The sequence below is a fragment of the Mesorhizobium sp. ES1-4 genome (assembly GCF_020164745.1).
GTDB lineage: Bacteria > Pseudomonadota > Alphaproteobacteria > Rhizobiales > Rhizobiaceae > Mesorhizobium.
In genome coordinates this window covers 1-55,222 of record NZ_JAIUGV010000014.1, presented here as the reverse complement: position 1 = coordinate 55,222, position 55,222 = coordinate 1, and the positions used below count along the sequence as shown (strand labels likewise).

Annotated in this window: 57 protein-coding genes (1 of these 57 cut by a window edge); 20 read left to right on the top strand and 37 right to left on the bottom strand. The window is 60.5% G+C overall.

The features are described from left to right. The 4 genes in view from narJ to LB556_RS23985 are tightly spaced (at most 15 nt apart) and all read right to left on the bottom strand, a layout consistent with a single transcriptional unit that may run on beyond the window. Positions 1-429, bottom strand: the 5' portion of a protein-coding gene (gene narJ / locus LB556_RS24000; protein WP_224570078.1) for a nitrate reductase molybdenum cofactor assembly chaperone. Its footprint begins 297 nt before the window's first position; the window shows 429 of its 726 coding nt (coding positions 1-429); it begins with the start codon at positions 427-429; the stop codon falls past the left edge of the window. Next, on the bottom strand, positions 429-1,955 hold the full coding sequence (gene narH, locus LB556_RS23995; RefSeq protein WP_224570166.1) for a nitrate reductase subunit beta: 1,527 nt from the start codon (positions 1,953-1,955) through the stop codon (positions 429-431). The genes narJ and narH overlap by 1 nt, the downstream gene beginning before the upstream one ends. Then, positions 1,952-5,695 (bottom strand): nitrate reductase subunit alpha, encoded by a 3,744-nt coding sequence (locus LB556_RS23990; protein ID WP_224570077.1) that lies wholly within the window; start codon positions 5,693-5,695, stop codon positions 1,952-1,954. The genes narH and LB556_RS23990 overlap by 4 nt, the downstream gene beginning before the upstream one ends. Positions 5,696-5,710: 15 nt before the next feature. After that, positions 5,711-8,449, bottom strand: coding sequence for a nitrate/nitrite transporter (locus LB556_RS23985; RefSeq protein WP_224570076.1), 2,739 nt, complete (start codon positions 8,447-8,449; stop codon positions 5,711-5,713). 171 nt (positions 8,450-8,620) lie between these two features. On the opposite strand from LB556_RS23985, the gene LB556_RS23980 reads away from it, so the two are divergent. Next, positions 8,621-9,343, top strand: coding sequence for a helix-turn-helix domain-containing protein (locus tag LB556_RS23980; protein WP_224570075.1), 723 nt, complete (start codon positions 8,621-8,623; stop codon positions 9,341-9,343). Positions 9,344-10,061: 718 nt separating this feature from the next. On the opposite strand, the gene LB556_RS23975 is transcribed toward LB556_RS23980, so the two are convergent. Next, on the bottom strand, positions 10,062-11,225 hold the full coding sequence (locus LB556_RS23975; protein WP_224570074.1) for an NnrS family protein: 1,164 nt from the start codon (positions 11,223-11,225) through the stop codon (positions 10,062-10,064). Between the two features lie 310 nt (positions 11,226-11,535). On the opposite strand from LB556_RS23975, the gene LB556_RS23970 reads away from it, so the two are divergent. Together LB556_RS23970 and LB556_RS23965 are read left to right on the top strand one after the other, a co-directional pair. After that, on the top strand, positions 11,536-11,925 hold the full coding sequence (locus LB556_RS23970; protein WP_140892544.1) for a hypothetical protein: 390 nt from the start codon (positions 11,536-11,538) through the stop codon (positions 11,923-11,925). A gap of 155 nt (positions 11,926-12,080) precedes the next feature. Further along, on the top strand, positions 12,081-12,539 hold the full coding sequence (locus LB556_RS23965; protein WP_224570165.1) for a plastocyanin/azurin family copper-binding protein: 459 nt from the start codon (positions 12,081-12,083) through the stop codon (positions 12,537-12,539). 61 nt (positions 12,540-12,600) lie between these two features. Here LB556_RS23965 and LB556_RS23960 read toward each other — a convergent pair whose 3' ends face one another. The 3 genes from LB556_RS23960 to LB556_RS23950 are packed head-to-tail and all read right to left on the bottom strand — an operon-like array spanning position 12,601 to position 14,982. Next, complete coding sequence (locus tag LB556_RS23960; RefSeq protein ID WP_140892543.1) at positions 12,601-12,855, bottom strand: DUF2249 domain-containing protein; 255 nt, start codon at positions 12,853-12,855, stop codon at positions 12,601-12,603. A gap of 37 nt (positions 12,856-12,892) precedes the next feature. Next, positions 12,893-13,477, bottom strand: a complete 585-nt coding sequence (locus LB556_RS23955; RefSeq protein WP_224570073.1) for a UbiX family flavin prenyltransferase — start codon at positions 13,475-13,477, stop codon at positions 12,893-12,895. After that, positions 13,474-14,982, bottom strand: a complete 1,509-nt coding sequence (locus LB556_RS23950; RefSeq protein WP_224570072.1) for a UbiD family decarboxylase — start codon at positions 14,980-14,982, stop codon at positions 13,474-13,476. The genes LB556_RS23955 and LB556_RS23950 overlap by 4 nt, the downstream gene beginning before the upstream one ends. 196 nt (positions 14,983-15,178) lie before the next feature. On the opposite strand from LB556_RS23950, the gene LB556_RS23945 reads away from it, so the two are divergent. The 5 genes from LB556_RS23945 to mog are packed head-to-tail and all read left to right on the top strand — an operon-like array spanning position 15,179 to position 18,614. Further along, on the top strand, positions 15,179-15,622 hold the full coding sequence (locus LB556_RS23945) for a hypothetical protein (RefSeq protein ID WP_224570071.1): 444 nt from the start codon (positions 15,179-15,181) through the stop codon (positions 15,620-15,622). Further along, positions 15,619-16,188, top strand: a complete 570-nt coding sequence (locus tag LB556_RS23940; protein ID WP_224570070.1) for an SCP2 domain-containing protein — start codon at positions 15,619-15,621, stop codon at positions 16,186-16,188. Before LB556_RS23945 ends, LB556_RS23940 begins: the two co-directional genes overlap by 4 nt. Then, complete coding sequence (locus tag LB556_RS23935) at positions 16,185-17,183, top strand: peptidase U32 family protein (RefSeq protein WP_224570069.1); 999 nt, start codon at positions 16,185-16,187, stop codon at positions 17,181-17,183. Before LB556_RS23940 ends, LB556_RS23935 begins: the two co-directional genes overlap by 4 nt. A gap of 4 nt (positions 17,184-17,187) precedes the next feature. Continuing rightward, positions 17,188-18,087: a U32 family peptidase gene (locus LB556_RS23930; protein WP_224570164.1), complete on the top strand. Its 900-nt coding sequence runs from the start codon at positions 17,188-17,190 to the stop codon at positions 18,085-18,087. A 20-nt stretch (positions 18,088-18,107) separates the two neighbouring features. After that, positions 18,108-18,614 carry a molybdopterin adenylyltransferase gene (mog, locus tag LB556_RS23925; RefSeq protein ID WP_224570068.1) on the top strand — a complete coding sequence of 169 codons (507 nt, stop codon included), beginning with the start codon at positions 18,108-18,110 and terminating at the stop codon, positions 18,612-18,614. A 75-nt stretch (positions 18,615-18,689) separates the two neighbouring features. Here mog and LB556_RS23920 read toward each other — a convergent pair whose 3' ends face one another. The 8 genes from LB556_RS23920 to LB556_RS23885 form a co-directional block, all read right to left on the bottom strand. Beyond that, the gene (locus tag LB556_RS23920) at positions 18,690-20,939 is read right to left on the bottom strand and encodes a xanthine dehydrogenase family protein molybdopterin-binding subunit (RefSeq protein WP_224570067.1); all 2,250 of its coding nucleotides are present in this window, start codon (positions 20,937-20,939) and stop codon (positions 18,690-18,692) included. Further along, on the bottom strand, positions 20,936-21,802 hold the full coding sequence (locus LB556_RS23915; RefSeq protein WP_224570066.1) for an FAD binding domain-containing protein: 867 nt from the start codon (positions 21,800-21,802) through the stop codon (positions 20,936-20,938). Before LB556_RS23915 ends, LB556_RS23920 begins: the two co-directional genes overlap by 4 nt. Beyond that, positions 21,799-22,269, bottom strand: coding sequence for a (2Fe-2S)-binding protein (locus LB556_RS23910; RefSeq protein WP_224570065.1), 471 nt, complete (start codon positions 22,267-22,269; stop codon positions 21,799-21,801). Before LB556_RS23910 ends, LB556_RS23915 begins: the two co-directional genes overlap by 4 nt. A gap of 352 nt (positions 22,270-22,621) precedes the next feature. After that, positions 22,622-23,806: an NnrS family protein gene (locus LB556_RS23905; protein ID WP_224570163.1), complete on the bottom strand. Its 1,185-nt coding sequence runs from the start codon at positions 23,804-23,806 to the stop codon at positions 22,622-22,624. A gap of 366 nt (positions 23,807-24,172) precedes the next feature. Then, positions 24,173-24,634: an SRPBCC family protein gene (locus LB556_RS23900; RefSeq protein WP_224570064.1), complete on the bottom strand. Its 462-nt coding sequence runs from the start codon at positions 24,632-24,634 to the stop codon at positions 24,173-24,175. 89 nt (positions 24,635-24,723) lie between these two features. Beyond that, positions 24,724-24,978, bottom strand: coding sequence for a hypothetical protein (locus LB556_RS23895; protein WP_224570063.1), 255 nt, complete (start codon positions 24,976-24,978; stop codon positions 24,724-24,726). Position 24,979: 1 nt separating this feature from the next. Then, entirely contained in the window at positions 24,980-25,315 is a 336-nt protein-coding gene (locus LB556_RS23890; RefSeq protein WP_411908611.1) for a metal-sulfur cluster assembly factor, read from the bottom strand. Positions 25,316-25,379: 64 nt separating this feature from the next. Then, on the bottom strand, positions 25,380-25,637 hold the full coding sequence (locus tag LB556_RS23885) for a DUF2249 domain-containing protein (protein WP_140892518.1): 258 nt from the start codon (positions 25,635-25,637) through the stop codon (positions 25,380-25,382). Positions 25,638-25,892: 255 nt separating this feature from the next. Here LB556_RS23885 and LB556_RS23880 point away from each other — a divergent pair, with 255 nt between their 5' ends. The 3 genes from LB556_RS23880 to fdxA all read left to right on the top strand — a co-directional run bounded on the left by LB556_RS23880 (position 25,893) and on the right by fdxA (position 27,321). Continuing rightward, entirely contained in the window at positions 25,893-26,321 is a 429-nt protein-coding gene (locus LB556_RS23880; RefSeq protein ID WP_224570061.1) for an RrF2 family transcriptional regulator, read from the top strand. 328 nt (positions 26,322-26,649) lie between these two features. After that, positions 26,650-26,886 (top strand): hypothetical protein, encoded by a 237-nt coding sequence (locus tag LB556_RS23875; RefSeq protein WP_224570060.1) that lies wholly within the window; start codon positions 26,650-26,652, stop codon positions 26,884-26,886. A gap of 93 nt (positions 26,887-26,979) precedes the next feature. After that, positions 26,980-27,321, top strand: coding sequence for a ferredoxin FdxA (gene fdxA / locus LB556_RS23870; protein WP_140892514.1), 342 nt, complete (start codon positions 26,980-26,982; stop codon positions 27,319-27,321). Here fdxA and LB556_RS31715 read toward each other — a convergent pair. The 5 genes from LB556_RS31715 to LB556_RS23855 form a co-directional block, all read right to left on the bottom strand. Next, on the bottom strand, positions 27,293-27,763 hold the full coding sequence (locus LB556_RS31715) for a UbiD family decarboxylase domain-containing protein (RefSeq protein ID WP_140892512.1): 471 nt from the start codon (positions 27,761-27,763) through the stop codon (positions 27,293-27,295). The two genes, fdxA and LB556_RS31715, sit on opposite strands and share 29 nt — an antisense overlap. A gap of 32 nt (positions 27,764-27,795) precedes the next feature. After that, entirely contained in the window at positions 27,796-27,945 is a 150-nt protein-coding gene (locus LB556_RS32075; protein WP_411908609.1) for a UbiD family decarboxylase domain-containing protein, read from the bottom strand. 33 nt (positions 27,946-27,978) lie between these two features. Next, on the bottom strand, positions 27,979-28,188 hold the full coding sequence (locus LB556_RS32070) for a hypothetical protein (RefSeq protein WP_411908610.1): 210 nt from the start codon (positions 28,186-28,188) through the stop codon (positions 27,979-27,981). A gap of 240 nt (positions 28,189-28,428) precedes the next feature. Continuing rightward, complete coding sequence (locus LB556_RS23860; protein ID WP_224570059.1) at positions 28,429-28,698, bottom strand: hypothetical protein; 270 nt, start codon at positions 28,696-28,698, stop codon at positions 28,429-28,431. A gap of 406 nt (positions 28,699-29,104) precedes the next feature. Continuing rightward, positions 29,105-29,461: an FAD:protein FMN transferase gene (locus LB556_RS23855; protein WP_224570058.1), complete on the bottom strand. Its 357-nt coding sequence runs from the start codon at positions 29,459-29,461 to the stop codon at positions 29,105-29,107. An 83-nt stretch (positions 29,462-29,544) separates the two neighbouring features. Here LB556_RS23855 and LB556_RS23850 point away from each other — a divergent pair, with 83 nt between their 5' ends. Beyond that, positions 29,545-30,240 carry a Crp/Fnr family transcriptional regulator gene (locus LB556_RS23850; RefSeq protein WP_224570162.1) on the top strand — a complete coding sequence of 232 codons (696 nt, stop codon included), beginning with the start codon at positions 29,545-29,547 and terminating at the stop codon, positions 30,238-30,240. A gap of 5 nt (positions 30,241-30,245) precedes the next feature. Here LB556_RS23850 and LB556_RS23845 read toward each other — a convergent pair whose 3' ends face one another. The 10 genes from LB556_RS23845 to LB556_RS23800 form a co-directional block, all read right to left on the bottom strand. Further along, entirely contained in the window at positions 30,246-30,479 is a 234-nt protein-coding gene (locus LB556_RS23845) for a DUF1858 domain-containing protein (RefSeq protein ID WP_411908608.1), read from the bottom strand. Between the two features lie 85 nt (positions 30,480-30,564). Beyond that, positions 30,565-31,089 carry a DUF2249 domain-containing protein gene (locus tag LB556_RS23840; protein ID WP_224570057.1) on the bottom strand — a complete coding sequence of 175 codons (525 nt, stop codon included), beginning with the start codon at positions 31,087-31,089 and terminating at the stop codon, positions 30,565-30,567. Further along, on the bottom strand, positions 31,086-32,474 hold the full coding sequence (locus LB556_RS23835; protein WP_224570056.1) for a hypothetical protein: 1,389 nt from the start codon (positions 32,472-32,474) through the stop codon (positions 31,086-31,088). Before LB556_RS23835 ends, LB556_RS23840 begins: the two co-directional genes overlap by 4 nt. 620 nt (positions 32,475-33,094) lie before the next feature. Beyond that, positions 33,095-34,156, bottom strand: coding sequence for an FAD:protein FMN transferase (locus LB556_RS23830; protein WP_224570055.1), 1,062 nt, complete (start codon positions 34,154-34,156; stop codon positions 33,095-33,097). Further along, on the bottom strand, positions 34,153-34,728 hold the full coding sequence (locus LB556_RS23825; RefSeq protein ID WP_224570054.1) for a nitrous oxide reductase accessory protein NosL: 576 nt from the start codon (positions 34,726-34,728) through the stop codon (positions 34,153-34,155). The genes LB556_RS23830 and LB556_RS23825 overlap by 4 nt, the downstream gene beginning before the upstream one ends. Beyond that, the gene (locus LB556_RS23820; protein WP_140892497.1) at positions 34,725-35,555 is read right to left on the bottom strand and encodes an ABC transporter permease; all 831 of its coding nucleotides are present in this window, start codon (positions 35,553-35,555) and stop codon (positions 34,725-34,727) included. Before LB556_RS23820 ends, LB556_RS23825 begins: the two co-directional genes overlap by 4 nt. Further along, positions 35,552-36,460, bottom strand: a complete 909-nt coding sequence (locus LB556_RS23815; RefSeq protein ID WP_224570053.1) for an ABC transporter ATP-binding protein — start codon at positions 36,458-36,460, stop codon at positions 35,552-35,554. The genes LB556_RS23820 and LB556_RS23815 overlap by 4 nt, the downstream gene beginning before the upstream one ends. Continuing rightward, positions 36,457-37,731, bottom strand: a complete 1,275-nt coding sequence (locus LB556_RS23810) for a nitrous oxide reductase family maturation protein NosD (protein ID WP_224570052.1) — start codon at positions 37,729-37,731, stop codon at positions 36,457-36,459. Before LB556_RS23810 ends, LB556_RS23815 begins: the two co-directional genes overlap by 4 nt. Then, a complete protein-coding gene (gene nosZ, locus LB556_RS23805) occupies positions 37,728-39,650 on the bottom strand; it encodes a TAT-dependent nitrous-oxide reductase (protein ID WP_140892492.1) in 1,923 nt (640 codons plus the stop codon). The genes LB556_RS23810 and nosZ overlap by 4 nt, the downstream gene beginning before the upstream one ends. After that, the gene (locus LB556_RS23800) at positions 39,647-41,941 is read right to left on the bottom strand and encodes a NosR/NirI family protein (protein ID WP_224570051.1); all 2,295 of its coding nucleotides are present in this window, start codon (positions 41,939-41,941) and stop codon (positions 39,647-39,649) included. The genes nosZ and LB556_RS23800 overlap by 4 nt, the downstream gene beginning before the upstream one ends. A gap of 229 nt (positions 41,942-42,170) precedes the next feature. On the opposite strand from LB556_RS23800, the gene LB556_RS23795 reads away from it, so the two are divergent. Beyond that, the gene (locus LB556_RS23795) at positions 42,171-43,022 is read left to right on the top strand and encodes a ferritin-like domain-containing protein (RefSeq protein ID WP_224570050.1); all 852 of its coding nucleotides are present in this window, start codon (positions 42,171-42,173) and stop codon (positions 43,020-43,022) included. Positions 43,023-43,159: 137 nt separating this feature from the next. Here the strand turns inward: LB556_RS23795 and LB556_RS23790 are convergent, their stop codons facing one another. After that, positions 43,160-43,585 (bottom strand): pseudoazurin, encoded by a 426-nt coding sequence (locus tag LB556_RS23790; protein WP_224570049.1) that lies wholly within the window; start codon positions 43,583-43,585, stop codon positions 43,160-43,162. Between the two features lie 404 nt (positions 43,586-43,989). On the opposite strand from LB556_RS23790, the gene hemN reads away from it, so the two are divergent. Beyond that, positions 43,990-45,342 carry an oxygen-independent coproporphyrinogen III oxidase gene (gene hemN / locus LB556_RS23785; RefSeq protein WP_224570048.1) on the top strand — a complete coding sequence of 451 codons (1,353 nt, stop codon included), beginning with the start codon at positions 43,990-43,992 and terminating at the stop codon, positions 45,340-45,342. A 171-nt stretch (positions 45,343-45,513) separates the two neighbouring features. On the opposite strand, the gene LB556_RS23780 is transcribed toward hemN, so the two are convergent. Then, on the bottom strand, positions 45,514-45,774 hold the full coding sequence (locus LB556_RS23780; RefSeq protein WP_140892486.1) for a hypothetical protein: 261 nt from the start codon (positions 45,772-45,774) through the stop codon (positions 45,514-45,516). A gap of 486 nt (positions 45,775-46,260) precedes the next feature. On the opposite strand from LB556_RS23780, the gene LB556_RS23775 reads away from it, so the two are divergent. The 3 genes from LB556_RS23775 to LB556_RS23765 all read left to right on the top strand — a co-directional run bounded on the left by LB556_RS23775 (position 46,261) and on the right by LB556_RS23765 (position 48,220). Beyond that, positions 46,261-46,536, top strand: coding sequence for a DUF6522 family protein (locus tag LB556_RS23775; protein ID WP_140892484.1), 276 nt, complete (start codon positions 46,261-46,263; stop codon positions 46,534-46,536). Between the two features lie 33 nt (positions 46,537-46,569). Beyond that, positions 46,570-46,902 (top strand): excalibur calcium-binding domain-containing protein, encoded by a 333-nt coding sequence (locus LB556_RS23770; protein ID WP_318011310.1) that lies wholly within the window; start codon positions 46,570-46,572, stop codon positions 46,900-46,902. A 289-nt stretch (positions 46,903-47,191) separates the two neighbouring features. Then, complete coding sequence (locus LB556_RS23765) at positions 47,192-48,220, top strand: IS110 family transposase (protein ID WP_224570046.1); 1,029 nt, start codon at positions 47,192-47,194, stop codon at positions 48,218-48,220. Between the two features lie 229 nt (positions 48,221-48,449). Here LB556_RS23765 and LB556_RS23760 read toward each other — a convergent pair whose 3' ends face one another. The 3 genes from LB556_RS23760 to LB556_RS32065 form a co-directional block, all read right to left on the bottom strand. After that, entirely contained in the window at positions 48,450-49,634 is a 1,185-nt protein-coding gene (locus LB556_RS23760; protein WP_224570045.1) for a TerB N-terminal domain-containing protein, read from the bottom strand. Positions 49,635-50,185: 551 nt separating this feature from the next. Next, entirely contained in the window at positions 50,186-51,625 is a 1,440-nt protein-coding gene (locus LB556_RS23755; protein ID WP_224570044.1) for a homospermidine synthase, read from the bottom strand. Positions 51,626-51,676: 51 nt separating this feature from the next. Beyond that, the gene (locus tag LB556_RS32065) at positions 51,677-52,237 is read right to left on the bottom strand and encodes an NUDIX hydrolase (RefSeq protein WP_224570043.1); all 561 of its coding nucleotides are present in this window, start codon (positions 52,235-52,237) and stop codon (positions 51,677-51,679) included. A 178-nt stretch (positions 52,238-52,415) separates the two neighbouring features. Here LB556_RS32065 and LB556_RS23745 point away from each other — a divergent pair, with 178 nt between their 5' ends. From LB556_RS23745 to LB556_RS23735, 3 genes are all read left to right on the top strand, one after another. Beyond that, complete coding sequence (locus LB556_RS23745; protein WP_224570042.1) at positions 52,416-52,700, top strand: hypothetical protein; 285 nt, start codon at positions 52,416-52,418, stop codon at positions 52,698-52,700. A gap of 1,082 nt (positions 52,701-53,782) precedes the next feature. Further along, on the top strand, positions 53,783-54,340 hold the full coding sequence (locus LB556_RS23740) for a nucleoside-diphosphate kinase (RefSeq protein WP_224570041.1): 558 nt from the start codon (positions 53,783-53,785) through the stop codon (positions 54,338-54,340). Between the two features lie 269 nt (positions 54,341-54,609). Further along, on the top strand, positions 54,610-54,855 hold the full coding sequence (locus LB556_RS23735) for a DUF982 domain-containing protein (protein WP_224570040.1): 246 nt from the start codon (positions 54,610-54,612) through the stop codon (positions 54,853-54,855). A 187-nt stretch (positions 54,856-55,042) separates the two neighbouring features. Here LB556_RS23735 and LB556_RS23730 read toward each other — a convergent pair. Further along, the coding region (locus tag LB556_RS23730; protein WP_224570039.1) for a hypothetical protein at positions 55,043-55,222 on the bottom strand (180 nt) is incomplete at its 5' end.

Genomic DNA, 55,222 nt, shown 5'->3' with positions numbered 1-55,222 from the left:
GGCGGTCTCTTTGAGGAGGCCCCGCGCCTCGTCGAGCGGACGATCCGAAAGAAACTCCAGGAAAAGAGGTATGAAGTCGGGCAGTTCGTTCGCCGTGACGAGTAGCCCTGCACGCTGATAATGTTCGACCAGATCGACCATCGCCTGACCACGATCCCGACTCTCACCATGGATGTGCTCGAAAAGGTGCAATGAGTGACGGCGCGTCTTGTCGAACAGCTCGACGTACCGCTCCTGGAGGTCGTACAGATTCAGAAGGCACAGATCGCCAAGTAAGGGATGAAGCTGCTCGATTGCGTTGTTCGATACCAACCTCTCAGCCGCGAGGGCGGCGGTGATTTCCGGGATCGCTGCTGAAAGCTCCTCAGTCGGATAGGCAAGGAGCGCCGAGAGCGCCTTGAACGTTTTGTGCGACAGCATCACCGTCATCACACGATCTCCATCGGGTTTGTTGACCGCTTGGTCTGCTTGGTGCCAAACAGGTTGGTCTCCGTGGAACCTCCCGAGCAGCCGTTTCCAAAGGAGAAGCCACAAGAGCCGCGCATGTCCTGAGCGTCCTCGCTCCATTCCCGGTGTGCCGTCGGGATGACGAAACGATCCTCGTAATTCGCGATCGCCATCACCTTGTACATTTCATCGATGGCCGTTCCCGTCAGGCCGACACGCGCCGCAATCGACTCGTCAAGGCGACCATCGATCGTCTTTGCCCGCATGTAGCTGCGCATCGCGAGCATGCGTTCAAGCGCGAGAGCCACAGGCTCTTCCTTGCCCGCGGTCAGCAAATTGGCGAGGTATTGGAGCGGGATGCGCAGGCTGCGCACGTCGGGCATGTCGCCGTCGACGCCCATCTTACCTGCGGCCGCCGCTGATTGGATGGGCGAAAGCGGTGGTACGTACCACACCATCGGCAGGGTGCGGTATTCGGGGTGGAGGGGGAAGGCGATCTTCCACTCCATCGCCATTTTCCACACTGGCGACAATCTGGCCGCCTCCAGCCAGTTGTCGGGTATCCCATCAGCGCGGGCCTGAGCGATGACGGCCGGGTCGTTCGGATTGAGGAAAACGTCCAGTTGCGCCTGATAGAGGTCCTTCTCATCGGGAGTGCTGGCAGCCGCCTCGATACGGTCGGCGTCGTAGAGGATCACGCCGAGATAACGAATGCGCCCGACGCAGGTTTCAGAACAAACCGTCGGCTGCCCCGCCTCGATACGGGGGTAGCAGAAGATGCACTTCTCCGATTTGCCCGACGACCAGTTGTAGTAGATCTTCTTGTAGGGGCAGCCGGAGACGCACATGCGCCATCCCCGGCATTTGTCCTGGTCGATCAGGACGATGCCATCCTCCTCGCGTTTGTAGATGGCGCCCGAGGGGCATACCGCCGCGCAGGTCGGATTGAGGCAGTGCTCGCACAACCGCGGCAGGTACATCATGAAGGTGTTTTCGAACTGGCCGTAGATGTCCTTCTGGACGCCCTCGAAGTTCACGTCCTTCGAACGCTTCTCGAACTCGCCGCCGAGGATCTCTTCCCAGTTCGGGCCCCATTCGATCTTTTCCATGCGCTCGCCGGTGATCGCCGACCGTGGGCGGGCCGTGGGGAAAGCCTTCGATTCTTTCGCCGTATGCAGATGCTGGTAGTCAAAGGTGAACGGCTCGTAGTAGTCGTCGATCTCCGGCAGATCGGGGTTTGCAAAGATGTTAGCAAGGATACGCCATTTGGCGCCCATCTTCGGCTCGATGCGGCCGTTTTTCTTGCGGCGCCATCCACCATTCCATTTCTTCTGATTTTCCCACTCCTTAGGGTAGCCCACCCCAGGCTTGGTCTCGACATTGTTGAACCAGGCGTACTCGACGCCTTCCCGGTTGGTCCAGACGTTCTTGCAGGTGACGGAGCAGGTGTGACAGCCGATGCACTTGTCGAGGTTCAGCACCATGGCGATCTGAGCGCGGATTTTCATTCTGCAGCCTCCTTCGGCGCTTCGGACTCGAGCGGCCTTTCCAGCCAATCGACATTGGCCATCTTGCGGACGACGATGAATTCATCGCGGTTGGAACCCACGGTGCCGTAATAGTTGAAGCCGTAGGACTGCTGCGCGTAGCCCCCGATCATGTGGGTAGGTTTCAGCACCGTTCTGGTGACCGAGTTGTGGATGCCGCCGCGATGGCCGGTCATCTCCGACCCGGGCGTATTCACGATCTTTTCCTGGGCGTGATACATCATCATCATGCCCGGCTTGATCCGCTGTGAAACGACGGCACGCGCGGTGAGCGCGCCATTGACATTGAAGACTTCGACCCAGTCATTGTCGGCCAGGCCCGCCGTCTTGGCATCAGTCTCGGAGATCCACACCACCGGGCCGCCACGGTTGAGCGTCAGCATCAAGAGATTGTCTGAGTAGGTGGAGTGGATGCCCCACTTCTGGTGCGGCGTGATGAAGTTGAGGACGATCTCCTTGTGCCCGTTGGGGCGGACGTCCTTGATGCCTGGGATCGTCTTAAGATCGACTGGCGGCTTCCAGGTGACGAGCCCTTCGCCGAAGGCCCGCATCCAGAGGTGATCCTGGTAGAGTTGCTGGCGACCGGTCAACGTCCGCCACGGGATCAGTTCATGGACGTTGGTATAGCCGGCATTGTAGCAGACCTTCTCGCTTTCGATACCGGACCATGTCGGCGAAGAAATGATCTTGCGCGGCTGCGCCTGGATATCGCGAAAGCGGATCTTCTCGTCTTCCTTCGGCAAGGCAAGGTGGGCGTGCTCCCGGCCGGTGATTTCTGACAAGGCTTCCCAAGCCTTGATCGCCACTTCACCGTTAGTCTCCGGTGCAAGCATGAGAATGACCTCCGCTGCATCGATGTCGGTCTCGATCTTCGGCAAGCCTTTGCCCGCACCTTTGATATGCACCCCATTCAGCGCTCCGAGCGCCTCGACTTCGTGGGTGGTGTTCCAGGCGATGCCTTTGCCCCCATTGCCCACCTTGGTCATGAGCGGCCCCAGCGCTGTGAACTGGGCGTACAGGTTGGGGTAGTCGCGGGTAACAACTGCCACTGACGGCATTGTCAGGCCCGGGATCGGTTCGACTTCGCCAAGCTTCCAGTCCTTCACGTCGAGGGCCTGGGCCATCTCGGCCGGGCTGTCATGCTGGATCGGGGTGAGAACCACGTCCTGCTCGACGCCCAGCACTTCCGGGGACACTTCCGAGAAGGCCTTGGCGAGGCTTTTGTAAATCTCCCAATCGGAGCGTGACTCCCAGGCCGGATCCACCGCCGCCGACAGTGGATGGATGAAGGGGTGCATGTCCGAGGTGTTGAGGTCGTTCTTCTCGTACCAGGTGGCAGTCGGCAAGACGATGTCGGAGTAGACACAGGTGGTCGACATGCGGAAGTCGAGCGTGATCAGGAGGTCGAGCTTTCCCTGCGGCGCCGTCTCGTGCCAGACGACTTCGGTGTTGCGGACTGCCCCTTCCGGCCCGAGGTCCTTACCCATCACACCGTGGGTGGTGCCGAGCAGATGCTTGAGGAAATATTCATGTCCCTTCCCAGATGAACCGAGAAGATTCGAGCGCCAGACGAACATGTTGCGCGGCCAGTTGTCGGGATCGTCGGGATCATGGCAGGAGAGTTCGAGTTCACCGGATTTCAGCGCCTTGACGACATAGTCTTTCGGCTCAAGGCCAGCGGCTTTGGCCTTCGCGGCGATTGAAAGTGGATTCTGCTTCAGCTGGGGCGCCGACGGCAGCCAGCCCATACGCTCGGCGCGAACATTGTAGTCGATGAAACTCTTGTTCCAGTCCCCCTCGGGCGCGGTCGGCGACAATATTTCCGCGGCCGTCAGGGTCTCGTAGCGCCACTGGTCGGTCTGCGCGTAGAAGAAGGACGTCGAGTTCATGTGCCGGGGTGGCCGGCTCCAATCAAGCGCGAAAGCGAGCGGCGTCCAGCCGGTCTGCGGTCGCAGCTTCTCCTGCCCGACGTAGTGCGACCAACCACCGCCTGACTGGCCTATGGCTCCGCAGAAGACCAGGAGATTGATGATCCCCCGGTAGGTCATGTCCATGTGGTACCAATGATTGACGCCCGCGCCGAGGATCACCATCGAGCGGCCGTTGGTCTTTTCCGCATTGGTGGCGAACTCGCGCGCCACAGTGATGATCGCATCCCGGTTCACGCCAGTGATACGCTCCGCCCAAGCGGGCGTGAACGGCACATCCTCGTCATAGCTTTTGGCCGCGTGATCGCCACCGAAGCCCCGGTCGAGGCCGTAATTGGCCATCATCAGGTCGTGCACGGTGGCGACTGCCACCTGGGAGCCGTCGCTCAGCTTGATCCGCCGGACCGGAAGGTTGCGAGTGAGAATTTCACCGTGATCGGTCGACACGAAATGCTCGGTGGCGCGTCCGCCAAAATACGGAAAATCGACAGGTACGATCTTGGATTTCTTGCCAGCAAGCGTCAGTCTCAGCCGAATACTCCGACCTTCGCCGTCCTTCTCCTCGAGGTTCCATTTGGCGCCCTCGCCCCAGCGGTAGCCGATCGATCCGCGCGGCGAGACGAGTTTATCCGTAGTCTCGTCGATCGCGACCGTCTTCCATTCCGCATTGTTGCTCTCATCCAAGCCACCGGCGAGCTCCGAGGCTCGCAGGAGCCGTTCAGGAACGAACCGACCATCGCGTTCCGTGAGGCGAACCAGGAACGGCAGGTCGGTGTATTTGCGAGCGTAGTCGTCGAAATACGGGACAGTACGATCGACGTAATATTCGCGAAGAATGACATGGCCCATCGCCAGTGCCAGTGCAGCGTCGGTCCCCTGCTTCGGGTTGAGCCAGATATCGGCAAACTTGGTCGCTTCAGCGTAGTCCGGGCTGACGACTGCGCTTTTGGTCCCCTTGTAACGAACCTCGGTATAAAAATGCGCGTCGGGCGTACGCGTCTGCGGCACGTTGGAGCCCCAAACTATGATGAAGCCGGCGTTGTACCAGTCCGCACTTTCGGGTACGTCGGTCTGCTCGCCCCATGTCTGGGGGCTCGCCGGCGGCAGATCGCAATACCAGTCATAGAACGACATGCACACGCCGCCCATCAGCGACAGGTAACGCGAGCCCGCCGCATAGGAAACCATCGACATGGCCGGGATCGGCGAGAAACCGATGACACGATCCGGGCCATGGGCCTTCACCGTGTAGGCATTGGCCGCCGCGATGAGTTCGTTCACCTCGTCCCAGGTGGCGCGCACGAATCCGCCGTGGCCGCGGATCGAGACGTAGGATTGGCGCTTGTCCGCATCCTTGACGATCGAAGCCCATGCTGCGACAGGAGGCATGATGGCACGCGCCGCGCGCCATAGCTTGAGCAGCCGCCCACGGATCATCGGGTATTTCACCCGCGCGCCGGAATAGAGATACCAGCTGTAGGATGCGCCGCGCGCACAGCCGCGCGGCTCATGGTTGGGAAGATCGGGCCGCGTGCGTGGATAGTCGGTCTGCTGCGTCTCCCAGGTGACGATGCCGCCTTTGACATAGATCTTCCACGAACAGGAGCCGGTGCAGTTCACACCATGCGTGGAGCGCACGATCTTGTCGTGCTGCCAGCGCTTGCGATAGGCGTCTTCCCACGAGCGATCCTCGTTGGTGACGATTCCGTGGCCGTCCGAGAAGCTGTCGACGGTCTTGCGGAAAAAGGTTAGCCGGTCGAGAAAATGCGACATTGCTCTTGCCTTTGATTATTCGGCTGCGGCCGGATGGATGGACGCGCCGCGCTTGGCACGCTCGATATCGTGGAGAAGGCCACCCCTGCGGGTATAGACCGCCCAGGTGATGGCCAGGCAGCTGACGTAGAAGATCAAGAATCCCCAGAGCGCGGCGCTCGGCCCGCCCGTCAAGGCGATCGAACTGCCATAGCTCTTGGGGATGAAGAAGGCGCCGAAGGCTGCGATCGCCGATGTAAAGCCGGTGATGGCAGCGGATTCCTTCTCCGCTTGCCGACGGCGCGTCTCTGCATCCGCCGCGGGCATCAAGCGGCCAATCTCCTTGGCCATGATCACAGGGATCATCTGGAAGGTGGAGGCATTGCCGACACCAGTAGCAAAGAACAGCAGAAGGAACGCGGCGAAGAAGCCAAGAAATGCACCGGGTTGATCCTTGATGCCGATGAACCACAACACCCCCGCGGCACCCGCGATCATTACGACGAAGACCCAGAAGGTGACGCGCGCACCTCCATATTTGTCCGCAAGCCACCCAGTGCCCGAGCGTGACAGAGCACCGACGAGCGGGCCGAGGAAGGCGAACTGAAGCGCATTGACGTCCGGGAACAGCATCTTCGAGAGCAGTGGGAAACCCGCCGAATAGCCGATGAAAGACCCAAAGGTTCCAGTGTAGAGCCAGCACATGATCCAGTTGTGCCGGCGCTGGAAGATGACGGCCTGATCGGCGAACGACGCCTTGGCCGAGGCAATGTCGTTCATGCCGAACCAGGCCGCGAAAGCCGAGAGCGCAATAAACGGCACGAATACGAAGCCGGCATTCTGCAGCCATAGTGGCGCATCGCCCGTCGGTCCCTTGACCATGGCCGGATCGCCTCCGAGCCAGCCGAAGACCCCCGCTGTGATTGCCAGCGGCACCACGAACTGGACGACGCTCACACCGAGATTGCCGAGCCCGGCGTTGAGCGCTAGCGCATTGCCCTTTTCCGCCTTCGGGAAGAAGAAGGAGATATTGGCCATCGAAGAGGCGAAGTTACCGCCACCGAAGCCGCACAGCAGCGCCAGCATCAGCAGCACGACATAGGGCGTGTCAGGATTCTGCACTGCATAACCTATCCCGACCGCCGGGATGAGGAGCGACCAGGTCGTTAGGGTCGTCCAGAGCCTGCCGCCAAAGATCGGCACCATGAAGGAATAGAAGATGCGCAGCGTCGCGCCCGAGATTCCGGGCAGAGCTGCAAGCCAGAAGAGCTGGTCGGTGGTGAAGGTGAAGCCGACGAGCGGCAGCTTGGCGACGACGACGGACCATACCTGCCAGATGGCAAAAGAAAGGAGAAGCGCCGGGATCGAAAGCCATAGGTTGCGCCGTGCGATGCGGTGGCCGCTTTCAGCCCAGAATACCTTGTCCTCCGGACGCCAGTCGGTGAGAGCACCGCCCGATCGGGCTCCTATCACGGGCTTCGGCATGCCCTGCATTTCGGGGAACGGCGGGAGCTTGGCGAGGGCTTCGCCGGCGACCCCGCGTTCCATCTGGCGGATGGCGACGTGCATCCACAGGAGCGCACCAGTGACCAGGACAAAGAGCGCCATGAAGCAGCTCGTCCACAGGCCGGTGAGGTCAAGCAGCAAACCGAACAGGATCGGCAGCAGGAAGCCGCCCAGGCCGCCGATCATCCCGACAAGGCCGCCGACCGAGCCCACATGTTCGGGATAATAGACCGGGATGTGCTTGTAGACGGCTGCCTTGCCGAGGGCCATGAAGAAGCCGAGCACAAATATCGTGATGACGAAGCCGACGAGACTCATCTCCAGATGGAAGGAGGTCGCGCCGTTGATGCCGTGGACCACGTAGTCGGTCGGTGGGTATGCCAGGATAAAGGTCGCTATGGCTGAAACCAGGAACGTCCAGTAGAGCACGCGTCGCGCGCCAAAGCTGTCAGACAGGTGTCCGCCATAGGCGCGAAAGAGGCTCGCCGGCACCGAGAAGAAGGCCGCAATCATTCCAGCTGTCTTGATGTCGAGGCCGTAGACGTTGATGAGATATTGAGGCAGCCAGAGCGCGAGCGCGACAAAGGCGCCGAAGACGAAAAAATAGTAGAGCGCAAAGCGCCAGATCTGCACATTCTTCAACGGCTCAAGTTCGAGCCAGGCGCTTTTCGGCTTGATGCCGGACCGCCGCCGCTCGACGATAACCGGGTCATCCTCGGTCGTTAGCCAGAAGATGACGGCCATGATGACGAGGGCCGCTGCCCAGACCTGCGCCACGACCTGCCAGCCAAAGGCAACGAGGACGAAGGGAGCGAGGAACTTGGTGACAGCCGCTCCGACATTGCCCGCGCCAAAGATGCCAAGCGCTATACCTTGCCGCTCAGGTGGGAACCAGCGCGATACATAGGCAACACCAGACGCAAAGGAGCCGCCAGCTATGCCGACGCCGAGGGCAGCCACCAGCATTTGCGAATAAGTGTGAGCGTAGGACAGCAGAAATGTCGCGACGGCTGCGGCGAGCATATTCGTCGTGAAGACGATCCGGCCGCCATAACGGTCCGTCCAAATACCCAGCACCACCCTTATTAGGGAGCCTGTAAGAATCGGCGTTCCTATGAGCAAGCCGAATTGTGTTTCGCTGAGGCCGAGTTCCTGGCGGATACGGATGCCGATAATGGAGAAGATGGTCCAGACCGCGAAGCAGACCGTGAACGCTGCCGTGCTCGCACCTAGGATTTGACTGGACTTCGGATACACAGTCGTTTGCATCGTCGACGCCCCGCTTCGAGAGTTGGTCCCTAGGAGCGGAATCGTGTCCGCCTGAAGCCAAAATGGCCAAGGCGGCGTTCTGCAACATTGATCTAAATCAAAGACTGCTGTGACTTTTGTCACGAACGATGCAGCGGTCGTTGAGAGCGCCTCGGTCTAGGAGACAATCTGTTGCATCGAATAACGGATAAGGGCGTGGCACCGGAGGCGCTGCCGCTGTTTCGAGCGCTATCCGCGTCCAGGCGAACCGACCTACTGCGAAATGCCATGGTCCACGGTGTGGCCACCGGCACTGTCTTGTTCGAGCAAGGTGACGTGCCGAACTTCCAACTTATCGTGCTATCGGGATCAGCGCACTTGTTTGGACGATCCACCGAAGGCCGGGAAGTGTTGATCGAGGCCGTTCAGGCCCCTGACCTCATCATACCTGCTGCTGTAGTGACGGGTGCACCCTACCTCATGCAGGCACGCGTGCCTGAGCCTTCGCGTTTTCTGCTGGTTCATGCGGCGGCGTTTCGCGCAGCCGTGGAGGCGGACCCTTTGTTGGCACATGCGGTAATCGAAAGCCTTGCCCAACAATTTCGACGCATGGTCCGGCAGGTCAAGAACCTCAAGCTGAGATCCTCGACCCAGCGTGTCGGATGCTATCTCCTGGCCCTGTCGAAGCAGCAAGGCACGCCGGACAGAGCCGTTCTGCCGTTTGAGAAGACGCTCATCGCCTCGGAACTCGGCATAACCCGGGAATCTTTATCGCGTGCGCTGTCGCGTCTCGGGAGATCGTGCATTAGGGTCGACGGGCAGACGATAGCAATTCTTGACGCTCCCCGCATCGCCGCAGAATGCAAAGTCGACCCGCTTATCGACGGGGCAGATACCGCTGACTTCTTGGTCTGATTGACCGAAGTCATGGCAATCGTTGTTTTTGGTTGATCGAAGTCAACGCTTGTCCGTCATTCCTACAGTCTCCTCAATCCGTCGATGTAGGGAGAACGAATGTGCCAACGGACAGTTCAACAATCACCGTCCTAGTGTTGGAAGTCTTCGCCTTCTGCGCTGTGCTAGCCTATGCGTCTTTCAAATCGCGTCATAAGTCGCGCAAACAGCGCCGTGCGCTGATCAAAACGAGGTTGGACGAGAAGCGTCGCCAGAATTCAATCAAGCCGAAAGCCTGAAGCGCCAAATATGAGATGGCGGCCTGTTATCAAGGGAATCTTGAGGATTGGGCCTTGCTCATCCCGGTCGCTTTCAAATGATCCCAGCATTGGCTATCGTGCCGCGCGCAGCCTTGGTCCCTGGCAGCGGGGCGACACCATCATCTTGCCCAGACACCCATACCCTGGCCGGGGGCCGGAGTCTTTCTCTGCCTCTCCGTATTCACGGTCAGCCAACGTCGTTCGGACGGCGTCGAACCTCCATTTATCAGCCCGCTGCATGCCGCGACGCTAGTGCTTGCGCACTATCTGGTCCGGGGTGCTGTCCTGGCAAGTGACGGGCATCTATAGCCGGGAGCCTGACCGACGGGCGCTCGCGGTATCATTCGTCGGGCTGGCCATGATGCTAGCCGGCGCCGGCTGGCTTCTATTTTTCCGGCTCTGGTGAAGCCGGCGTTGCTTCATAATTGCGGGATGAGCATTCGACGGAACGCAACCAAGAACAGGCCGAAGGCGACAACCCACAGGGTGCTTGAAAGGCTCGTTAAAAGAGCGCCGTAGCTGGGCAACATATCGACCAGCAGGCGCGACAGGCAGCAGATCGTCATCGCTACGAACGCGCCGGCCGCCGGAACCGAAGACACGAAGGCGCGGCGGCTGTGCTTGCGAATCATGCTCGCCATAATGGCGAGGGCCATCGTGCCGATGGCACCGATCGTCCAGGCATGAATGGCGACCGCCTGCCCCAAGCGTTCCGGCACCAGAATGTGGATCGCAAGTAGTCCGAAACCTATGAAGATCCAACCATATCCAATGTGAAGTGCCAGAACTGTCGATGATGCCACGCTTTGCCAGCCGTTCCATTGGGCGGCTCGCGTCGCCTGGCTGCAGGCGGCAAGGGCGCAGGCAAGGCCGGTGAGTTGCGCCTGCGGCGCAACAACCCACAAACCAAAGGCGCACGCTGCTATAACCGCTGCTGCATACTCCAAAACGACGGAGCGATCGATGAAGATCCGACTGCCAGCGCTCTCGACATAGGCTGCCGTCAAAGCCGGAACGACCCGCCCTCCGATGATCATGACGAGGCCAACGATCGAAGCCAAGGCCAGCCGCAGCGCAAATTCAACTTGGTAGGACGCTGCCGCGAGCATGTTGCCGCCACAAAAGACAAGCAGCAAAAATAGTATCTTCAGGTTGCGGCGGTCACGGCTGGCGATCACCCGTCCTGCCGCAATCAAGAGGAGCGTCAGCACCAATAGCGCCGAGAGGGCTAGCCCGGCCGAATACGATAGAAACAGGAAAGTCCCCCGGCTGCACAGCCATAGGGCAACCAGCAAACGTGTTGTGAGCGGTGAGACCGCACGGCATCTTGTCCATCGGGGAAGCGCCGTCAGCAGAAAACCAGTCAAGATGGCTGGAACCATACCGAACAGAAGCACGTCGCGATGCCAATCGCCGGGAGAAATGCCTGTCGGACCCATGGCCTGTATTCCGAACGCCGACGGCAGCCAAACCGCCGCACCTACAATCGCATCCAGCCCCGCGATCAGAAAAAATGGCTGAAACGGCGCCGACGTCTGCTTCTGCTTCGCATCGAAAGTGAGCACACTCCCGTCAGTAGCCATGCAACAATTCCTCTACGAGGGATGACTGACACGGCATCCTCGTGTCGCTTCACAACCCACGTTGGCGGTCGGAAAAGCTCAGTCCGAAGGCAATACTGTCGATGATCGATCTCCGTGTTTGCTCCAGCGCAAACAGGCTGCAAAATGGTCGATTATAGTCAAAGAAATTTCGAGACCGGGCCGGCTGACGGGGAAGGCGATGCGTCTGTTTGCGTTGCGACTGGCCGCGCAACGTCTCGCCTCGCGCTGTGCCAATGGTTCTATTGGACGCCGCCAGATTTGATTGCCTTGCGACAGGAGCGAAGAAAATATGAAGCAGAACGTTCCATTGAGTAGCGTCGACGGGGGCACCCGGCGCTTTGCCGACATGACAGTTGTCGGTCGGCTGGCAAATTTGATCAAGGATGCCCGGCTCGACTGTGAGTGCCGTTCCAGGCTCGACGAGGCGCTGGTGCGATTTACGGCGCTGGAAGTCCGGCGCGCGGCACGCGAACATCTTTCCAACGCCCGCAGTCAACGCGAGCGCATAGAAGCCATTCTCTTCTTCCTGCAGGATCTCGATGAAATGGGCGCAACCGAACGGGATCGCAGCGTCTACATGGATTTCGCATTCCTGTTTGATGATATCGCGAGCACTGCAAAGGAAGGTGCATTTTCGATGCGGCAACTCAGTTTATCCCCGGTGCAGACCCCGCCATAGGTGGTCCGCCGTAAGAGCTGGTGAGGGCAGCAGCCGTCCCTGGGCCCCGGTTCCAGCGATCTACCGGAGTGTGCGGTCACCTCCGGTACGGGTGAAACTCAGCACATTTCGCAAGGAGAAATCGCGTGAAGAAATGCACGATACCAACAGTCGCCATGGTTCTCTTCGCCGTCCCGGCGCTTGCTGCAGGAATGTATTCCGGCACTCATGGCGGCCATGAAATGATGACCATCGGTAAGCCTGGCGTGGCGGCCAAAGTAGACCGGACCATCAGGATAGGCATGATCGAGAACGCAGATGGATCGATGGCGTTCGATCCGGTTTCAGTCACCGTGAAACAGGGCGAGACGGTGCGTCTCGCCCTCACCAACGAAGGCGAATACGACCACGAATTTGTAATGGATACGCATGAGCAGGTGATGGAGCATAAGGCCGGGATGGAGAGACTTCCTGACATGTCACATGTCGACCTCAATGCGACCCGCATCGCCCCCCAAGGAGAAGGCGAGATCATCTGGACCTTCACCAGCCCCGGCCAATTCGACTTCGCCTGCTTGATTCCGGGGCACTACGAGCTTGGAATGAAGGGGACCCTCACCGTCACTGCCAACTGAGCCTTGAAGTGACCAGATCAGTTTGACCGACGTATGCTATCTCATTTAGTTGGGTTCGACATTACCGCGCCGATTCTGGTCTTCCTATCTCGATCAGCCAATCTGGTGGCCCCGATCTAAGGCAAACCCAAATGTGCTCGCCGGCAAAGAACGCCTCGAACTGACGCCTGAGTTTATCGGGATCGAAATCGAGAACGACCACGAATGTTTGACCGGGATTGAGTCCGTCGAACATTGACAAGACGGCGGACTGCTTCCTTTCAGGTGGAAGTCTCCGCACGTCATACGTCGCGCCTTTCGACGTCTGGAAGTTCATTGCAATCCTTGCCCGGTGAGCAAATCCATCAGGACGATCACGCGACGGCGACTTTCTGTTCGCCCCAACGCGTCAGCTTGTTGCCTGGGTCCACGCCGGCCCAGCTGACCAGCCGGGCAGCCATCTCGACCACCATTTCCTCAATCGAGGCCAGCTTGACATAGAATGGCGGCACTGGCGGCGCGATGATCGCCCCCATCCGCGCCAGCCGGAGCATCGCGTCAAGGTGCCCTTCATGCAGCGGCGCCTCGCGCGGCACGATGACCAACCGGCGCTTTTCCTTCAGGACGACGTCGGCGGCCCTGGTGACAAGGTTGTCGCCCAAACCGTGCGCCATGGCCGCCAAGGTCCGCATCGAACAGGGAACGACGATCATGCCATCAGTTCTGAAAGAGCCACTGGCAATGGGCGCAGCCAGATCCTGATAGGAATATGCGTGGTTGGCGGCAGAGGTCAGTTGGGCAAGGCCGTCGGTGCCCAGTTCATGAGCGATTGTCATGCGCGCACCCTTCGAGGCGACGAGATGCGTCTCAACCCCGGCCCTGACCAACTGACGGATGGTCTCTAGTGCGAGCACGGAGCCGGATGCACCAGTGACACCGACAATCAAGCGTTTGGTCATTCTTGCACCTGGGCGGTCGTTTGCGAAAAAATCTCGTTCCATCGCTGTGATACCTGCTCCTCAATGTGCGCTGACATCTTCAGCTCCTCTCCCCATTCGCGAGAGGTCTCGGATCCGATCTTGCGCGTTGCGTCGAACCCGACCTTTCCCCCAAGTCCTTCGAGCGGCGACGCGAAGTCGAGCTGGTCGATAGGGGTCCGATCCACCTGCATCAGATCGCGCGAGGGATCCATGCGGGTGGCAACCGCCCACATCACGTCCGGCCATGATCGAATGTCGATGTCGTCATCCACCACGACGATCATCTTGGTCATCGAGAACTGCGGCAGCAGGGACCAGAACCCCATCATCACGCGCCTGGCCTGTCCGGCATATTTCTTGGCGATCGAGATAACGGCAATCCTGTAAGAGCAGGCTTCCGGTGGAAGCCACACGTCGACAATCTCGGGTATCTGCTGGCGCAACAGCGGCTTGTACACGTCAAGCAACGCGTCGCCGAGGACCGAGGGCTCGTCGGGTGCGCGCCCGGTGAAGGTGGTCAGGTAATTTGCCCCGTCACGGACGCGAACGCGCTTGAGGTTGAATACGGGGTATCGTTCTGGCGCGTTGTAATATCCGGTGTGGTCGCCGAAGGGTCCCTCCAACGCCGTTTCTGTTGGAGAGACGACACCTTCAAGCACGATTTCCGCACTGGTTGGCGCGTGAAGCATGATGCTCTTGCACGGCGCCAATCCGACTCGGCGGTTGTTGATCATCCCAGACAGCGCCAGCTCCGACACGCCTTCGGGCGCCGGCATCACCGACGCGATCAACGTGGCTGGGTCCGCCCCGATGATAACAGCCACCGGCATCTCAAGGCCCCGCGCCTGCCACATGCGATGGTGGGCGGCGCCACCTCGCATGGGCAGCCATCGTATGATGGCGCGATCACGAGCAAGCACCTGCATGCGATATACGCCCAGATTGTATGTGCTCGGATCGTCCTCGCCAGGTGGGCGAGTGATAACCACGGGCCACGTTATCAAGGGGCCGGCGTCTCCTGGCCAACAAGTCTGGACGGGAAGAAGTGAAAAATCCGGATCGGCATCCCGCCACTCTCCGGGCGGGTAGACGATCTTCGGCCGCGCGACGAGTGCGCCGCGCGCGGCGGGCAGCATCTGTCGGGCTTGACGAAGGTTCTGTGGGGCCTGAGGCGACCTCATCCACGCAAGGAGTGCGCCGAGGGTCTCCAGTCCGTGAAGGTCGGTGCCAAGGGCCCAAGCGACGCGTTCCCGGGTGCCGAAGAGATTTGCGACGACAGGAAGGGGCGACCTGACGCCACGGTCGTCGATGGGCGTGGTCAGGCGCAGCACCGGGCCCTTCGAGGCAATCACCCGCCTGTGTATCTCGGTCAATTCGAGCCGTGTCGAAACAGGGACCCCAACTTCCTGTAGTTGCCCGTTCCGATCGAGGTACGAAAGGAACGAACCGAGATTTGAAAACGAAGGGAGGCAACGCTGATGCATGGCGAAATCCGGCTCGACCGGTCCGTCGGCCCTGTGAATTCTGCCATGAGCGCTGACGAAGAACTTTGCGCTAGCGCAAAGAGGGATCGATCCGTCCGCGCTATTTTCCAAACAACGGTTCTATGCAAGCCGGTCGCCCTTCGATGTCGAAGGAGGGCGGACATCATCGGCGGCATCAGGCAAGAGAGGATTTCACATGGCTGGCAGCCTCATCGGTGACACCGTCGGAGCCCTGCAATCCGCAATTGCCCTTCTCGCGGACCGTCGTCGGAGCAGAGCGACAAGAAGGGAATTTTTGGCGCTCGGGGCGGATGAATGCACAGGCATCCTGGACAACATCGGCTTGACGCGAAGCGATTTCGACGACGCCATGCGGCTGCCTTATGCGTCGGAAGACGTGCTGTCTTTGGCGATGCTTTCGATCGGCATCGATCCGGACAGGTTCGAGTCGCGGAAAATGGCTCGCAATCGCTTCATGTCACGGACCTGCATCACCTGCCCGCACCGCCGCCAGTGTCACAGTCACATGGCTGCCTTCGATTTCGAAAGCCACTATCAGGATTTCTGTCCCAATAGAGATAATTTTGCAGAACTGCTCGGCGAAGGGCACAGCACCCTTTCCGCCGCAAAATCCTCTTGATCGGCCAAAACGTGCAAATGGTCCCGGGAAACACCGATGCAAAATTGCCAGCTGTCTTTCGCCTTCTTTTCCCGGTCATCGCCGGGGTGCCACTTGGGCCCCTGCTAACGCTGTCCTTGCGCTCCCTGGCTGGGCGGGAACCTCGACTGTTCGAGCGACTGGGCGAACACCGTTCGGCTTGCTATTTCATCGACCCGATTGACCTCGCCTTCGCATTTACCGTCGTGCCGGACGGAGAGCGCTCAATCGTGCGTGTCGTGCGGAAAAGCGAGACCGCGACGTCAAGCGTCCAGATCAGGGGACCTATTCTGACACTGTTGAGCCTGCTCGACGGCACGCTCGATGGCGACGCGCTTTTCTTCAGCCGGATCATCTCGATCAGCGGCCGCACGGAGGCGGTGCTCGCACTGAGGAACACGATCGAGGATGCCGAGCTTCGCCCGGCGGATCTGCTCGGCTTGCGCGGCGCGCTGGCTCGTCTTGTCGATACGGGAATTCTCGGCGCGCTGGGTATTGCGCGCCAATTGGCCGATCCTAACTCCAGACGCAAGGCACCAGAGGCATGACAAGCGGACGCATGGAACTTGTCTGCCCGGCCGGAACCCCCGCTACGTTGAGGGCAGCCGTCCAGGCAGGCGCGGACGCAGTCTATTGCGGATTTCGCGACGAAACGAATGCCCGGAATTTCCCGGGACTCAACTTCTCTGGGGAAGAACTGGCCGAGGGCGTCCGCTTCGCGCATGACCACGGCAGCAAGGTTCTGGTCGCTATCAACACCTTCGCGCGGGTCAATGATGTCGTCCTGTGGAAGAGGGCCGCGGACATGGCGGCCGAATGCGGCGCCAACGCGATCATCGCGGCGGACATCGCCGTCCTCGATCACGTCGCGAAAAACCATAAGCAAGTTCGTCTTCATCTCTCCGTACAGGCAGCGGCCGCGACGCCGGAAGCAATCGGATTCTATGCGACCAGTTTCGGCGTCCGTCGCGTCGTGCTGCCGCGGGTGCTTTCGGTCCAGGAGATCGCCGCGCTCAACCGTGCGATCGACGTAGAGACGGAGGCATTCGTGTTCGGCGGCCTTTGCGTGATGATCGAAGGCCGCTGCTACCTCTCTTCATACGCCACGGGAAAATCGCCAAATCTGAATGGTGTCTGCTCCCCACCCGAAATGGTTAGCTACGACGACGAACCGAGCAGCACGGCGGCACGGCTTTCAGGGTTCACGATCGATCGGTACGAGCCTGGCGAGCCAGTGGGCTACCCCACATTGTGCAAGGGCAAATTCAAGGCCGGCGACAAGACCTCCTACTTGTTCGAGGACCCCGTCAGCCTGAACGCCGGCGGGATGATTGCCGGGCTGAAAGCCGCCGGCGTAACCGCCTTGAAGATCGAAGGACGCCAGCGTGGCAAAGGTTACGTGACGGAAGTGGTCCGCGCCTTCCGAAAAGCCGTTGACGCCGTCGAGCAAGGTGGCGACGCGATCGAGATCGATCGGATTCTTGCTGGCCAGTCGGAAGGTTCCCGGCAGACGGCAGGAGCGTACAGCAAGAAGTGGAGATAGCACCGTGTCTGGAATCGCGTTGACGCTTGGGCCCGTCTTCTTCCATTGGTCGCCTGACCGCCTCTTGGATTTCTACCGCAGGATAGCTGACGAGGCTCCGATCGACCGGGTTCACGTCGGTGAAGTCGTCTGCGGAAAGCGGATGCCGTTTTCAGATCCCGCATGGCCCGAGATCATCGAGCGGCTGGAGCGTGCGGGAAAGGAAGTGGTGCTGTCCACGCTGGCGGCGCCAGCGACCGTCCGGGAACGCAAAAGCATTGAAGAGCTTTGCGCCGACGAGAGGCTAATCGAAATCAACGATGTCACTGCCCTGCCGTCGCGCGCCGGCATGCCGTTCGTTAGCGGCCCGTTCCTGAACGTCTATAATGAGGCTTCCGCACAATTCCTGATCCAGCGCGGTGCCACAACGATATGCCCGCCTGTGGAATTGTCGCTTGCCGCCATTGGCGACCTGGCCCGCTCGTGCCCCGATGCGGAGTTCGAGATCTTCGCCTTTGGCCGGCTGCCGCTCGCGCTTTCCGGCCGATGCTATCACGCGCGCATCCACGGCCTTCACAAGGATTCCTGCCAGTTTACCTGCGAACGAGACCCGGATGGTCTTGCCGTAGACACGCTCGACGACCAGCAGTTCCTCGCGATCAATGGCGTGCAGACGCTCTCCAACCAGGTGCAGGCCTTCTGCCCGGCACCCGCGGATCTTACCTCCAGAGGCGTCCGGCGTATCCGCCTGTCTCCGCACACGTGCGACATGGTCGAGTTAGCGAAGACCTATAGAGCGCTTGCCGACGGGAGGGAGCATCCCAAGGATGCCCTATTTATACTTTCGTGCCTCGATCTGCCCGGCACGCTGGTCGATGGCTACTTCCATGCCAGGCCAGGATGGCAAGCAACCGCTTCAATCTGAAGACGGACATCGAACAATAAATGACCCAGATCGCAATCGTCACGGTGTCGGACCGCTCAAGCCGCGGCGACTACGAAGATCTTGGCGGACCCGCCATAGAGCGTTGGCTTCGCCGCGTCTTGGCAACACCCTGTGATTTCATCCGCCACATTGTCCCTGACGGACTGGAGAGCGTCCGGGATGTGCTCGTCGAGCTTTGCGATCAGCGCGGGGTCGATCTGGTCCTTACAACGGGAGGAACCGGACCTTCTCCCCGAGATCTCACTCCCGAAGCCATGCAGCAAGTCGTCACCAAGGAGCTTCTCGGTTTTGGAGAACTCATGAGGCAGGCCAGCTTGCAGTATGTGCGCACGGCAATCCTTTCGCGTCAGACCGCTGGAGTGCGCGGCCGTTCACTGATCATAAATCTGCCAGGTAAGCCAACCTCAATCGATGTGTGCCTGAACGCGGTCTTTCCTGCCGTACCGTACTGTCTCGAGCTGATCGGCGCCGGTTCGATCATTGTAGATCCAGCAATGTTTGAATAACGACTTGCAAAGGATGGCGCGTATGCTGACCAGTCGTCGTACCATCACCGTTCAAATGATCGCGAGTATGGATTTTCATAAGTTCATAGCGGCGAGCACACGTTCGGGGGTTACTGGCAAATGAGTAAGTTCGGTGCCAAGTGCATTGTTGACAGCATTGACTACCGCCGCAGCAACCGGAATTGTCGCGATCTCACCCACGGCCTTGGCGCCGAACGGACCGGTCGGCTCACCCTCTTCGATCAGCAGGACACGCATCGGCGGCATCACGGAGGCATTGGCCAAGGTATAGCGGCTGAAGCTGTCGCCACGCATCCGGCCAGTGAGCGGGTCGATAGCAACATCCTCGTAAAGGGCATATCCGACACCGATCTGGATTCCTCCATGGATTTGCCCCTCTACGAGCATTGGGTTGATCGCGCGGCCGACGTCGTGAACCGCGAGATAGTCCGTCACGCGCACTCGTCCGGTGAGTGTGTCGACTTCTACTTCCGCAAAATGCGCCGCATATGAGCCCGGATTGGCTTGGGCACGATAGGTTTCAGTTGCCGCGGGCAAGTCCGCCCCGCGCGCGAAAAGGCGACCGGCAAGCTCAGCGAGCGTAAGACCTGAGCCGTCCGGACGGCATGCCGCGCCCGCCGCAAGTCGCAAGTCGCCCGCTTCGGCATTCAATTCCAGCCCTGCTGCCGTCCGGATGGCCGCCGCGAGAACGGTTCCTGCCCGTCGGATAGCTTCGCCGCAGATATACGTCATGCGACTTGCCCGCGTGCCAAGGTCATAGGGGCAGGTATCGGTATCGGCCGGTACGATGACGATGTCGCAAGCCCGCAGGCCCAGCGTCTCGCCGGCGATCTGTGCAAGTGTCGTGTCGGCGCCGCAACCGAGATCATGCAGAGCGCAGACGAGCTCGGCTCGCCCCCTGGGCAGAAGCCGCAACGTAGCAGTAGTCTCCTCATGAAAGCCCGGATAACAGCCGTTGATGTGAGTGGCAGCGGCGACGCCCACTCCGCGGCGCCATCTTCCGGCGCCGGTGCCAATCTGCCAGCGTGCGCTCCAGTCGAATGCAGCAGCTCCGCGCATCAGGCAGTCCCGCCCGCGGGCGTTTCCGACGTCAAGTCCCTGCAGGGGTTCGATCGCGCCAGGGCCAACGAGATTTCTCAGCCGCAGGATTACTGGATCCATTCTCAGCCGCCTCGCGGCAATATCCAGCGTAATCTCGGCTACCGTATGTATTTGCGGCGAGCCGTAACCGCGAAACGCACCCGAAGGAGTTGTATTCGTATAGACAGCACGTCCACGGTAGCGCTCGGCCGGGACGTCATATAGCCGGACGAGCCGTTGGAGCATCGAACTCGGCAGGTAGTTGCCTCCAGTGCAGTAGGCACCAACATCCACCAGCGTTTCTGTGTCACGTGCAAGGATTCGACCGTCCGAGCTGAGCCCGATCCGCATCCGGCCTGTCACGCTTGACCGCGTGCGGGTTGCCGTAAAGGTCTCATGGCGGTTGTAGCGGATCACGACCGGTCGCCGAAGAGTCAGCGCAAAGAAGGCGCACAAGGGATCAAGGATCGGCTCAGCCTTGCCGCCGAAGGAGCCGCCGATGGGGGTCTTCATCACCCTTATCTTCTCTTGCGGCAAGTTCAGTGCCTGCGCGACGACTGCCTGCACGGCAAAGACGCTCTGGCATGGGGAAAGAACCAGGATACGACCGTCAGGTTCAGGTCTGGCGATGCAGGCATGAGTCTCTATGGCACAGTGGTGGCTGCGCGGAGTTGTGATGCGCGCTTCAACGATCAGATCGGCCGCGGCAAATCCAGCCTCCGGATTGCCGTGTATGAAGACCTCATCGGCGACAGGGTTCCTGAAAGTGGGGATGTCGTCCTCTCGCAAGGCGTGCCCGGCATGTGTCAGTGCGGCTTCTGGAGCAAATATAGGAGGGAGATCAACGTACTCCACCGCGATCAGACGTGCCGCATGGCGAGCTATCTCCTCCGTGTCCGCCACCACCGCCGCAACCCGGTCGCCTATATGGCGCGCCACGGGCGCGAACATACGCTCGTCCTTCAACGCGTCCTGCCCCGCAAACCAGATCGAACTATTGTAATGGTGCGCCGGTGTATTTTCGTGCCAGAAAACAGCTCGTACCCCTTCGACCGCCAGCGCAGCGTGAGCATTCACATAGGCGACCCGGGCGTGAGCACGCGGACTGAAAAGCAGTCCGCAATGCAGCAACCCATCGAGGTTCATATCCGCCGTGAAGCGCAGCGCACCGGTAACCTTTTCCACACCGTCGATGAGCGGTACCCGGCAGGAGATCTGATTCATTCGACGGCTTCCTCGAAAAGCCGATCACGCGGGCTCAATCCCAGCGCCTGCGCAATCAGATCAAGCCCCAGTCCAGCGATCGCCCGACGCTTGTAAAGCTGCGAATTTCGGCCAGGAATTGCGGCGTCGACTTCAGCAGCCAGCGTAGACAGGAAGTCCCGCAACACAGCGGCCTCCAGTTTGCGGCCAGAGAGTGCTGCCTCTGCGAAGGATAAGATCAGCGGAGCGTGACTAAGCGCACCGGCCGCTATCCGCACAGCGCCAAAACAACCATTCTGGAAATCGGCCAGCAATGCGAGATTGAGACGCGAAATGGCCAAATCCTCTCGAGGCCCGAGCTTGACGAAGGCGCTCCGCCGCAGAAGGCCAGCCCCTGGCAGTATCACGTCCGTGATCAGACCGTGGGCTGGCGTATAATCGCCCAGAAGGATTTCGCTCTGCATACCGTCCCGGCCAATCAGCCTCAGCAGCGCTCCTGCAACAGTCAGCACAGGCATGAGATCGGCAGCGGGAGCTGCATTGGCGATGTTGCCTCCGATGGTAGCACGGTTGCGGATCTGGACAGAGCCGCATTGTGCCGCCGCGTTGCAAAGGGCGGGCAATCTGGCTCTGAGCCCAGGATGCGAGGCGACTGTCGCGACAGTGGTCGCAGCCCCGATACAAATGTCCGAGCCATCCGTGGAAATGAAGGCCATATCCGCGACACGTGTAATATCAATCAACAATCCGGCTTCCGGCAGCGCGCGACCGGCAATCAACATATCCGTTCCTCCGGCGAGGAAACGCACTGGATTCATCGAGGAAACGATCGCTGCCCGCAGTTCGGCAACGTCGGCAGGAACGGCTATGGCGAGCGGCATCATCGCCCCATTCCTTGCCGCACGGCAGATTCGGAAAAGACGGCCTGCACTATGGTCTCGAACCCCGTGCAGCGGCAGATATTGCCTGCCAACCCATGGCGGATCTCTCCTTCATCAGGGCAAGGATTGGCGCGCAACAGGCCTTCGGCAGCGAGAACCATGCCGGGCGTGCAATAGCCGCACTGCACAGCCCCCACGTCCAGAAACGCTTGTTGCAGCCCAGTGATATCAGCCTTGCCGAGTCCTTCGATCGTGAGGATCTCGTGTCCTTGGGCCTGGAAAGCGAGCATCAAACAGGAATTGACCGGCTTCTGGTCCAGAAGCACCGTGCAGGCGCCACATTCGCCCTCACAGCAGCCTTCCTTGAGACCCGTCAGGCCAAGAACATCACGCAGAAATCCGCTCAACCGCAGCAGGGGCAAAATCTCAGTCTCGATGGCTGAACCGTTTACCGTTAGCGACACCTTCATGCGTAAACCTCCCGATCATCATTATCCCAAAGGCCGGCAGCCCCGGATCCAAGCCGACTGATGCGTGTAAAATTCAGAAGAAGACTCTTTCGCCGCTATCCGCCGCAATTACATCCGGAAGCCTCGTCCTTGTGGTTTCGACACGCCGGACGTCCGGCCCCTGCTCCAAATATTTCCACGAGAACGAGCTAGGCATGCCGATTTGGATTCCAGCCACTCGAAGGTAACACCGGAAGATGGCGGCGGTAATCAATCCCGGTAGCAGAAGCTAGTGTCCGGATCGGCGGGCCTGTTTGTCGAAACGCAAACAATTACGAGAATGTTTTGCGAGACGGATGCTTTGCCAAACCCGCTAACGCGAGCGCAACCGCGGGCGAACGAGCATGCCTCCGAAAACCATCACATAGCCCAGGAAAGCGGCTGCCCATGCGGCGCCAGAGAGATAGACAAGCACCTCGTGACCCGACGCAAAGGCCGCGGCGATCCGCAGAGCCGCCGCGAGCAAGATTGCCACGTAGACCGAGCACGTTCCGGAAGTCGCCTGTAACTGGCGCCCCGTGTGCCCCAAAGTGGAGCGGGTCATGACTGCGATGGTCATGCACGCAACCGCACCCACCCCGAAAGCGTGTGCGCCCGCGGCTGTCGGGACCATCTCCGGAGTGATGGCAGCCAGACCGGACAGCAGAAGGCCGGCTGGCACGAAAATGAAGGAGAGATGCAATATCAATACCAGTGGGTCGCGCAAGGTGCGGTCTCCGGCCCAACGCAGGAGCCGTATCGCATTGAGCACTGCGGCCACAATCAGCAACAGGCCGGTCCCCGTCTCCATGGGAAATAGAGTCCAAACCGCGAGCGCTATCGCCGAAACTATGATCGTCACCGTATCGAACCGGCCGAACGGGGCCGGCAGGCGTCCCGGATTCTCGCGGACCAGCCAGTTGCGGGTGAAGCTCGGGATGATTCGGCCACCTATGATCATGATTAGGACGATCGCGGCGCCGATCGCGAGCCGGCGGCTTATGTCCGAAATGCCGTTGAAATGCGCTTCGATATGAAACGCCACGTTCGAAGCAAAGAGGACTGTTACCGGCGCCAGTACCTTCAGGTTCCGCCAGTTCCGGCCGGCGACGATCTCGATGCCAGCGGCCGTAATGACGGCAAGCAGGAATGTGCAATCCAGCGCCGCGGCGGCCTGCCAGCCGATCAGGGCCGAGAAGAACACCGCAATCCGTCCGGCAAGCCAGGTAACGACGAGCGCCAGCAGAGGGACCCCTTGCACGGGCAGCCTCCCGGTCCAGTTTGGAATCGCCGTCAGCAGGAAACCGGTCACGATGGCCGCGAGGTAGCCGAACAGCATTTCGTGAATGTGCCAGTCCACGGGCGCGAAGGTGCTCAAGGTCGCCAGCCGGCCGTAGAACAGCGGCAGCCAGAACAGAACCGCGCCGCCCGCGTAGAATGAGCCGAGCAGGAAGAATGGCCTGAAACCGTAGGAAAGTATCGCCGGATATCTTCCCTGCTGTGTGCGTGGGATTGCCATGCTGGCACCTCCAAGGTCATGCGAAGGGCGACTTTCGAAATCGGCCCGCTCCTTCAATGCTGAGTGCTGTTGCGATATCTTTTAGCTTCGGCATCATTCGCAAACTTTGCCGCAGCGCAAACAATCCGGGGATCGAGAAAACCGAAGCGCGGTCGGCTTCCTGCCGACTGCCCTCCTGACATTGTTGCAGCTGGAATGATCGATCTCGCCCCCTCCTCGGCTTCGGTTCGGCCCAATGTCGGAGAGCTGCTCCGCGGCAAGGCCGGGAGGAGGCTTATCGTGTGTGGGCATGGATGGTGGGAAATGATCATGCGTGGAGTCGATGCCATTACTCCGGCAGTAATTCCTTGTAGGCGCGCCTAGCCTTCAAAAAAAATCTACGGGAAAGCCAATCGGGACGCCCTCAAGCGCCGCACCCAACATCTCAAGATGGGCATCAAAGCCAGCACATGCCTTGGCGATATCTTCTCCCGCGGGTAGCCGCAGGGTCATCACGAGCTGCGTTCCGTCCGCGGTCGCGGTCAGCTCCCAACGCAGCGGTCGCTTGGGTTCATCGCCACTGCTCCATGAGTACTCAAGCAGCCGTGGCGGATCCAATTGAAGCACGGTACTCTTGATCGTCCGTCCGCTTTCTGCGAAGTCGATATGAACCACGCCGCCGGCCCGCAGCTCGATAGAGCCGGGCGCGAGCCACTGCGCAAGCGCCTTGGGCGCGGTAAGCATATGCCAAATTGCATTTCTATCATGTCCGATAAGCCGATCGAGCCGTGCTTCAAAACCGTCGCCAACGCGCCTGACTTGGCCTACCTGAACGACACTTTCACCCATTGAACTCCCCTGTTGCTGATTTCCGGTGTGGCTGGCATAGATCGCCCGGAGGCGTTGGCACCGCTGGATGCCGCTCGCGACGACCACCTCTACCGCTCGTCCAAGCGCACCTGTCCGCTCAACCGGTGCAGGAGCGCGTTGAATTTCCGCCATTGGGCGGGGTGAGCTTGACGCAGCACGGCACAGGCCTTGCCGGCCGCGCGGCAGGCGGCATCGGCTTGTCCGGCCTTCGCCAGGATCTCGAGACTGGCGACCAGAAGGTCCGCCAGTCCAGCCACGTGATTGTCGTCGCCACCGGGATGCGCAAAGTCGCGCTCGGTTGTGCTGGTCCGGCCGGCGCCCATGTCACCACTCCCCGCTGTCTGTAATGCCAAGGTGCTGTTTGGCAGTCGCGCTCATCTTCTGTGGCGACCAGGGCGGTTCATAGGTCAGGGTGACGTCGACGAATTCGACGCCGGGAACGCTCCAGGCGGCGTCGCGTGCCCCCTCCTTCAGGTAGTTGGTGGCGGGGCAGCCGCGCGTCGTGGTGGTCATCACGATGTTGACGACGCCGCCGTCGTTGACCAGGACAGCGTAGATCAGCCCCAAGTCGACGATGTTGTAGCCGAGTTCCGGGTCGATCACGAGGCGAAGCGCCTCCTTGACCTTTTCGTCGTCCAGTTGCGATTCCGTCGCGATCATCATACGTCGGCCTCCGCACGTGCCGCCTGCACTGCGAGCGGCACGTTTCGTCTCGATGCCCGTCTCAGGCGGCCTTCAAAAGTCGACCGATCTCGACGCGCCAGACCGCCGGCCCCCTTTCGAGATAGGTCCAGGAGAACTGCTTCGGATGCTCCGCCTCGAGCTGGTAGTAGAGGGGCTTGGGGTCATGGTCGTTGATCAGGACGAACTTTCCGCCTGGCACAAGCTGATCGACAAGCTCGAAGATCTTCTGGTGCCTCTGCATCGGCACCAGGGTGCGGACATCTATTTCGTTGATCTCTGCGTCTGTCGTGTGCGCCATTGGATTGTTTCCTTCGATAGCGATGATGAGCGGCGTATCCGGCCCGTCGCGGGCCGCCGCCGTAGGAACGCAATTTGCGTTGCGTCTCCGGTCGTGGATATTCGACGCTAAAAGATACATTGTCAATGTATGTTTTAGCGTCCGCCACCGCCAATAGCGTTAAAATTGGCAGGCCTTGCAAAACATACATCTCATAGCATCTTTATGCCTTTGGATCGCGAGGGTGGCGTCTACGGTTCGCCAAGAGGGCTTTGAATGCGACTGACCGACTTCTCCGACTATTCCCTGCGCTTGCTCATGTACGCGGCGGCCAAGGGTGACCGGCTAATCACTATCGAGGAAACTGCTCAGGTTTACGGGATTTCGCGTGCGCATCTTATGAAGGTGGCCAACCAACTGACTCGCGCCGGCTTCCTGAAGGCGGTGCGCGGCCGATCCGGAGGACTAGCGCTCGCCAGGAAACCGGAGCGGATCAGACTTGGCGATGTGCTGCGGGCAACGGAGCCCGATTTCGCGCTGGTCGAGTGCTTCAGAAGCGACAACAACTGCCTGATCACTCCGAATTGCCGCCTGCGCGGCATGCTGAAGGAGGCGCTCGCCGCTTTCTCGGGAACGCTTGACCGTTACACTTTGGCCGACCTTTTGCTCAGTCCCGAGGATTTCGGCATCCAGCCGGCGGCATAGCGGTCGTCGGCAAAGACGCTTCACCTCGTCGCATCCAGCCCACTTGCCGATCCGTTTTCACAAAGATATATTGCAGATGTATCTTTTAGGAGCGCAACCTTGGTGACCGACTCGTCCTTTTCCCGCCGGGCACTGCATGTCCTGCGCGGCCTGTTGCAAGTCCGCGCACTGCCAACGGCGGCCCTGTCACGCCAGGAGCGGCTTAGCCTGATCTTCTCTGCCATCGAGCGATGTGGAGCCGATTGCCCGGCGTGCGTCATCTGGGCGCTGGAGCAGGACAGGTATCAGGCCGCGTCGGATTTTCGGAGTTAACCAAAAGGAGACTCTCATGCTGAGCAATTCCCACGATTTCATCCGGCCCGCGGATGAAGCCGAGCGTGCTTATCTCGAATCCCTAGTTCGAGTGGACTACGATCGAAGTCATCCCGGTGAGACCTTCGACGACATGAAGCGTCGTTGCTCGTTTTCCAGGGAAGACCAGGGCCTGTACCGTGACTGGCTCGCCGCCGCCGCGATGCGGGCCGAGGGTGCCCGTGCGTCGGAGCCGACATCGATCGCCGCCTGAGGCCTCGGCTACTGGGCGATATGGGAACCGCGCGAACGGCAACAGCCCGAAACTGGGCGCGCAGCCGCGCCGCGCATCGAAGAAGCGGACAACATGGCCTACGTCGTCACCGACAACTGCATCAAATGCAAATACATGGATTGCGTGGAAGTGTGCCCGGTAGACTGCTTCTACGAGGGCGAGAACATGCTCGTCATACACCCCGACGAGTGCATCGATTGCGGCGTCTGCGTCCCCGAATGTCCGGCGGAGGCGATCTTCCCCGACACGGACCCTTCCGCCGCTCCGGCCTGGCTTGCGCTCAATCATCAATATGCGTCGTCGTGGCCCAACGTAACGCGCAAGAAAATCCCGCCTGGCGACGCAGACGCCTGGAACGGGGTGCCCGGAAAGTTCGACGCCCATTTCAGCGGCAAGCCCGGTGAGGGCGAGTGATCTGGCGCCCTTTCCCTAACCATGCCCGGCTGCGATGCGGACAAAATGGACCTCCGCCGTCCAATCGGGCAACGGTAGCCGGAACGGCCCGCCGCGCCGATTTCAGTGCTCGCGGCGAACAGACGCCGCCAATCTCGTCATAGCAGGCACAACCGCCTCGCGGCATCGCCTCCCCGTCCTCGAGCGCTTTGTCGAGGGGAGAAACCGTACCTTCCAGAACGATCTCGGTGCTTGTCGGCACATTCAGCATGATCTCCCTGCACGGTGCCATCCTCACGCGCCGGTCACTGATCATGCCCGACCACGCAAGTTCCGATACGCCTTTTGGCGCCGGCATCACCGAGGCGAGCAGCGTCGCCGGGTCGGCTCCGATCACCGCCGCCACGGGCATCTCCAGTCCCCTCGCCTGCGAGATCTTATGATGCGCCGCGCCGTCGCGCATCGGCAGCCAGCGTACGATGTGACGACGACCGGCTAATAGGTGATGAGCGGCCCGGCGTCGCCCGGCCAGCAGGTCTGGACGGGCAGGAGCGAGAAGTCCGGCTCGGCTTCGCTCCACTCCTTAGGCGCCGCAACGATCTTCGGCCTCGTCTGAAACGCCCTGTGGGCGGCCGGCAGCATCATCCGGACCTGCTGCAGGTTTTGCGGCGGTTGCGGCTAACGCATCCACGCCAGAAGTTCGCAGAGCGCGAAGTCCCTCCATATCGGTGCCCAAGCCCCACGCGACGCGCCGGGCCGTGCCAAAAGGATGGCGACCACAGGCAGGCCCGACAAGGCGCCGCGCTGGTCCAGCGCCTGCGTCAGTCGCAGACCCGGACCGCCGGCAGCGATCACCCGCCGATGAATCTCGGTAATCTCAAGCCGCATTGAGACCGATGCCGAGATAGTGTTCAGGTCCCCTTTGCTCTCCAGATAGGACACGTACGAACCACGAGTTGGAAACAGGGGAAGGCTGCGATCATGCATAGAAGGGGTCCAGCGCCAGCTCACCCGCCGGCGTCTTTCCGATGCCATGGCCGGTCGATCAAGACGTTGACATTGCGACAAGAGAGCGTCGGAAAGCGGCGGCTTCAAAGCCGCGCACGGTCGATATGGGCGACAGTTAGCTCACTCGTGCGTCCGGCTGCACTCCTTGAGAAATCCGGCATTCGGACAGAATTCGAGGACGGCGCAAGGATCGTCCTGTTCCAGCCGCTGGCTGCACTGGCGCTGCAACAGGCAAGCGAGGCAGATGTCGCGCGCATTCGCGATCGCCGTCCCACCCGATTTGCGGGCTGCAAGGGCAGGATCGATTTCCAGCCGCTCCAGGACGAGATCCATCTGGGCGAACTGTCGCCAGACCTTTGCGGTCTGCGGCCAGTGTTCATCAGACCGCACGATGGCCTCCATGCGCCGGATCGAACTTAGTAGGCGGAGCCTATTCGAAAGCAGCCCTCGATGGCATGTGTCCTGTCGCCGCGCCTGCCAGGGCACAGGCGCGGCCAACCTCTTGTCCTTCGCAGGTCATTCGCGCTCGTATTTGATCCGGAGCAAACTTTCTCCCGCACAGCCCCGCCTATTGTGGCGCGTCCGCGATGGACCGAAGAAAGTCAGCTTGCCAGCGTTTGCCCGCCGCCTTCTGCCGCCGATTTCCGGCCTGCCGCTCGGGCCATTGCTGTCGTTGCGCTCGCGTTGAGACGGTGACCAAGCCTGTTCGAACGGCTGGGCGAGCACCGCGTAGCGCGCTTCCTGAATCGACCCGACCGACCTTTCGTTCGCCCTTTGCGTGGTTCTGGAGGGCGCGTCATCCGCCGTGCGCAGTCACCGACAAGCGGTTCAGCGCCTTGCGACGTGGATAGGCGTCCCACAGCGGATCGAAAGCGCCGCCGTTGAGCATCCAGACCTCGCGGCTCCGCTGCAGTATGTCCACCAGTTCTCGCGGCGGCGCGGCGAGGAAGCGCTGCCGGTTGAGCAGCGTGAGGTCTGAATCCTCGCGGTAGAGGCTAAAGATGCGCTCCAGCAGACGCACCTCCGCCATCACCATCTCCGCCAACCCCTCAGTTGCGTCGTGCCACATCTTTGAAGCAGCACAACATATTTTCGCGACCATTGGAGAGAGGTTGAACCCGATCACGCTGGGCGTGGGAAAGCGCCGCAGCATGGACCACTTGCGGCAAAAGCCATTCGCGTGACATGGTGCGGACCGAAAAACCTATCAAACTGGCAGAAAAGCCGAGAAACATTATGAGTTGTCTCGACCGCTCGCTGATCGTCGGTCTGGCGCCGTTCGAGGGCCTGAACCCGGCTGAACTCGACCGCATGATCGGCCAGGCGCGCTCGCTGCGCATTGCGAAGGATAAGGCGGTCTTCGAACAGGAGCAGGATGCGCATTCCTTCTTCCTGTTGCTGGATGGCCATGTCCGGGTCATCAAGACGACGCCCGAAGGCGAGGAAGTCGCCGTTCGCTACATCACTCCTGGCGAACTAATGGGCATCGCCAGTGCCCTTGGCCGGACCACCTATCCGGCCAGCGCCGTCGCCGTCGTCGACTGCGTGGTGCTGGCGTGGCCCAGCGGCCTCTGGTCGGAATTCGCCTCCGCTTTTCCAAGCTTCGGCGCCAATACGTACCGGACGGTCGGTAACCGGCTGCAAGATGCCCATACGCGCGTGATCGAAATGTCAACGGAGCAGGTCGACCAGCGGGTGGCTCATGCCCTGCTCAAACTGGTGAACCAGTCCGGAAGGCGAACCGACGAAGGTCTCCTGATTGACTTTCCGCTGTCCCGCCAAGACATCGCGGAAATGACCGGAACGACCTTGCATACTGTCAGCCGTCTTATGACTGCCTGGGAGGAAAAGGGCTTGGTCAGAAGCGGGCGCCAGAAGGTGATCGTCGTGGAGCCTCATCGTCTGCTGATGCTTGCCGAAAGCCGGGTGTAGAGAATTTAGGCGGTGTTGATTCCGCTTTTGGAAGACGCCGCGGCTTCCAGCGCATGGCGCAACGCCACTTCATCCAATTTGTGCTCTCGTGCAGCGTCCGAAACTGTGTGGAAGGATGCGATCGGACAGCCAACGCAAAGCATTCCGTTGCGAATGACCACGCGGATGGTTTGCGGCCACCTGCGCATGATCTCGTCCATGGTCGTATCGTCATCGAATGGAGATTCCATCTTCGCCATCCACTTGCCAAGTGATCATACAAAAGAAGGGCAGAGAGTTTGGTTACGCATCGGCAAATCCGGCGCGGCGACCCGCGTTCGCCGCTCAGCCTCGCCGGATCACCACGCGATAGTGTCCTTCGGGCTCCAACGCGCCACGCCAGAGATGACCGCGCGTCTTCAGTTCCTCAAACAGGAAAATCGGCTCGCGCGGCAGGAGCGCCGCCAGCGTCTGGCCCGGCGACAGCGCCTCGACCCCTTCCAGTGTCCGAACCATCGGCTCGGGCGGATCGAGATCACGGTTGTCCAATTCGGCGACGGGTGCCGGCCAGGTCTCATTCGCGGCGCCGATCTTGTCGGGCGCAGCCTCCGCTTCCGCAACCGCACCACGCGATTGCCCGCCCGCCGGCGTGAAGATCACCTCCCAGTCGCCATCGCCAATCTCGCGTGCTGACGACTCGAAGCCACGACTGCCCAAGACGTGGAACAGGGGGATCGGCTTGAAGGTGGCAAGCAGCCGCAGCCCCTGGCCAGGAGCGAGCGCGGCGACCGCCCCCATGATGGCACTAAAGGGTTCCCCGCCTTCCCGGAGAATCTGGCGAACGTCGAGTTCGTAGTCAGGATTGGTCATTGCGGTCTCCATTTGTCTGAATTCAACGGCAGCCTGGGCAGGAAAAGGCGCGGCCGCGACGCCCCTTCGGGCAGGCGTCTGCCGTCCGGCACGTTGGCGAGACGGCGCGCCAGGACGAGTTCGACGACAATGGCCAGCGTCGCAAGCAGCGTCACGGCGGCTGCGGCACGAAACAAGCCAGGCTGGTCGACGAGCAAGGACTCCGTGCCGGCCAGCACTCCGAGGAAATAAAGTGCGAACCAGATCCAGCCGCGCCGCTCCTTGACCAGGTCCTGCACGCGTGGCGTCGGCTTCTTGCCCATGACCGGACCGTAACATTCCAGCCAAGTCAGGAACGGTACGATCTTATAGAGCTGCGAAAGCCCGAGGCCAGACAGCCAGCCGAAGGCGACGAGATAGAGCAGCGCACCGATGTGTTGGTCCAGCGTTCCGGTCGCGAGAAGGCCAAGCAGCAGAACAGCCGACAGCGCGAGCGCAAGGAAGGCACCTTGGGCTGCACGGCTGTTCAACTCGATGATGCGGCGCTTTCGGTGACGGTAGAAGAAGGCGAGATCGAAGCCGTAGAGGATGAGGCAAGCCATCCCGAATAGCACAGCCAGCACCGTTGCCGGGCTTGTTGCATCGGGAAGCCCCGTCTTTAACAGAACGGCGGCAATCGGCGGGGTCAGCGCCGTCAGGAGCAGCGCGGCGACCCCGCCCCACCAGACCGCCCGGCTGCTGGCACGCTCCCGGTCCGGCGACAGCATAAACATCGGCAAAAGCCGATAGGAGACGCCGACCGCGGTGAAACTCAGCCATCCGCCAAGACCCATGGCAATATGGACGGGAAGCGCTTGCGTTCGGAAGTCGATCTCGGCCAGCGCAGGCAGGAAGCCCGAAAACAGCAGCGCGAACAGCGCACCCAGGATGGCCGTGACGAGGACACACGGGAGGCCCACGGCGACGAAACGCGCTGGAAGCGGCAGGCCGGCACCCCACAGCGTGGCGCCGAGCACGCCGACGACCAGCAGGAAGCCGGCGGGCAGAAGCGTGCCAGCGAGGGCAAGCAAGGATATGCCCGTCTCGAAGACGCCCGCCAGTTGCAGGAACCCCGCCAGAAGAAGGGTGAGCCCGGCCAAAAGACATATCATGGCTGGCAACACCAGCCGCTCCCAGCGCAGCGGCCGTGCGACAAGCACCGGGACGAATTGAAACAGGGCGCCACACATCAGCAGGCTGAGCCAGCCGATAGCCACCATATGCACAAGGACCAGCGTTTCGGGCGCTTCCGCTGCCATCGCCGGGAAGCCGTAACCGGCGACCATCAGCATCTGAGCGCCGACAAGAAAACTCAACGCTGCGGTGAAATACGACATACTCCAGCGCGAAAGCGCAGTGCCCATCATGGCCATTTCCTCGCAGCGCTCTCCAGACTCGGGGGCGCACCAAAACCGTCGAAACTTCGCCAGGGGCGTTCCAGTGAGCAGGCTTTGACACCATCAGCCATAGGAGCCTCCTCTTGAACGCCGCGCCAAAAATATCTGAATGAAAGTTACCCTGCCCGGGCTCGCCGGACTTTGTCCAAGCGCAAACTTGTTCGCGAGCGGAGCACCTGCTGTTCGATGTCCGGCCAGGACGCCGGCATGCTGGCGAAGCACCCTTTCCTCCACCGGCGACCAAAGGCGCTCGGCAATGCGCTCTGGACGAAATTGAATGGGAGTTCGCGGCGCGGGATGCTCTGGTCAACGGCGACGAGGTGGAACCGTGGTGCGTCCTCACGAATTCTTGGAGAATTCCCTGTGAACCAGCGCTGGGTCCGGATGCCGAATGGCATTCAACGTCCTTGATTTCATTATAGGCACCAAGGTTATTATACGATGCCGATTTGCAGCCTGCCCGGGTGGATCTTGCCCGATCGGTACAAGCAACATCGAACACAGCATGGAACTGCGCCACCAAAGGTCGAGCGACCTGCTGCCGGCTTGGCTGCAGCGACGAATGTCGCTGCATGATGCCCCACCTTAGCCTAGGCGCTTCGGTCGATAACACGCCCGTCAGGGAGCACGAAATAGGCCTGCGTCGCTCCAGCGTCGGCGAGAACAGAGGAGGCGCGATCAATCGGCATCACGGAAAAGGCGGTTGAAAGCGCGTCGGCGCAAGTCGCCGTCGGCGCAACGACCGAGACGCTGAGATAGCGCTTTGCGCACAAGCCCGTCGCAGGATCGAAGATGTGATTGAACCTTCCGGCTGCATCGAATTCAGTGCCATAGCCGCCTGACGTGGAGATGGCCTGGTTGTCGAGAGCAAGTGTCGCAACGAAGCGATCCTCGGCACGTGGATCCCTTATCCCGACCGACCAGGGCCGGCCCGCCGGATGAGCGTCGAGCGCACGCGTCTCTCCCATGTCGACCAAGGTGTGCGTGACCCCGCGAGCACGCAAAAGCTCAGCGACGCGATCGGTGATGTAGCCTTGCGCGATGCCGTTCAGGGTAAGCGCCATGCCTGATTGCTCGAACGCCACCTTCCCGACGTCAACCATCACTCGCTGACAGCCGCATTTGCCCACGGCGGTTCCAAGGTCGGCCGGTGACGGACCGTTCGGATCCGCTCCAGCCATGCTGAAATGCTTCGCATAGAGCGCCCAGAGCGGCTGCACCGTCGGGTCGAAGGCGCCGCCGGTCGCGCGAGCATAGCGCTCGCTCATTGCCAGAAGTTCGATGAGTTCCTGCGGCGGATCGATCAGTTCGCCGTCGCGGTTCAACCGGGAAAGCGCGGAGGTCTCATCGTAGAGGCTGAACACGCGCTCAAGTCGACGCACCTCGGCGAGCGCATCTGCGATCAAGCGCTCGGCCTCCGCGGCATCAGCATGATATAATTGCAGCGAGGCGTCGGCGCCAAGTGCGACACCGCGCCATTCATGGAACAGCGGTGAGGCTCGACTCGGCCGCGCGAACCCTCCCCCGAGCGCCGCAAGGCTCAGGCCGGCCGCTGCACCACTGATACGGATAAAGCGGCGCCGGCTTATCCAGCCTGTCGGTTTGCCTTCCGGTTTCGTTGCGCTGCGTGAGATTGTCGAAGGTCCCGTCATTGTTTCACCGCTTGCTTAGGCATTGGCTTCGTCGGCCGAACATCAGCGTCGCCATCGCTTTCGTCGGCGTCCAGGATGTATTTTTCCGAGATATCATTGAAGCGGGAAACCGTTCCGCCGTGCGTCTCGGCGAATGACCGAGCAGCCTTTTCATCGGAAAAGGGTACCGCTTCCTTACCGCCCATGCCGGCGCCGTAGTCACTGCCGATTGCATACCAGGCATCGTGCGCCTCGACCCATGCTCCCGCCTCCGGGCGGTCCCAATTCCTGGCCTTCGCCATGTCGTTGACATAGATGGCGACGACATCCTTCGATTCCCCGGGAAGCATCGTAAAGGCGACGGCGTCGCGAACGGACGCGAACCAGACCGGCTCGGACTTGCCGGCAAGGAAGGCCTGCGCCTTCGGGCCGCCGTGCTCGAGTATGCCCATTGAACAGAAGTAGGCGACCGAGGTGGCCGTCGGCTCCTGCGGCGGCGGTTGGGGCTGGCCGGCGATGTCCTGGTTGCAGCCGGCGAGAAGAATGGAGAGGAGAGCGGCGACTAGGGGCCCGAGAAGTGTTGCGCGCATCATGGCTCCTTCCTTGAAAAGACGAAGGCGGCGAAGGCGAGAGGAACCGCCACCCAGGCCCCCAGCGCCGCCAGCAGCACGGCGCGACCGAACTGCATTTGCTCGGCAAGGCCGGCCATCCCGGCGAACAAGCTGGTTTTCGACAACCCGGCAAGATTGAGCAGCCGGAAGATGTCGGCGGGATCGAGGAGGAGCAGCCAATTGAAGGCAGCGGCGCTGATCGTCCTGCCCTGATCCGCGACAAGCAGCCCAAGGAGCGCCATGTCGTAGAGAAGGACCAGAACCAGCCAGATGCCGATGGCAAGGCCCGCCGCGGTCGCGCGCTCGCGCACGGTCGCACTGATTAAGTATCCAAGCGCAAGGAAGACCGCGCCGAGCAGAACGGACGAGCCGACCATTCGCGCGAAGCTTGCCAGGCTGTCGGCATCGAACTCGCCGGCCGCAAGGGCCAGAGCGACGCCGGCGGCGCCGTATCCGAGCACGGTCGCCACCGTCAGGATCGAGAGGTGCCCGAGGAACTTGCCGAAAAGCACCTGCCAGCGCGACAGCGGATAGGAAAGGAGAAGCAGCAGCGTCCCGCGATCTCGTTCCCCCACGATCGCATCATGGGAAAGGAGGAGTGCAATGAGCGGGACTAGGAAAATCGTCAAGCTCGACAGGCTGACGACCGTGACATCGAGCGGGCTTGCGCCGACCACACCCGTGGGAGCGCTGCCGAGAAATGCGAGGGTCAGCGCCAGGCCAGCCATCAGCAGGACAGCGCCAAGGGCCCAGCGGTTTCGGAGGCCGTCGCGTATCTCTCGGCCGGCAATCGTTGCTATGGCATTCATTCGGCGGCCTCCCGTGTAAGCTCATCGCAAAGATCGACCAATGTCGGCGACATCACTTCGATGTCGGAGACGCCTTCCAGCAGCGACACGCTGCGGATCGCCTCGACCTTGCCATCGTCGGCGCAGGTGAACTCGAAGCGCAGATCGTCGAGCCACTGCACGGTGCGCCGCGCGGTGAATTCCCGCGCCGCATTCCCGTCGGTTACGTGGACCCGTATCCGAAGCGGTAGGTCCGCCAGGCGACGAAGTTCCGGAAGCGCGCCGCATGCGACCATGCGGCCGGCCTTCATGATCGCGACGCGATCCGCCTGCTCGATGTCGCTGAGCGCATGCGAGGAAAGCAGCAGCGTCGCGCCGGCGTCGCGCAACTCCGCCATTACGTCGTAGAACATCTGCCGCGACTCGATGTCGAGACCGGTCGTCGGCTCGTCGAGAAAGAGGACGCGCGGTTCGCCGAGTAGCGCCTGCGCCAGTCCGAGTCGCTGGCGCATGCCCTTCGAATAGGTGCCTACGCGGCGGCGCGACGCGGCAACGAGCCCCACGCGTTCCAAGAGCTGGTCGGCGACGCCGAGCGGTACTTGCTTGAGACGCGCGTAGAAACGCAGCACTTCGCGGCCCGTCATTGCCGGAGAAAAGGCTACGTTCTCAGGAAGGAAGCCGATCCTGCGCCGGAATGCCATGGCCTGGCGCCCTGCCGGGTTCTCGCCGAGCAGCGTGACACGCCCTGCGGTCGGCGTGAGCAGGCCGAGGGCCATCTTGACCAGTGTGCTCTTGCCGGCTCCATTGTGCCCGACTACGGCAACGCACTCGCCGGGGGCAACCGAGAGGTCCACGTCGTGCACGACGTAGGCATCTCCGTATCGCTTGGACACGCCCTGCATGAAGATCGTCGGCGACGTGGTCATGGCTTCACCTCCAGCGCAGGCGGGATGGGCGCCATCAGCGGCGCGCTGTCGATGACGCCGCCCGGATGGAGCGCGGGGAATTCCGCTTGTGCCCACCGGATCACCTGAACGGCCGGGCTGTTGATGAGGAGTTTGGCCGTCGGGTAAGTCCACACGACCTTGTCGAAGATGTCGTTCGGGCGGTAAGCGGTATCGGCGATGCCGTCGCCATTCAGGTCGAATGCCGGATCGTCGCTCCAGTAGTTGCCGCGTCCCTCCGCCGACCAGTCGAGCGACCGAGTTCCCACATACACGACCTGCGACCGGTTATGGACGAAGGCATTGCCGGTCATTCGGTTGCGCTCAGAACCCGCCGTGAAATGGATGCCGACCGCGCAATCCTCGAACCAGTTGCCGGCGAACAGGTTCTTGTTGGCGTTGTAGATGAAGACGCACTGGTCGCTTCGCCGGACCATATTGTCTTCGATGTCTGCGTCGTTGGCGTAGTTCAGCAGAAGGCCGTGATCGCGATCGTCTTCAGACAGGTTGCGGAGGATCACCAGGCGGCTCGAATACATGATGACATAGCCGTCGTGGTTATTGCGTGAGACGTTGTCGCTGACCTCGCTGTCGTTCGTGTACATGTAGTGGACCGCGAAGCGGACGTTCTCGATACGGTTGCCGCGGAAGACGTTGTTGCGGCTGGCATTGGTGAAAATGCCGTCGCGTCCGCCTGTGATGTAGTTGCCGATCACCTGCGCCCCCGGCGCGTTCCAGACGTAGACGCCGTTGCCGAGTTCGTTGATCCTGAGGTCGGTCCGCCCGACGATCCGATTGTTCCGAACGACGGCCTTGGCGGCTCCGTGAATATAGACTCCGACCAGGCTGCTCTCGATCCGGTTATTCTCGACAATTGCGCGCGCGGCGCTGTCTTCAAGGAAGACCGCTGCGTCCATGGGATCGTCGATGCCTGAATTGCGTATCGTGAGGCCTCGAGTGACAACGTCGGGGGCGGCCACATCGATGGTTCGGCCCATACCCTGCCCGTCGAGCACGGCGCCAAGCTCGGCCTCGATGGTGAGAGCGTGGTCGATCCGGATCGGGCCCTGATGCACGCCGGCGGCGAGCTTAAGCGTATCGCCGGTGTGTGACGCGGCAATGGCCTGCCGAAGACCGTCACCGCCCGCAGGGACAGTGACGGTTTCTGCCCGCCCTGCCCCTGGGAGGAGGAAGGCGCAGGCGGCGACTATGGCCGCCGCAACTGCGCTCCAGCTATGCCGACGCAGGCTCATGCCGGCTGCGGCTCCACGATCATGCGCCCGGCCATTTCCATGTGCAGGGCATGGCAGAACCACTGACAATAGTACCAGTGGACACCGGGACGGTCCGCGATGAAGGTCACGGACGCGGTCGCCTGCGGTCCGATCTCCATCGCGATTCCGTGGCGGACCAAGGTGAAGCCGTGGGTCAAGTCCTCGACGTCATCCATGTTGGTCACGGTGATGGTGACCTCGTCACCCTGCTTCACAGTGAATTTGTCGAGGCTGTAGGCCGGCGCGACGGAGTGCATGTAGACGCGCACCTTGTTGCCGTCGCGGATGACATCGGCGGCCTCCTCGAGCTTGACGCCGTCCTTCGCCGCCTGCTGCCGCGCTTCCTCCCACATCGGGTCGTCGCGCTTCCACACGGTCTCCGGCCTTACCTTCGAGCGATGGACAAGGCAGATGTCGTGCGGCTCCGCGAAGCTCGGCCCGTCATGGACCAGGCGCATCTGGTCGCCCGAGATGTCGATCAGCTGATCATTCTCCGGATGCAGCGGCCCCACCGGCAGGAAGCGGTCCTTGGAGAATTTGTTGAGCGACACCAGCCACTTGCCGTCAGCCTCCTTGGTTTCACCCATAGAGGTGTGGTTGTGGCCCGGCTGATAGTGCACGTCGAGCTTCTGGATGATCGGGTCGACCTTGGCGCCGCCGTAAGCCTGGATCGCTTTGTCGAGGTTCCACTTGACGACCTGGCTGTCGAGGAACAGCGTGGTGTAGGCGTTGCCCTTCCCGTCGAATGCGGTGTGGAGCGGCCCGAGACCTAGCTCCGGCTCGGCAACGACGACGTCGCGAGGCTTGATCTTATCGTCGAACAGGTCGTCGAAGCGGCGCACGTCGAGAAGCGTCACGGTCGGCGAGAGCTTGCCGGCGATAGCGACATGGATGCCGTCGGGCGCCGTATTGCAGCCGTGGGGATTGTTTCCGGCCGGGACATAGCGCGTGTAGCGCGAGCCATGCCGCCCGTCGACCACCGGGACGCCGTTGATCTCCTTGTAGTCGCCTTTCTTGACCGCATCTTCGATGCGCTTGAGGTTGAAGAGCACCACCCAGTCGCGGTCCGCGGAGGTCATGTCGGCGAGCGTCACGCCGCGTTCAGAGTTGTAGCAGGTCGAGAACGCGTATTTGCCCTGGTAGTCGGCGTCGGTATTGTCGAGATTGCCGTCGACCAGCACCTGCCAGGCGACCTTCATTGTATCGCCGTCGATCGCCGTGAAGACCGACCAGTACTGCTTGGGATCGTCAAGGACCTTGCCGTCGTTCGGGATCGGGATGATGTGCTCGCTGTTGGCGAACACGTAGCCGGTCCGCGGAAACTTCTGAACGCGCAGTCCGTGAATGTCGGATGCGTTCGGAACCTCGACGATCTTGTCGCACTTCATCACGTCGCAACGGATGCGCCCGACGCGGCAATTGGCCTTGTCGTTGACGAACAGATAGCGTCCGTCATAGGTGCCGTCCGTGAATGACATGTGCGGGTGATGCAGGTCGCCATTGGGGTAGACGCCGCCGCGCTTGGCGAGGAACGCCTGCGTGGTGGGCATTAGGCCCTCCGTCATGATCTTTCGGCTCTCGTTCGTGATCCCCCAGCCAGTGGCGCTGCAGCGATTGAAGACAGGAATGCGGGTGAGTTCGCGCATTGAGGGCAGCCCGATGATACGCACCTCGCCGGATTGGCCGCTTGAGCTGAAGCCGTAGTATTCATCGAGGTCGCCGGGGCGGATCTCGCTTGTCGCCTCCTTTGCCTGAGCGGGCCTGGGGAGTACGGCAATGCCAACGGCGCCGCCGGCGGCCGCGCTGGCCAGGCCGGCCAGTATGGCAGCCTTGCCGCTTCCGGTCAGAAGTTTGCGGCGGCTTACTCCCGAATCCTCTAGCCTATCGTCGTCTTTCATTGGTTCTCTCCTTCTGTTGACGCGGCCTCGCTGGCCGCAGGCTTCCGTTCCACGGATGGTTCGCGACCGTTGACGGTCACCAAGACCCTTGGCTTGCGCTTAGGCTCCGGCTGCATCGACGGCGACTGCAGCGCCAGGAACTTCTCACGCTTGATGCGCTTCTGGATCACCACCGGACAGCGCTGGTCGTCGTGGTAGAGCACCTGGCAGTTGAGGCACTGGATGCATTCGTTGGGATTGATCGTCCCCTCTGGGTGGATCGCCTGGACGGGACAATCATTGGCGCAGCGCTGGCAGGGCGAGCCGCATTCCTTGTAACGCTTTAGCCAATCGAACATGCGCACACGGGCGGGAATAGCCAACGCGCCGCCGAGCGGGCAAAGGTAACGGCAGTAGAAGCGTTCGATGAAGAGGCCAGGCGCAAGACAGCCGACGGCGAACAGGAGGAACCACCACTCGCGCGCGAAATGCAGGATGATCGCAGTCTTGAAGGGCTCCACCTCGGCCGCTTCCTCGGCGAGACCGAGCGAGCCGAAGGAAAGACCGAACAAGGCAAGGAAGATGATGTATTTGAACGGCCACAGGCGCTGATTGAGCCAGAATGGCACGCGGACTTGCGGAATATGGGCCCAGCGTGCCAGCCGGTTCGTCCACTCCTGCAGCGCGCCGAACGGACAGAGCCAGCCGCAATAGGCGCCGCGTCCCCAGAACAGCAGCGCAGCGGCGACCGCGGACCATAGGATGAAGATCAGCGGGTCGCGCAGGAAATAGTCCCACCGGAAGTCGCCGCGCAGCGAGTTGAAGAATGTGAGGATATTCACGACCGAGAGTTGCGCGTGCTCGTACCAGCCGAGCCAGAGAAGCGTGAAGGCAAGGTAGCCCAGCCGGATGCGCTCGTAGGCACGCGGCCATTTCACGAGGAAATCCTGGAAAAAGAAGATACCGGTAAGCACTCCTATCGCAACGAGCATAATGGCAACGTCGAACATCCGCGCCCGCCACATCCGCTGCCAGAGCGGCGGCTCGTCGTCCGCAGCTGCCGCCAGTTGCGTGGCTACCTGCCCCGGCGCGGCCGCCACTGGCGGCGCAACAGGCGCGGTCAGGAACTTGTCGGGGGTTAGGTAGTCGAGCCCCGTTGTGACGAACGCCTTGTCGAGCGCACCGGTCGCCCGTTGCACGAGAAGCTGGAACCGCCATGACGCGCCGGGATCGAGATTCGAACCGTCGGGCGTGAGGAAGACGCCGATCTCGGGAAAGTCCGGCACGCCTTCGGCAGCCACCGCGCCAATCCGCCTATAGTTGCGATCGCGGAACCTTATGGTGCTCTCGAGCTGGATCAGCTCGATTCGATCGAAGATGCCGCCGCGCACATAACCGGAGCCGCGGAAGGAATATGGTCCGTCGCCGGCGACGAGGATCGCCTGCTGGCCGGGCTTCAGATCCTGGCGAAGGCGATCATATTCGGCGCCACCGAGCAGAGATCGGCCGATCGCCGGAACGCTTACCAGCGCAACGTAGACGTCGATGAAGGAGGCATTCGGGTTCCCTGCCTGGGGGCGCGCGATCGCCGCAGCATTGCCCGTCCGCTGAAACAAGTCGTCGAGTTCTTTGTTGGTGATCGCAAGCTTGCGGACCGATCCGTCGTCGAGCAGGGCTTGCCAGGTTTCGACTGTGCTCTTGGTCTGATTGATTGTGCGGTGGGCCGTTTGAGGAGCGGTATTCGCTGCCCCGGCGCCTAGTCTGCGCGACCGCGCGATTTTGACCGCCGACTGCGTCATGCTGTCGGCGATGACCATCATCGTGACCGTTGCGCCGCTGACGATGTCGACAGGCATGCGGCTCTCGTCGCTTGGATCAAGAACACGCCGGCCGATGAAACCGTCGATATAATGCTCGATCTTGGCCAAAGGAATGCCGACCAGAACGATCGGCTCGTGGTGCTCGACGAGCTTCGCGCCGGTGATCTTGCCGTCGAGATCAATCCCGACCACGATGTTGATGGGCTTCCCGGAGTAGCCGGTCGAATCGACGACGTCGCCTGTGAGGAAGGCGTAGCCAACGAGCTGACCGCCCTTGAGCAGCTTTGCCGCAGGGGGATTGCCCTCGACGTCGCCGAAACCATCGGCGTCAGGATCGATGTTGGACACATTGACCCCGCTCAGGAATTCGCCGAGTCGCCCCGCTGCCCTTGCCTCGTCAGCTAGCCATAGAATGGATAGGAGCAGGAGAAGGATGGCCGCAAGAAGCTGGTGCGGCATCGGTTTCCGCCCGAATTCGATGTATCGTTTCATTATCGCTGCCGGTCGTGGACATCTGAGGCCCAGTCGGCGGTGACCGGGCGGGCCGCTATCCTTGGACCGCGCGCAGGAACCACTCTTTGATCCAGCGCAATGAAAAATCATTTGGGATTGACGTTAATTTGTCCGTCCATCGCAGAGGCGAACATCCATGAGGCGGCTGAACGAAGAACCCAGAGCGCGACCGCGCGATGTCCTTGCACTTCTTGGTCTGGCTATGACCATGGAAGAAGCGTCGGCGCGGCGCTACGCCGAGCTGGCCACGCGTATGGAAAAGCTGGGCGCAATGGAGATGGCGGGCGCTTTCCATGCGCTCATCGAAGAGCAGAGCGACCATATCGAAGAAATCGTCCGCCGTGCCAATCAGTTGACGGGCGCATCGCCGCCGGCACTTGCCGATCCGCGCGGGTTGCCTTCCGAAATCGCCCGATCGTGGGACGAGGCGGAGGCGAGCGCGCTGCTCAGCCCGTACCGGATCCTTGGCGTTGCGGTGGACAACGAGATGCTGGCTTTCGCCTTCTATTCTTATGTCGCAGCGCAAAGCAACGATGCGACAGTCCGGGCGACGGCGGAGTGGCTCGCCGGAAAGGCGCTCGATCACGCGGCAACACTGCGCGCCGAACGGCGTCGCGCCTATCGACGCGAAGGCGCCGGGCGAGCCCGCGACGAGAGGCCGATGCTTGATGCCTCCTCTCTGCCGGAGTTCGTGCGACAGAGTCGACGACTGGAATCGCGTGCCGCAGCCTTCCACCGACGGATTGCTTCACGGCTTGCCGCTTTGGGTGAGGATGCGGCGTCGAAAACGGTCGCCGAGGTTGCCGAGCGGGAGAGCGCGGCCGGGGTTGAAGGCGCCAACGAGACTGATGAGGCAGCGACAGTGGACCTCGCGCAAGCTGCCACGCCGTCGCCGCTTCTGCGCTCGGCGCTCGGTGAGGCCGAACGGCTGCACCAGGCCTATCTCGACCTCGCCGATCACACCCGCGACGAACAGGTGCTGGTCGCCGCCCAACAGGCGGCGGATCGAACCATGCAGAGCCTGGCCGCCATCGCAGCGCGGTGGCACGTGTTCCGCTGATGCTGCGGGCACCAATTCTGGAGGCGGGATGCGTTCAAACCTAGCTTGGCATCCCGCTCCATCTGTTTGAATAAGCCGCATTTTTTGCGACGTCAGCAAATATCCGCCTGGCAGCAAAAAGTCCCGGCGCGGGCGTACTATTGACCGATCTGCTTGAACAGATCGTCGAAAACCTTCTTGGCCTTGCCGGCCTGATTGACCGACTCAGCTGCCTTCAGATTGCTGCTTGGATCGCCGACCACGACAAGCGCGACCATGCCCATGCCATAGTGGGGATTGCACTTGACTCCGTAGACGCCGGGCTTGGTGAACGTAACCGTGAGATCCTTGTTCATCTGCCCTTTGAACGGCTCGGCACCTTCCGGCAACATACCGGGAATCGATTCGACATCGTGCCCCTTGTCCTTGGCGACGAAATGAACCGTATCGCCGGGCGCAATCTTAAGGAAGGATGGTTCGAGCTGAAACATGCCGTGCTTGCCCATGTTCAACATGGAGACCTCGAATTCGGCGGCGTTCGCAGTGCCGGCCCACGTTAGAACGGCGGCGGCGATGAACGGCATGAGTTTGGTCGAGCGCATTTCTTCTGATTCCCTGGTTGATCTGAATGACGAACTTTACGTGTGGCCGGCTACCTATCAGTCGTATTCGTCACGAACTTTGCGCCAGGACAAACACGCTCCAGAAAATGTGGCTTCGCCTCAATAGCCAACTGCCCGTCAAATCGGGCGCAATAGCTGCCCGCGCTTGCTCAATCGTCACTGCGATGGTGCATGCAGTACCTGTTGAGAGGTAGGAACCCAGGGGTCTTCAGGTCCCACGAACCGGATCGAATTCACGGACTCGGGCTCGCTGGAAATGCGTTTCCGGAGACGCAATAAAGCTGGTGTGACTTTGGCCTATCGCAAAGAAGCACGGGTTTGTCGCCGGCTAGAGTGCTTCAGCAGCACCGAGTAGGAGACCTCCATTGCAGACTTCAGTCCTGGCGAAATATGGCGACGCACGCCTGCCCCGCTATACCAGCTACCCCACCGCACCGAGGTTCTCCTCGGCGGTCGGCATCCACGAATATGGAGACTGGCTGGCGAACCTGCCGGCCGGCGATCCAGTATCGCTGTACCTGCACATTCCGTTCTGCCGGTCGATGTGCTGGTATTGCGGCTGCCATACGACGATAACCCGGCAGGACCGCCCAATCCTCGACTATCTCGGCGTGCTGCGCGAGGAAATCAGCATGGTTGCCGCACGAATTCCTAACCGCCTGCCCGTAGGCGAAGTACATTTCGGCGGCGGCACGCCGACCATCATCTCCTCGGCGGAATTCCTCGCGCTGATGGCGCTTATGCGGGAGCACTTCGCGTTCTCCGACACGACCGGGACCGCCGTCGAGATCGATCCACGCGGGCTTACCGCCGAGATGGCCCATGCGCTGGGCGCCGCAGGTGTCAGCCGCGCAAGCCTCGGCGTCCAGAGCTTCGATCCCGTCGTGCAGAAGGCCATCAACCGCATCCAGAGCAAGGCGCAGACCGCCGAGGCGACCGACCGTCTGCGCAGCGCAGGCATCGGCGGCATCAATTTCGACCTGATTTATGGCCTGCCGCATCAGACGGTGCAGTCTTGCGTCGAGACTGCCAGTGCGGCGATCGCCATGCTTCCGGATCGCCTGGCCGTGTTTGGCTACGCACACATCCCAACGTTCAAGAAGCACCAGCGGATGATCGACGAAACCAGTCTGCCCGATACCGCGGCACGCAACGAACAGGCTAGAGTGATCGCCGAGACGCTGGTCGCGGCAGGCTACAGGCAAATTGGCCTCGACCACTTCGCGCTGCCTGGAGACGATCTCGTCCAGGCGCAGGAAGCGGGCAGGCTGAGACGCAACTTCCAAGGCTACACCACGGACAATTGCGATACGCTGATCGGCTTCGGCGCCTCCGCAATCGGCCGCATGAAAAGCGGTTATGCGCAAAACGAGGTCGCGCCGGGCCTTTACGCCCAGCAGATCGCCTCCGGGCGGCTAGCGACGGCCAAAGGCTACCGCCTGACCGAAGAGGACGGGGTGCGGGCCGAGATCATCGAGCGGCTGATGTGCGATTTCAGTGCCGACATTTCAGCGATCTGCAAGGCTTACAGCTTCGAGCCGTCACGACTTCTCGGCGGCAATGACAAGCTTGCAGAACTTGAGCGCGACGGCATCCTCGACGTTGCGGACGGTATAGTGCGCGTAAGCCAGGACCATCGCTTCGTCATTAGAGCGGTCGCTGCGACCTTCGACGCCTATCTCGATCAGTCGAACCGCGCGCATAGCAAAGCGGCATAGTCCGCACGGAAAGCGCTCGAAACCGGATCAGTTTGAAACCTACAACTCGCGATCGCGGGCAGCATAGTCACTGCGTTCGGCGATGACCATGAACCGGCCGGCATTCAGCTAGGTATGCAAACTGAACCTGAACCCGTCGCGGAACGAGCCTGCAACGAGCAGCAGGCTTTTCTACACGAAGGCCATCACGACCACGCCACCTAGGACAATTAGGGCGAGCCCAGCGATAAGCATGGGCAGCAACGTATTGTCCGCCTTTGCGCCGCTTGCTGCTTCGGTGCTAAATACAAGGCTTGGCCACTCTTCGATCACTTCTTCGCTCTCGGAATCTATTTTCATTTTCGCCTCGCTTCGCGTTCTGGCATGCTTGGCATCGCAACGGGCAGTGGCGCCAATCGCCGCTCCGAAGAGCGCCTCGCGTCGCGTGGACATGTCAGTCTCCAATCTCGATCGTCGTCGATGGGGAGAGAAGGTGCACCACATGAAGCGTCTGTTCTTTGCGCTCGCGCAAATTGAACCAAGATAGGTTCGGTGCTTAGTGCGGCGGGAGGGACATCCCTTTTTACTGGATCAGCGCAGATTTATCGCGCCACAAGGGATTCGACGCCTTTCAGCGTCTTGACGGTCCGGACCAGCTTAACCCCGGTCGTCTGTCCGGTGCACCCGCTCTACCGGCTCCGATGCCTGGGATGGATCTTACTTGCGACACAGCAAAGAACGATCCGATTGCAGCAGTAAGCTAGAGTTAGTCGTGGAACGCGTTGTTCAGATATCCGTTGCGATCCTGACAGATGCAGAACTGTCATGACCGAAGTCTCCCTTACCGACGGGGTCGAATGGTGATCAGCTGCTCGAGTCAGAAAGCTTGCAACAACTTGCGGGACAAAGGTCTGGCCGGGATTTCTTCCGGGGGGTTGGATGACTTCGGTTAGATGGGCGGATGGCGCGCCTGAGATCGATGCTGCGGTGGCCGCTCGAGCGATGAAGTTCGCTGTCGAGTATTTCATGCGGCAGATGCAGCTTGGTAACATCAAAGGGCGGGTTGAGCGTGGGATTGGCGAGGACGAGGGCAGATACCGCCTATCCTTGCTTTATCATGATCGGGAGTTGACGATGATTGTCGGCCCAGGTGGCCAGATCATCAGCCAAGAACTGATCATGGCGGCACGGAAGTTTCGTTGGAAGCGAACCTGAATTCTGCGCAGCACGATTTGGGGCACTCGACGAATGCATGAACCGCTCTGCCGGTTGGCGGCGGTCAAATTGCTACCGAATTCCACGAGGGGAACAATGAAGCAATTAGCAATTTGGTTCATCGTGGCTATAAGCCTCTTGTCCGGAAACAGCTCACCGTCTCCCAGGGAAAACAGTCGGTTGTTGGGCGTGACTTCAATCAGAGGAAGTTCGTCGCGAATAGCGCAGAGCTGGTCTTGCGATCGGCGGCTGACGTGTTGGCAAATCAGCTCCTGTGATGAGGCCCGGTGGTATCTGGACAATTGTTCCTGGGGCGGCAAGCTCGATCGCGACAGCGACGGCATACCATGCGAGTCACTTTGCTGATGTGCGCCGCTCAGCAGCGAACCAGGCAAGCTGCCACAATCAGTTCAGCGGCCTTGTCGACATTGGGATGGCGATGGAGAGCTGCCATCCCAATGCTTCAGCTTCATGCCCTGAATGCGGGGGACGTTCTCAGCAATCATCTGGAACGGTATCCAGTTGATCGCTTACCCGTGCATGTGAACCGGCGTGCAAGTTTTGGAAACGATGACGTAATTGCTGCCGTCGCTCCTTTGAACGAAGACTTGGCAGACGGCAAAAGCCGCCGACCATTGAGATCAAGGAGGCCGCAGTGAAGCAATATGTCGGACTGGATGTGTCGCAGAGAGAGACGAGCGTCTGCGTGGTCGACGATACTGGAAAGACGGTGTTCCAGGGAAAGGCGAAGTCCGATCCAGGAGCCTTGACGGAGCTTCTGCATAAACGTGCGCCTCACGCCGAGCGCATCGGATTTGAGACTGGTGCCATGTCCAGCTGGCTCTGGCACGAGCTGAAAAGGGTCGGGTTGCCGGTCGTCTGCCTTGATGCTCGGCATGCAAAGGCAGCGCTTTCAGTCCGAATGAACAAGAGCGATGAGAACGATGCCCGCGGCCTGGCCGAACTGGTTCGCGTCGGCTGGTATCGGGAAGTGAAGGTCAAGAGCGCAGAAAGTCAGGTCACCCGATCCGTGCTCGTCGCACGGTCAAGACTTGTCGAGATCCGTCGCGACCCCGAAAACCAGACACGGTCCATGCTGAAGGAATATGGGCTGCAGTTCAGTCGATCGATTGGGTCACAGTTCCGGCGAAAAGTTTGGGAACTGGTTGCTGACGGCCATCCGCTTCGCCCTTTGGTTCAGGCGCTTCTGTCTGTCCATGAGCAGGTCTGCTGTGAACAGGAGAAGCTCGATCGGCAGGTCCGGCATCTCGCTCGTGAAGACGAAACCACACGCCGGCTGATGACGGTCCCCGGCATCGGCGTGGTGACCGCGCTTACGTTCCGCCACACGATCGACGACCCCTCGCGCTTTCGCTCGGCCGCCAACGTAGGTGCCTATCTCGGCCTGACGCCGCGACGAAAGCAGTCAGGTGAAACGGATATCAATGGCCGCGTCTCACGTTGGGGAGATCGACTGCTGCGAACCTATCTGTACGAGGCCGCCAGCGTGCTCCTGCACCGGACGAAGAAATGGTCCACGCTGAAAGCCTGGGGGATGCGCCTGTCGAGACGGATCGGCTTGAAGAAGGCAAAGGTGGCGGTCGCACGGAAGATCGCGGTTCTCCTTCATTGCATTTGGGTTGACGGCACCAGCTTTGAGTGGGGTAACGAAAAGATGGCTTAGTCGACTCCATCCCAAACGAGTTCTCGGGCTGCTATCATCTCCGAACTCGTGATGTCCCTGCCGGGACGGTGGTTGCGGCGACCTCGGTCAAACGGCTGACAGCAGTTCATCTGCATCTCGTTGGAAACGTTGAGGCGCCCGACCCGAACATCATCATGAGGCATTCGACCTCGGAAAGGACCATGACCCCGGCGATGGCAATGCGATCCGGATTGACAACTACCCGCAATTAAAGGGCCGTTTGACACCCCAGCAGACGGCTGTACGAGGCGAGTTCGTCGGTGCGTGCATTGAGGAGGTCCCGCAAGCCATCGAGGGGCGCGGAAACCGCGGCGATGTCGGGAAGCGGCCCGGTCTCGCTGTCGGACAGGTCAAGGCTGCATTCGAAGCCGCCGCTCGCCGCATGATATTCGATCTTGAGCTTGGTTTTCGGCGGATTGACCTTGAGTCCTAGTGGGTAGCGAGATGCGAACCGCATTTGCCAAAGCTCGGCAAGTTCATCGAAACATCTCGTTGCAGGCGTTCGGAGATAAGTGTCCGGAAGCGAGAGAACCCAGAGGAGTGCGTCCGTGCCGTCGAAAGAAGTCGCTGAGGCGAGTTTGCGCCCAAGATGGAGCCTGACGGACAACGGCATTTCATATCCGTTCCGGAGCTCGGGCGAGAGTACCGGGCGAGAGATTTCCGGACCTTTGACGAGGTCCGCAACGTCAAGAAATTTCGACGCGTAGTTCCTAAACGAGTGATTTTCGCCGTGGAGTGCAAGGAGGCGCCTGACCTCCGCTATCAAAGCAGGCGTCTCGTCTTTGACTGCATCCACGAGCATACGGCGTTCAAGGCCGTAGAAAGACAGGAAGACATATCCAATGCCGATCCTCGGATCCTTCCTTCCGCTCGGAAGCCAGTCGAGATAGGTCCGCCTGGCAACGGGAGGAATGTTCGAATATGACGGCCAATAAGGCAGGAGGCTGCCTGACTGATCGCTGCCCGATGGGGCGATCGCGCATGATGGGTCCACGAGGCAATTGTTCTCGCGGTCCGAGATCGATCCGGTGAAGGCTCCGCCGAGATAAAACATGCCCGCGTCGATGGAAATTCCACCCACCCGAACACTCTCACCGGGCGGAATCCATCGGGCATGATTCCTGATCGCGGAAAGCCTGTCGCGACTTGGCGGTGGCAGGGCTAGCAAACCCCGGTCCCGTTGGTCCGATCCGTCAGTGAACCTTGGATCGGGGTTTATCCGAGGATCAATCCACGCCTCCCTGGCCCGGGTCTCAGATAAATCTTTGTCCACGCTGCTAGGCGTTGTAGCGAACTCGCGCAACTGGAGTGCGTGAACGCTCCGTTCCTTGTTCTTGACGGCGCGGAAAACGAACCAGGCGGCCAAGATCGCGCCCGCAAGCACCCACTCCATTGTCGCCCCCGCGCTTGCTTTGGATGTTCTTTCCCCGAATGATTGCATAGTCGGGGGCTCCGGTACAAATTCGTTGCCCGGCATCCAAGCATTTCCAGCGTTCGACTTCGGTGCTTGTGGAAGGGCTTATGCTGCGGAATGAACGCCCCTGGCGGCATGAACGGCGCCGAGTTTTGATGCGGACGGGCTAGCCTCTGGTGGCACAAGACGAATTTCAGCAGCCTCTGGGGTGGAACAGGTCAATCATTTTGCTCGCAGGCTAGCCTCGTGGACCCCATTTGGATGAACCGAAGTGGCTGTGATCTGAAGGGCCGTAAATCGGCTAAATGAGGATGAAACGCGCCGATCAGAAGCGCGCCGCGCCCGATCGCGACTATAGTCGTGTGGTGATATCCATGGGTCAATTTCCCTATTGCCATCTTGGCATTTTCGAGTAGGACGACGCCGTTCGCACGGAATCGTCCGTCCGCACGAATTGCTTCCGCGCCGCAACAGAACCAGATCGTCAGCTTTGCTGCAGCAGAAACCCCGTGCGCGCTGCCTAGCGCCAGTCAGGAAACCAGCACATTCCGGAACTGCCATGGATCCGATGTGTCGATCTCTTCCGGGAAGAGCCCAGGCCGGCCATCCAGAGGCGTCCAGTCCGTATAGACACTCACGAGTGAGCCAAGATAGGGCTTCTGGATCTCCAGACAACGCCGGAAGTCCAGGTCTTCAACCTCCACGATGCCAGCCTCGGGGTTTTCAAGCGCCCAGACCATGCCTGCGAGCACTGCCGACGTGACCTGAAGCCCAGTAGCATTGTGATGGGGCACAAGCTGGCGTGTCTCTTCAATCGAGAGCTGCGAACCGTACCAAAACGCGTTTCTTGAATGCCCGTAAAGAAGCACGCCAAGTTCATCTATGCCGTCGACGATCTCGCTCTCGCCAAGGATGTGGAACTTGTCCTGAGCCTTACCGGCCTTGCCGAACATTTCGTGCAGCGACAGCACCGCGTCATCGCAAGGATGATAGGCGTAGTGGCAGGTCGGCCGATAGGCGACCTTTCCGTCATCATCGTGAACGGTAAAGTAGTCGGCAATGGTAATGGACTCGTTGTGGGTGACCAGGAAGGCGTGCTGCGCCTGTGCTGTAGGCGTCCACGAGCGGACACGCGTGTTGGCGCCAGGCTGAAGCAAATAGATCGCGGCCTGTGAGCCGTTGTCGTGGGTGCGGCCGTTGACTGGCATCCATCTTTCATGAGTGCCCCACCCAAGTTCGGCGGGTTGCAGGCCCTCGGATACGAAGCCTTCGACGGACCAGGTGTTGACGAACACGCCGACAGGCTTTGGCGACAGGGAGCGCTGTGTGTCCCGCTCGGCAATATGCATGCCCTTGACCCCGACGCGATGCATCAAGATCGCCCATTGCTCTCGCGATTTCGGCTCTTCATGTTCTATTCCGATATCGCTTGCGAGGGTGAGCAGCGCTTGCTTCGCAAGCCACGAGACCATTCCGGGATTGGCCCCGCAGCACGACACGGCAGTCGTGCCACCCGGGTTCCGGCGTTGTGCTTCGAGGATGACTTCGCGCAGCGCGTAGTTGGTGCGGGCTTCGGGCCCGACGCTGTTGTCGAAGTAGAAGCCTGCCCAAGGTTCAGCGACGGTGTCGATATAAAGCGCACCGATCTCTCTGCAGAGCTCCATGATGTCACGCGACGATATATCGACCGAGACGTTGACGCAGAATCCTTGGCCACCACCGGCCGTCAGCAGAGGTGTGAGAAGCTCGCGGTAGCCATCTGGTGTGACGGCCGCATGGACAAATCTAATCCCTCTCTCATCGAGGAGGTGTCGGTCAGTGTCGTCGGGATCGACAACCACAAGGCGGGCCCGTTCAAACTCAAAATGGCGCTCGATCAATGACAGCATTCCTTTGCCGATAGAGCCGAAGCCAATCATTACGATGGGACCGGAAATTCGTGCGTGCACAGGCCAGGATTCGATTTTCATATGCTTGTCCATGATGGTTGGCGTCACGAGGGAGACGTGACTGGAAAGGATTCAAGGCTTAGATCTGCGGGGACCGTCTTCTTTTTCGCGGGTCGCGCCGACCAAAGGGGGACGTCCGCATTTGCAATCGTCGACGCAAACAGCGCAGTTCGCCTCCAAAGATCTTAGAACTCGTGCGAGTTGGGAGTCCGAAACTGTCCGTCCCGCCTCGGAAACGGTAAACCAACTCCGCTTGCGTTGAGACTGCTCGGGCCAGTTGACGAGTGTGCCCCGGACTTCGATGCCGAACAGAACAACACGGCATAAGACTGTCGAACCGTCGCGAAGGATTTTCAGGTAGTCGTAGGCCCCGATCGGTTCCGAACGAGGATCTCCGAATACTCCTCCTTCTTCGAATGCCTCCAGTGCGGCGACCTTTGCCGGGGTCTGGCCTCTGATGGGCCAGCCTTTCGGGACGATCCATCGACCTCTCTCTCGCGAGGTGATCAGGAGAACCTTGAGCTCACCACTCCTGGACCAACGCCATGCGATGGCACCATACTGACGGCGAATGCGTGACCCTTGGAACGACCCTAGCTTTCCATGGATGGCAGCTTTTTCAATCGCTGACACGATCTACAACCCGGTCTTTACGAGAGCGACGCATCGGCGCCGTCGAAAACCCTTCTGAGGGCGCGTGTGGCAGCTATATTGAAGAAGGCCCCGGCTGGCACACCATGGACAGGGCCGTGCGGCCTTCGGCAGGTCGCGTTGACAGGTCTGGCACATTACGGCCAAAAACGGGGTGAACATGATGGGCTCCGAGGGGCGCTCGCCAAGCGATACGCAAATAGAACTGCACCGCGATGATTTTGGTGAGTGTTCCCGGAGCGGAGTACTGTGCGGCTGTCAGTTCATCATCAAGCTGCCCCGGGAGAAAGCATATGCATCCCCGGCGAGCCTCGAAATCATGATGAATGTTTTCATGCACATGCCATTGAATCTAGACATTGAGGCGACCAAAGCAAGGGTAGAAACTGCCCTGCGACAAAAAGCGTTCTTTGCACAACCGCATTTGACTTTGATCATTCCATGACCAAGATGGAGGCATGCAAAGTTCGCTCCCCTATGTGCCGACTTTTCGGTTGGGCCTTCTCGTAGGCCATTAGCCCTGGTCCGGATTGTCGCCGAAGCGACAAGTGGGCCAGGGAGTTCTTCCTTTCAACAACCCAACTGGTTTCGCTGACCGCAACACGTTCAGACGGAATCTGATTGCGAATGTCACACGGCTTGTTCCCGCGCCAGACCGGGAGGTTGATGTGACCTTGGCTTAAAGGCAGAAAAGAAAAAAGGTAATCGAGAAATACGCAAACCGAAGAAGATAAGAGAAAAGCCAGCGGAGATATCAGCGATTTCTCAACAATCTATCAGAGCCTGGCAACGTGTAGGAAAGAAATAACTTTAATTTTGTGATCCATATAGGGCGCCCTTCGAATCCGCCCTATATGGAAACTTGTTAAGTTCGCTCTCAAACAGGGCGATGTCTTTTATTTTTCTATGGATTCTTGACTTCCGTGAGAAGCTCGGGAAAGATGCAACCATGAATGCCGCCGTGAAATTGCTCCTTTACTTCCGGGATTGTCCCATCGTGGGATCCTAACCCCCGGCTCGGCTTTTCTTTGAGTCGAGGGGCGACAAATTCCGGTCGGCTTAGCCTGCCGAGATTAACTGCCGCGAGATTCCGGCATCGACCTGAGTGCCTGCTCCAGAGGGACGCACGGCCCGGCTTTTAGCGAGTCTGAAATGGCCAAAATAATTGAATCCAAGAGCAAGCCAAGGCTCGTCATTAGCGCTGCCTCCCATTCCCGCTTCCCTGCGGCTCAAGCAACACGTCGATGGACGCAGCCCCCCGTTGGTGGTGATGAAAGCCAAGTAGAACAGCGTCGGCGAAGCCAGCGGCCAACGCAAAGCGGCGACGGCAGACGAAGCTCAGTCGGCAAAGTCGACATAACACTTCCAACTCTCTTCAATCGGCTGAACCAGGCGGGCAGCCCGATCGCGGGAGAGTAGCCCCTCCCGTGGCCGCTCGCGGTGCATGGATCAGGGGCAGCTCGTGAACAAATCACAGAACGGAGAACGCTTTTTCGTCGGCCCCAGCGGCCGACATGGAGATATGCCATGTCCAACGATCAGATCTTTCGCCTCACTACAAAAGACTACACCATCCTCGAAGTCATGCTCGACCGCCGCCTTGGGCGTGACGATCCTTTGGTCCCGATCCTCCAGCGCAAGCTGTCGGCCGCCATCGTGACGTTCCGAGAGGATATCCCGGCAAACGTTGTGACACTTAGCAGCCGGGTCACTTACAGGGTGAACGATGCTCCGGCAGAAACGCGCATCGTTACCCATGACGAGATGCGCGGCCTAGTCGGGTCGGTTCTGTCGATCACCAATCCACGCGGACTCGCTCTTCTAGGCTTGGCCAAAGGCGGGCGGATGACGTTCGCGAGGGCGGACGGAAGCGAAGAAACGATATCGGTAGAAAATGTGGTTTATCAGCCCGAGGCCTCCCTTCGAGAAAAGGCCAAGCTCGGCCAAGTGGCGGAAAGTGGGCAAGCAGCGCTCCAGCCCGCTCCGGGAACCGTCGGTTCAGGAAACATTCTCCTACGGGCAGCCAAGACGATGTTCATGACCGATTCAAGCGGATTCGACGATCCCGGACCGTCGGCTGCTTAGCAGGCTGACGATGTATTGCTATGGGCGCGGGCGTGATCGGTGTCACGTCCGCGTGGCGCATCGAGAAGGTCGTTAGCGCCATTTAGGAAGGGCAGCGGAGATCGCCGTTTGGTATGATTCCGAGATGATTGGCGTGACACGTTGGTAGACAATGCAATTTGTCTGGGGCGATCCCGTTCACACCTACTCACACAACGGTGCTAGCTGTTCTACGAAACCGTTCATCGACACGTGCGTTTTGTTCAGTACGATTTATCTGAGGTTCCATCATGTACGAAGCGTGGTTTTCCAAGCCGGTGTCAGTCACCACCGGCATCGGTGGAGACATTCGCAATCTCTTGAACGCTCAACAAGCGACAGATTTGCTTGGAGCAATTGGCGCGATGCAGGAAGTCAAAAAACATCGGTCCGCGTTGAGAGCTTGCCGGCAGGACATAACCGGTGGCGTTTCCGCCGATGTTGCAAGAGAAGTTTTTGTCGAAGCTGCCCGGGAGGCGCATATTTTGGTTGAATGAGATCGCAGCTTGTGCGGCGGATTCCTCGTTCGGCCTCCAAGGTCCTCCATTCGTCGGCGGGAATCCGGTCAGTCGGCCGTTTGAAAGTCCCTCAAGCATACACAATACCGTATCGCGATTGAGAGCCGCGTAATTGCTGGCGAGGTAGATCGACCGCGTTTCGAGAAAGCTCGCATCTAGTGCGCGTTCAACCAACGCGGTCTTGTTCAGCGCCATCCTGTTTTCTACGGCGGGCGCCGAAGCCCAGCAATGCCGAACGCTCCCGCTCCTCGGCTTGCTTGCGCGAGCGTACGCGCATCAGATCCTTCCAGCCGACATAGCCGACCAGTTGCAGGTTTTCGCGGTTAACCACCGGCAGATGCGACAC

Excerpts from the sequence above, each read along its gene's own strand:
- LB556_RS23855 (WP_224570058.1), bottom strand. The coding sequence starts at position 29,461 with ATGCTGCGGCGCTTTCCCACGCCCAGCGTGATCGGGTTCAACCTCTCT.
- LB556_RS23880 (WP_224570061.1), top strand. The coding sequence starts at position 25,893 with ATGCGACTGACCGACTTCTCCGACTATTCCCTGCGCTTGCTCATGTAC.
- LB556_RS23975 (WP_224570074.1), bottom strand. The coding sequence starts at position 11,225 with ATGGCTACTGACGGGAGTGTGCTCACTTTCGATGCGAAGCAGAAGCAG.
- LB556_RS23850 (WP_224570162.1), top strand. The coding sequence starts at position 29,545 with ATGAGTTGTCTCGACCGCTCGCTGATCGTCGGTCTGGCGCCGTTCGAG.
- LB556_RS23760 (WP_224570045.1), bottom strand. The coding sequence starts at position 49,634 with ATGGAGTGGGTGCTTGCGGGCGCGATCTTGGCCGCCTGGTTCGTTTTC.
- LB556_RS23835 (WP_224570056.1), bottom strand. The coding sequence starts at position 32,474 with ATGATGGGCACTGCGCTTTCGCGCTGGAGTATGTCGTATTTCACCGCA.
- LB556_RS23795 (WP_224570050.1), top strand. The coding sequence starts at position 42,171 with ATGGAAGAAGCGTCGGCGCGGCGCTACGCCGAGCTGGCCACGCGTATG.
- LB556_RS23960 (WP_140892543.1), bottom strand. The coding sequence starts at position 12,855 with ATGAACTTCCAGACGTCGAAAGGCGCGACGTATGACGTGCGGAGACTT.
- LB556_RS23895 (WP_224570063.1), bottom strand. The coding sequence starts at position 24,978 with ATGGGCGCCGGCCGGACCAGCACAACCGAGCGCGACTTTGCGCATCCC.
- LB556_RS23985 (WP_224570076.1), bottom strand. The coding sequence starts at position 8,449 with ATGCAAACGACTGTGTATCCGAAGTCCAGTCAAATCCTAGGTGCGAGC.
- LB556_RS23780 (WP_140892486.1), bottom strand. The coding sequence starts at position 45,774 with ATGTCCACGCGACGCGAGGCGCTCTTCGGAGCGGCGATTGGCGCCACT.
- LB556_RS23920 (WP_224570067.1), bottom strand. The coding sequence starts at position 20,939 with ATGAATCAGATCTCCTGCCGGGTACCGCTCATCGACGGTGTGGAAAAG.
- narH (WP_224570166.1), bottom strand. The coding sequence starts at position 1,955 with ATGAAAATCCGCGCTCAGATCGCCATGGTGCTGAACCTCGACAAGTGC.
- LB556_RS23740 (WP_224570041.1), top strand. The coding sequence starts at position 53,783 with ATGTCCAACGATCAGATCTTTCGCCTCACTACAAAAGACTACACCATC.
- LB556_RS23935 (WP_224570069.1), top strand. The coding sequence starts at position 16,185 with ATGACAAGCGGACGCATGGAACTTGTCTGCCCGGCCGGAACCCCCGCT.
- LB556_RS23950 (WP_224570072.1), bottom strand. The coding sequence starts at position 14,982 with ATGCATCAGCGTTGCCTCCCTTCGTTTTCAAATCTCGGTTCGTTCCTT.
- LB556_RS32070 (WP_411908610.1), bottom strand. The coding sequence starts at position 28,188 with ATGCGGCTTGAGATTACCGAGATTCATCGGCGGGTGATCGCTGCCGGC.
- LB556_RS23775 (WP_140892484.1), top strand. The coding sequence starts at position 46,261 with ATGACTTCGGTTAGATGGGCGGATGGCGCGCCTGAGATCGATGCTGCG.
- fdxA (WP_140892514.1), top strand. The coding sequence starts at position 26,980 with ATGGCCTACGTCGTCACCGACAACTGCATCAAATGCAAATACATGGAT.
- nosZ (WP_140892492.1), bottom strand. The coding sequence starts at position 39,650 with ATGAAAGACGACGATAGGCTAGAGGATTCGGGAGTAAGCCGCCGCAAA.
- LB556_RS32075 (WP_411908609.1), bottom strand. The coding sequence starts at position 27,945 with ATGATGCTGCCGGCCGCCCACAGGGCGTTTCAGACGAGGCCGAAGATC.
- LB556_RS23745 (WP_224570042.1), top strand. The coding sequence starts at position 52,416 with ATGATGGGCTCCGAGGGGCGCTCGCCAAGCGATACGCAAATAGAACTG.
- LB556_RS23955 (WP_224570073.1), bottom strand. The coding sequence starts at position 13,477 with ATGACCAAACGCTTGATTGTCGGTGTCACTGGTGCATCCGGCTCCGTG.
- LB556_RS23770 (WP_318011310.1), top strand. The coding sequence starts at position 46,570 with ATGCATGAACCGCTCTGCCGGTTGGCGGCGGTCAAATTGCTACCGAAT.
- LB556_RS23820 (WP_140892497.1), bottom strand. The coding sequence starts at position 35,555 with ATGAATGCCATAGCAACGATTGCCGGCCGAGAGATACGCGACGGCCTC.
- LB556_RS23970 (WP_140892544.1), top strand. The coding sequence starts at position 11,536 with ATGAAGCAGAACGTTCCATTGAGTAGCGTCGACGGGGGCACCCGGCGC.
- LB556_RS23900 (WP_224570064.1), bottom strand. The coding sequence starts at position 24,634 with ATGGGTGAAAGTGTCGTTCAGGTAGGCCAAGTCAGGCGCGTTGGCGAC.
- LB556_RS23915 (WP_224570066.1), bottom strand. The coding sequence starts at position 21,802 with ATGATGCCGCTCGCCATAGCCGTTCCTGCCGACGTTGCCGAACTGCGG.
- LB556_RS23840 (WP_224570057.1), bottom strand. The coding sequence starts at position 31,089 with ATGACCAATCCTGACTACGAACTCGACGTTCGCCAGATTCTCCGGGAA.
- LB556_RS23825 (WP_224570054.1), bottom strand. The coding sequence starts at position 34,728 with ATGATGCGCGCAACACTTCTCGGGCCCCTAGTCGCCGCTCTCCTCTCC.
- LB556_RS23830 (WP_224570055.1), bottom strand. The coding sequence starts at position 34,156 with ATGACGGGACCTTCGACAATCTCACGCAGCGCAACGAAACCGGAAGGC.
- mog (WP_224570068.1), top strand. The coding sequence starts at position 18,108 with ATGACCCAGATCGCAATCGTCACGGTGTCGGACCGCTCAAGCCGCGGC.
- LB556_RS23945 (WP_224570071.1), top strand. The coding sequence starts at position 15,179 with ATGGCTGGCAGCCTCATCGGTGACACCGTCGGAGCCCTGCAATCCGCA.
- LB556_RS23885 (WP_140892518.1), bottom strand. The coding sequence starts at position 25,637 with ATGGCGCACACGACAGACGCAGAGATCAACGAAATAGATGTCCGCACC.
- LB556_RS23910 (WP_224570065.1), bottom strand. The coding sequence starts at position 22,269 with ATGAAGGTGTCGCTAACGGTAAACGGTTCAGCCATCGAGACTGAGATT.
- LB556_RS23905 (WP_224570163.1), bottom strand. The coding sequence starts at position 23,806 with ATGGCAATCCCACGCACACAGCAGGGAAGATATCCGGCGATACTTTCC.
- LB556_RS23990 (WP_224570077.1), bottom strand. The coding sequence starts at position 5,695 with ATGTCGCATTTTCTCGACCGGCTAACCTTTTTCCGCAAGACCGTCGAC.
- LB556_RS23890 (WP_411908611.1), bottom strand. The coding sequence starts at position 25,315 with ATGATCGCGACGGAATCGCAACTGGACGACGAAAAGGTCAAGGAGGCG.
- LB556_RS23800 (WP_224570051.1), bottom strand. The coding sequence starts at position 41,941 with ATGAAACGATACATCGAATTCGGGCGGAAACCGATGCCGCACCAGCTT.
- LB556_RS23965 (WP_224570165.1), top strand. The coding sequence starts at position 12,081 with ATGGTTCTCTTCGCCGTCCCGGCGCTTGCTGCAGGAATGTATTCCGGC.
- LB556_RS23875 (WP_224570060.1), top strand. The coding sequence starts at position 26,650 with ATGCTGAGCAATTCCCACGATTTCATCCGGCCCGCGGATGAAGCCGAG.
- LB556_RS23735 (WP_224570040.1), top strand. The coding sequence starts at position 54,610 with ATGTACGAAGCGTGGTTTTCCAAGCCGGTGTCAGTCACCACCGGCATC.
- LB556_RS23815 (WP_224570053.1), bottom strand. The coding sequence starts at position 36,460 with ATGACCACGTCGCCGACGATCTTCATGCAGGGCGTGTCCAAGCGATAC.
- LB556_RS23810 (WP_224570052.1), bottom strand. The coding sequence starts at position 37,731 with ATGAGCCTGCGTCGGCATAGCTGGAGCGCAGTTGCGGCGGCCATAGTC.
- LB556_RS23755 (WP_224570044.1), bottom strand. The coding sequence starts at position 51,625 with ATGAAAATCGAATCCTGGCCTGTGCACGCACGAATTTCCGGTCCCATC.
- LB556_RS23790 (WP_224570049.1), bottom strand. The coding sequence starts at position 43,585 with ATGCCGTTCATCGCCGCCGCCGTTCTAACGTGGGCCGGCACTGCGAAC.
- LB556_RS23845 (WP_411908608.1), bottom strand. The coding sequence starts at position 30,479 with ATGGCGAAGATGGAATCTCCATTCGATGACGATACGACCATGGACGAG.
- LB556_RS31715 (WP_140892512.1), bottom strand. The coding sequence starts at position 27,763 with ATGCGCGACGGCGCGGCGCATCATAAGATCTCGCAGGCGAGGGGACTG.